At 72.2% G+C, this 57671-nt stretch carries 47 protein-coding genes and 5 pseudogenes (2 of these 52 only partly in view); 25 read left to right on the top strand and 27 right to left on the bottom strand.

What is annotated here, in order from left to right; genetic code table 11:
* The 3 genes from HUT19_RS03520 to HUT19_RS03510 form a co-directional block, all read left to right on the top strand.
* A protein-coding gene (locus HUT19_RS03520; RefSeq protein WP_176179011.1) for a type I polyketide synthase crosses the window boundary here: on the top strand, positions 1 to 1828 show its 3' portion. The gene continues 4595 nt to the left of window position 1, outside the view; only the last 1828 of its 6423 coding nucleotides appear in the window; its start codon lies beyond the left edge, outside the window; the stop codon is at positions 1826 to 1828.
* 151 nt (positions 1829 to 1979) lie between these two features.
* Positions 1980 to 3095 carry a Dyp-type peroxidase gene (locus HUT19_RS03515; RefSeq protein ID WP_176179010.1) on the top strand — a complete coding sequence of 372 codons (1116 nt, stop codon included), beginning with the start codon at positions 1980 to 1982 and terminating at the stop codon, positions 3093 to 3095.
* Complete coding sequence (locus tag HUT19_RS03510) at positions 3076 to 3894, top strand: family 1 encapsulin nanocompartment shell protein (protein WP_176179009.1); 819 nt, start codon at positions 3076 to 3078, stop codon at positions 3892 to 3894. The genes HUT19_RS03515 and HUT19_RS03510 overlap by 20 nt, the downstream gene beginning before the upstream one ends.
* A gap of 7 nt (positions 3895 to 3901) precedes the next feature.
* Here the strand turns inward: HUT19_RS03510 and HUT19_RS42760 are convergent.
* Positions 3902 to 4269 (bottom strand): annotated as a pseudogene (locus HUT19_RS42760) (hypothetical protein); the annotation flags it as partial.
* Positions 4270 to 4310: 41 nt separating this feature from the next.
* Between HUT19_RS42760 and HUT19_RS03500 the strand changes: the two are divergent.
* Positions 4311 to 4511 (top strand): annotated as a pseudogene (locus HUT19_RS03500) (CGNR zinc finger domain-containing protein); the annotation flags it as partial.
* Here the strand turns inward: HUT19_RS03500 and HUT19_RS03495 are convergent.
* Entirely contained in the window at positions 4512 to 5009 is a 498-nt protein-coding gene (locus tag HUT19_RS03495) for a GNAT family N-acetyltransferase (RefSeq protein WP_176179006.1), read from the bottom strand.
* Positions 5010 to 5041: 32 nt separating this feature from the next.
* Positions 5042 to 5395, bottom strand: a complete 354-nt coding sequence (locus tag HUT19_RS03490) for a MarR family winged helix-turn-helix transcriptional regulator (protein ID WP_176179005.1) — start codon at positions 5393 to 5395, stop codon at positions 5042 to 5044.
* A 208-nt stretch (positions 5396 to 5603) separates the two neighbouring features.
* Between HUT19_RS03490 and HUT19_RS03485 the strand changes: the two genes are divergently transcribed.
* On the top strand, positions 5604 to 5981 hold the full coding sequence (locus HUT19_RS03485) for a hypothetical protein (protein ID WP_176179004.1): 378 nt from the start codon (positions 5604 to 5606) through the stop codon (positions 5979 to 5981).
* Positions 5982 to 6008: 27 nt separating this feature from the next.
* Here HUT19_RS03485 and HUT19_RS03480 read toward each other — a convergent pair whose 3' ends face one another.
* From HUT19_RS03480 to HUT19_RS03470, 3 genes are all read right to left on the bottom strand, one after another.
* A complete protein-coding gene (locus HUT19_RS03480) occupies positions 6009 to 7193 on the bottom strand; it encodes a PP2C family protein-serine/threonine phosphatase (RefSeq protein ID WP_254885416.1) in 1185 nt (394 codons plus the stop codon).
* Between the two features lie 125 nt (positions 7194 to 7318).
* Complete coding sequence (locus HUT19_RS03475) at positions 7319 to 8467, bottom strand: Glu/Leu/Phe/Val dehydrogenase (RefSeq protein WP_176179003.1); 1149 nt, start codon at positions 8465 to 8467, stop codon at positions 7319 to 7321.
* The gene (locus HUT19_RS03470; protein WP_176179002.1) at positions 8460 to 11477 is read right to left on the bottom strand and encodes an FAD-binding and (Fe-S)-binding domain-containing protein; all 3018 of its coding nucleotides are present in this window, start codon (positions 11475 to 11477) and stop codon (positions 8460 to 8462) included. The genes HUT19_RS03475 and HUT19_RS03470 overlap by 8 nt, the downstream gene beginning before the upstream one ends.
* A gap of 247 nt (positions 11478 to 11724) precedes the next feature.
* Here HUT19_RS03470 and HUT19_RS03465 point away from each other — a divergent pair, with 247 nt between their 5' ends.
* On the top strand, positions 11725 to 12639 hold the full coding sequence (locus HUT19_RS03465) for a LysR family transcriptional regulator (protein WP_176179001.1): 915 nt from the start codon (positions 11725 to 11727) through the stop codon (positions 12637 to 12639).
* 72 nt (positions 12640 to 12711) lie between these two features.
* On the opposite strand, the gene HUT19_RS03460 is transcribed toward HUT19_RS03465, so the two are convergent.
* On the bottom strand, positions 12712 to 14247 hold the full coding sequence (locus HUT19_RS03460) for an amino acid permease (protein ID WP_254885415.1): 1536 nt from the start codon (positions 14245 to 14247) through the stop codon (positions 12712 to 12714).
* Between the two features lie 227 nt (positions 14248 to 14474).
* Positions 14475 to 15389, bottom strand: coding sequence for a LysR family transcriptional regulator (locus HUT19_RS03455; RefSeq protein WP_176179000.1), 915 nt, complete (start codon positions 15387 to 15389; stop codon positions 14475 to 14477).
* A 243-nt stretch (positions 15390 to 15632) separates the two neighbouring features.
* On the opposite strand from HUT19_RS03455, the gene HUT19_RS03450 reads away from it, so the two are divergent.
* The 4 genes from HUT19_RS03450 (at position 15633) to HUT19_RS03435 (ending at position 22852) form a co-directional block, all read left to right on the top strand.
* Positions 15633 to 16802 carry an FAD-binding oxidoreductase gene (locus HUT19_RS03450; protein ID WP_176178999.1) on the top strand — a complete coding sequence of 390 codons (1170 nt, stop codon included), beginning with the start codon at positions 15633 to 15635 and terminating at the stop codon, positions 16800 to 16802.
* A gap of 75 nt (positions 16803 to 16877) precedes the next feature.
* Positions 16878 to 18263 carry a VOC family protein gene (locus tag HUT19_RS03445; protein ID WP_176178998.1) on the top strand — a complete coding sequence of 462 codons (1386 nt, stop codon included), beginning with the start codon at positions 16878 to 16880 and terminating at the stop codon, positions 18261 to 18263.
* A 64-nt stretch (positions 18264 to 18327) separates the two neighbouring features.
* On the top strand, positions 18328 to 19866 hold the full coding sequence (locus tag HUT19_RS03440) for an aldehyde dehydrogenase family protein (protein ID WP_176178997.1): 1539 nt from the start codon (positions 18328 to 18330) through the stop codon (positions 19864 to 19866).
* 310 nt (positions 19867 to 20176) lie between these two features.
* A complete protein-coding gene (locus HUT19_RS03435) occupies positions 20177 to 22852 on the top strand; it encodes a SpoIIE family protein phosphatase/ATP-binding protein (protein ID WP_176178996.1) in 2676 nt (891 codons plus the stop codon).
* 64 nt (positions 22853 to 22916) lie between these two features.
* Here the strand turns inward: HUT19_RS03435 and HUT19_RS03430 are convergent, their stop codons facing one another.
* Together HUT19_RS03430 and HUT19_RS03425 are read right to left on the bottom strand one after the other, a co-directional pair.
* A complete protein-coding gene (locus HUT19_RS03430) occupies positions 22917 to 23432 on the bottom strand; it encodes a GNAT family N-acetyltransferase (protein ID WP_176186433.1) in 516 nt (171 codons plus the stop codon).
* 57 nt (positions 23433 to 23489) lie between these two features.
* Positions 23490 to 24047: pseudogene (locus HUT19_RS03425) on the bottom strand (cysteine hydrolase family protein); the annotation flags it as partial.
* 217 nt (positions 24048 to 24264) lie between these two features.
* Between HUT19_RS03425 and HUT19_RS03420 the strand changes: the two are divergent.
* Positions 24265 to 24820 (top strand): annotated as a pseudogene (locus HUT19_RS03420) (aminoglycoside phosphotransferase family protein); the annotation flags it as partial.
* A 40-nt stretch (positions 24821 to 24860) separates the two neighbouring features.
* Here the strand turns inward: HUT19_RS03420 and HUT19_RS03415 are convergent.
* Positions 24861 to 25664, bottom strand: a complete 804-nt coding sequence (locus HUT19_RS03415) for an SGNH/GDSL hydrolase family protein (protein WP_176178995.1) — start codon at positions 25662 to 25664, stop codon at positions 24861 to 24863.
* The gene (locus tag HUT19_RS03410; RefSeq protein WP_176178994.1) at positions 25651 to 26220 is read right to left on the bottom strand and encodes a PadR family transcriptional regulator; all 570 of its coding nucleotides are present in this window, start codon (positions 26218 to 26220) and stop codon (positions 25651 to 25653) included. The genes HUT19_RS03415 and HUT19_RS03410 overlap by 14 nt, the downstream gene beginning before the upstream one ends.
* 119 nt (positions 26221 to 26339) lie before the next feature.
* Between HUT19_RS03410 and HUT19_RS03405 the strand changes: the two genes are divergently transcribed.
* On the top strand, positions 26340 to 26792 hold the full coding sequence (locus HUT19_RS03405) for a nuclear transport factor 2 family protein (protein ID WP_176178993.1): 453 nt from the start codon (positions 26340 to 26342) through the stop codon (positions 26790 to 26792).
* A 170-nt stretch (positions 26793 to 26962) separates the two neighbouring features.
* Here the strand turns inward: HUT19_RS03405 and HUT19_RS03400 are convergent, their stop codons facing one another.
* Entirely contained in the window at positions 26963 to 28138 is a 1176-nt protein-coding gene (locus tag HUT19_RS03400) for an ABC transporter permease (RefSeq protein WP_254885414.1), read from the bottom strand.
* Positions 28139 to 28232: 94 nt separating this feature from the next.
* Here HUT19_RS03400 and HUT19_RS03395 point away from each other — a divergent pair, with 94 nt between their 5' ends.
* The 4 genes from HUT19_RS03395 to HUT19_RS03380 all read left to right on the top strand — a co-directional run bounded on the left by HUT19_RS03395 (position 28233) and on the right by HUT19_RS03380 (position 30772).
* The gene (locus tag HUT19_RS03395; RefSeq protein WP_176178992.1) at positions 28233 to 28898 is read left to right on the top strand and encodes a TetR/AcrR family transcriptional regulator; all 666 of its coding nucleotides are present in this window, start codon (positions 28233 to 28235) and stop codon (positions 28896 to 28898) included.
* A gap of 134 nt (positions 28899 to 29032) precedes the next feature.
* Positions 29033 to 29614, top strand: a complete 582-nt coding sequence (locus HUT19_RS03390; protein ID WP_254885413.1) for a TetR/AcrR family transcriptional regulator — start codon at positions 29033 to 29035, stop codon at positions 29612 to 29614.
* Positions 29615 to 29723: 109 nt separating this feature from the next.
* The gene (locus HUT19_RS03385; RefSeq protein ID WP_176178991.1) at positions 29724 to 30020 is read left to right on the top strand and encodes a hypothetical protein; all 297 of its coding nucleotides are present in this window, start codon (positions 29724 to 29726) and stop codon (positions 30018 to 30020) included.
* Between the two features lie 101 nt (positions 30021 to 30121).
* Entirely contained in the window at positions 30122 to 30772 is a 651-nt protein-coding gene (locus HUT19_RS03380) for a LysE family translocator (RefSeq protein WP_176178990.1), read from the top strand.
* 62 nt (positions 30773 to 30834) lie between these two features.
* Here the strand turns inward: HUT19_RS03380 and HUT19_RS03375 are convergent, their stop codons facing one another.
* On the bottom strand, positions 30835 to 31275 hold the full coding sequence (locus HUT19_RS03375) for an Lrp/AsnC family transcriptional regulator (protein ID WP_176178989.1): 441 nt from the start codon (positions 31273 to 31275) through the stop codon (positions 30835 to 30837).
* 165 nt (positions 31276 to 31440) lie between these two features.
* Here HUT19_RS03375 and HUT19_RS03370 point away from each other — a divergent pair, with 165 nt between their 5' ends.
* Genes HUT19_RS03370 through HUT19_RS03360 form a run of 3 tightly spaced genes read left to right on the top strand, consistent with a single transcriptional unit; the run spans position 31441 to position 37271 of the window.
* Positions 31441 to 34941, top strand: coding sequence for an indolepyruvate ferredoxin oxidoreductase family protein (locus HUT19_RS03370; RefSeq protein ID WP_176178988.1), 3501 nt, complete (start codon positions 31441 to 31443; stop codon positions 34939 to 34941).
* Positions 34942 to 34968: 27 nt separating this feature from the next.
* Positions 34969 to 36108, top strand: coding sequence for an acyl-CoA dehydrogenase family protein (locus HUT19_RS03365; RefSeq protein WP_176178987.1), 1140 nt, complete (start codon positions 34969 to 34971; stop codon positions 36106 to 36108).
* A gap of 59 nt (positions 36109 to 36167) precedes the next feature.
* Positions 36168 to 37271, top strand: coding sequence for a branched-chain amino acid aminotransferase (locus HUT19_RS03360; RefSeq protein WP_176178986.1), 1104 nt, complete (start codon positions 36168 to 36170; stop codon positions 37269 to 37271).
* 155 nt (positions 37272 to 37426) lie between these two features.
* Here the strand turns inward: HUT19_RS03360 and HUT19_RS42755 are convergent.
* Positions 37427 to 37618: pseudogene (locus HUT19_RS42755) on the bottom strand (ferredoxin); the annotation flags it as partial.
* 5 nt (positions 37619 to 37623) lie between these two features.
* Positions 37624 to 38856: a cytochrome P450 gene (locus tag HUT19_RS03350; protein ID WP_176178985.1), complete on the bottom strand. Its 1233-nt coding sequence runs from the start codon at positions 38854 to 38856 to the stop codon at positions 37624 to 37626.
* 503 nt (positions 38857 to 39359) lie between these two features.
* Between HUT19_RS03350 and HUT19_RS03345 the strand changes: the two genes are divergently transcribed.
* Positions 39360 to 41222 carry a beta-N-acetylglucosaminidase domain-containing protein gene (locus tag HUT19_RS03345; RefSeq protein ID WP_254886113.1) on the top strand — a complete coding sequence of 621 codons (1863 nt, stop codon included), beginning with the start codon at positions 39360 to 39362 and terminating at the stop codon, positions 41220 to 41222.
* A 251-nt stretch (positions 41223 to 41473) separates the two neighbouring features.
* Here the strand turns inward: HUT19_RS03345 and HUT19_RS03340 are convergent, their stop codons facing one another.
* On the bottom strand, positions 41474 to 41938 hold the full coding sequence (locus tag HUT19_RS03340; RefSeq protein ID WP_176178984.1) for a lamin tail domain-containing protein: 465 nt from the start codon (positions 41936 to 41938) through the stop codon (positions 41474 to 41476).
* Between the two features lie 266 nt (positions 41939 to 42204).
* On the opposite strand from HUT19_RS03340, the gene HUT19_RS03335 reads away from it, so the two are divergent.
* Complete coding sequence (locus HUT19_RS03335; RefSeq protein WP_176178983.1) at positions 42205 to 43002, top strand: aminoglycoside N(3)-acetyltransferase; 798 nt, start codon at positions 42205 to 42207, stop codon at positions 43000 to 43002.
* Positions 43003 to 43045: 43 nt separating this feature from the next.
* Here HUT19_RS03335 and HUT19_RS03330 read toward each other — a convergent pair whose 3' ends face one another.
* Positions 43046 to 45040: a BTAD domain-containing putative transcriptional regulator gene (locus HUT19_RS03330; RefSeq protein WP_176178982.1), complete on the bottom strand. Its 1995-nt coding sequence runs from the start codon at positions 45038 to 45040 to the stop codon at positions 43046 to 43048.
* Positions 45041 to 45186: 146 nt separating this feature from the next.
* Here HUT19_RS03330 and HUT19_RS03325 point away from each other — a divergent pair, with 146 nt between their 5' ends.
* Positions 45187 to 46065 (top strand): alpha/beta fold hydrolase, encoded by an 879-nt coding sequence (locus HUT19_RS03325; protein WP_176178981.1) that lies wholly within the window; start codon positions 45187 to 45189, stop codon positions 46063 to 46065.
* Between the two features lie 20 nt (positions 46066 to 46085).
* On the opposite strand, the gene HUT19_RS03320 is transcribed toward HUT19_RS03325, so the two are convergent.
* From HUT19_RS03320 to HUT19_RS03285, 8 genes are all read right to left on the bottom strand, one after another.
* Complete coding sequence (locus tag HUT19_RS03320) at positions 46086 to 46274, bottom strand: hypothetical protein (RefSeq protein ID WP_176178980.1); 189 nt, start codon at positions 46272 to 46274, stop codon at positions 46086 to 46088.
* On the bottom strand, positions 46271 to 47539 hold the full coding sequence (locus tag HUT19_RS03315) for an MFS transporter (protein ID WP_176178979.1): 1269 nt from the start codon (positions 47537 to 47539) through the stop codon (positions 46271 to 46273). The genes HUT19_RS03320 and HUT19_RS03315 overlap by 4 nt, the downstream gene beginning before the upstream one ends.
* Positions 47536 to 48780, bottom strand: coding sequence for an ATP-grasp domain-containing protein (locus HUT19_RS03310; RefSeq protein ID WP_176178978.1), 1245 nt, complete (start codon positions 48778 to 48780; stop codon positions 47536 to 47538). Before HUT19_RS03310 ends, HUT19_RS03315 begins: the two co-directional genes overlap by 4 nt.
* Positions 48777 to 49928, bottom strand: coding sequence for a pyridoxal-phosphate dependent enzyme (locus HUT19_RS03305; protein ID WP_176178977.1), 1152 nt, complete (start codon positions 49926 to 49928; stop codon positions 48777 to 48779). Before HUT19_RS03305 ends, HUT19_RS03310 begins: the two co-directional genes overlap by 4 nt.
* An 8-nt stretch (positions 49929 to 49936) precedes the next feature.
* On the bottom strand, positions 49937 to 50968 hold the full coding sequence (locus HUT19_RS03300) for an ABC transporter substrate-binding protein (protein ID WP_176178976.1): 1032 nt from the start codon (positions 50966 to 50968) through the stop codon (positions 49937 to 49939).
* Positions 50968 to 51840, bottom strand: coding sequence for an ABC transporter ATP-binding protein (locus HUT19_RS03295; RefSeq protein WP_176178975.1), 873 nt, complete (start codon positions 51838 to 51840; stop codon positions 50968 to 50970). The genes HUT19_RS03300 and HUT19_RS03295 overlap by 1 nt, the downstream gene beginning before the upstream one ends.
* Positions 51841 to 52911: an iron ABC transporter permease gene (locus HUT19_RS03290; protein ID WP_176178974.1), complete on the bottom strand. Its 1071-nt coding sequence runs from the start codon at positions 52909 to 52911 to the stop codon at positions 51841 to 51843. It abuts the gene before it with no gap.
* A gap of 67 nt (positions 52912 to 52978) precedes the next feature.
* On the bottom strand, positions 52979 to 53719 hold the full coding sequence (locus HUT19_RS03285; protein ID WP_176186423.1) for a class I SAM-dependent methyltransferase: 741 nt from the start codon (positions 53717 to 53719) through the stop codon (positions 52979 to 52981).
* 996 nt (positions 53720 to 54715) lie between these two features.
* Here HUT19_RS03285 and HUT19_RS03280 point away from each other — a divergent pair.
* The 3 genes from HUT19_RS03280 to HUT19_RS03270 all read left to right on the top strand — a co-directional run bounded on the left by HUT19_RS03280 (position 54716) and on the right by HUT19_RS03270 (position 57114).
* Positions 54716 to 56170 carry a carbohydrate-binding protein gene (locus HUT19_RS03280; RefSeq protein ID WP_176178973.1) on the top strand — a complete coding sequence of 485 codons (1455 nt, stop codon included), beginning with the start codon at positions 54716 to 54718 and terminating at the stop codon, positions 56168 to 56170.
* A gap of 489 nt (positions 56171 to 56659) precedes the next feature.
* Positions 56660 to 56980: a hypothetical protein gene (locus HUT19_RS03275; RefSeq protein WP_176178972.1), complete on the top strand. Its 321-nt coding sequence runs from the start codon at positions 56660 to 56662 to the stop codon at positions 56978 to 56980.
* Positions 56977 to 57114, top strand: a complete 138-nt coding sequence (locus HUT19_RS03270; protein ID WP_176178971.1) for a hypothetical protein — start codon at positions 56977 to 56979, stop codon at positions 57112 to 57114. Before HUT19_RS03275 ends, HUT19_RS03270 begins: the two co-directional genes overlap by 4 nt.
* Positions 57115 to 57388: 274 nt before the next feature.
* Here HUT19_RS03270 and HUT19_RS03265 read toward each other — a convergent pair whose 3' ends face one another.
* Positions 57389 to 57671, bottom strand: the end of a protein-coding gene (locus HUT19_RS03265) for a Glu/Leu/Phe/Val dehydrogenase dimerization domain-containing protein (RefSeq protein WP_176178970.1). 983 nt of this gene lie beyond the right edge of the window; 283 of the gene's 1266 nt are visible here — the last part of the coding sequence; the start codon falls outside the window, past its right edge — the gene reads right to left on this strand; its stop codon occupies positions 57389 to 57391.

Genomic DNA, 57671 nt, shown 5'->3' with positions numbered 1-57671 from the left:
CGACGGCCTGGACGCGGCCACCGCCGCCGGGCTGCCCATCGCGTTCCTCACCGCCTGGTACGCGCTGCGCCATCTCGGCCGTCTCACCGCGGGGGAGCGGGTGCTGATCCACTCGGCCACCGGCGGCACCGGACTCGCGGCCATCGCCGTCGCCCGGCTGCTCGGCGCCGGGGTGCTCGCCACCGCGGGCAGCGAGGAGAAGCGCCGGTATCTGCACGGCATGGGGATCGCCCACGTCATGGACTCCCGGTCGCTGGACTTCCGGGACGAGGTCAAGGAGGCCACCGGCGGCGAAGGCGTGGACATCGTCCTCAACTCGCTGTCCGGAGCGGCCATCCGCGCCGGACTGGAGTGCCTGCGCCCCTTCGGCCGCTTCCTCGAGCTGGGCGTCCGCGACATCCTTTCCGACGCCCCGCTCGGACTGTCGCCCCTCCAGCACAACATCACCTTCAGCACGGTGGACCTGAGGGAACTGCAGACCGCGCGGCCCGCGGTGCTGGCCACCCTGCTGCGCGAGGTGCTCGCCGAGTTCACCGCCGGACGGCTGAAGCCACTGCGCTGCACGGTGTTCCCGCTCGCGGACGCCACCGATGCACTCCGCCAGATGGCGGGCGCCCGCCACATCGGCAAACTGGTGCTGACCGTCCCTCAGGACGGCGAGATCCGGGCCGTCCTGCCCGACGGGCCGCTCCCGGTCCGGGAGGACGGCACCTACATCGTCACCGGCGGTCTGCGCGGTCTCGGCCTCGCCACCGCGAGCTGGCTGGCCACCCAGGGCGCCCGCCACCTGGTGCTCAACGGCCGTACCGCGCCGACCGCCACCGTCGCACAGACCCTCGCCGAGCTGTCGGCCGCCGGGACCCGGGTGACGGTGATCCTCGGCGACATCGGCCGCCCCGGTACGGCCGACCGGCTGGTGGCGGCCGCCACCGCCGACGACGGCGCCCCGCTGCGGGGCGTCGTCCACTGCGCCATGGTGCTGGACGACGCGGCGGTCACCACCCTCCGCGAGGACCAGTTGCACCGGGTGTGGACACCGAAGGTCACCGGGGCCTGGCGGTTGCACCACGCCACCGCCGGACACGCGCTCGACTGGTTGGCGCTGTTCTCCTCGATGGCCTCCCTGCTCGGCAATCCCGGCCAGGGCGCCTACGCGGCCGCCAACGCCTGGCTGGACGCCTTCGCCGCCTGGCGCTCCGCCCGCGGTGCCCCCACCCTCGCCGTCAACTGGGGCGCGTGGGGTGAGACCGGTGTCGCCACCGGCTTCGCGGAGCGCGGCTACCGGACCATCCCCACCGACGACGGTCTGCGGGCGCTGAGCACCCTGCTGGCCCACCGCCGGGTGCAGACCGGTGTGATCCCCGGTGAGCCGGACAGCTGGATCCTCGCCACCGGGCGCCGCTCGCCGCTGTTCGCCCGGCTCGCCCCCGACGACGAGCACGCCGCGGCCGCCGCGCCCGCCCCCGGGAGTATCGACACCATCCGCGCCCGGCTTACCGGCCTCCCGGCGGGACTCGCCCGCCGGGCGGCGCTGGAGACGTATCTGAGCGAGCACATCCGCGCCGTGCTCCGGCTCAGCAGTTCCACCCTCGACCCCCAGACCCCGCTGAAATCCCTGGGATTCGACTCCCTGCTCGCCATGGAGCTGCGGGTGAGGCTGGAATCGGGGCTGAACATCAAGCTGGCGGGCAACTTCGTCTGGCAGCATCCGACGGTCGCGGCCCTCGCCGTCGGGCTCGCCCGGCACATGGGCCTCGCACTGGACACCGGGCACGAGGCGTCCGATCCGCTCGCGGAGGAAGGCCCGCCACTCGGTGCCACGGGCTGACCGGCGGTCCCGGGCGCCGACCGTTCGGCCCCGGCGCCGGGTGCGCGGGCCCCTGCCCTCACCAGGGGCCCGCGCCCACGGATGCGGCACCCGCGGCCCCGGGGGACAATCGAGGGTGGCCGGTGCACCGGACGGGAGGAGGTGGAGGGCGATGGCCTCTCCCGCCCCGCGGGAGGTGATCCCGCAGCCGGTGCTCACCCCGCTGACCAGCGCGGCCATCTTCCTGGTGGTGACCGTCGACCCGGGCGGCGAACCCGACACACGGGATCTGCTGTCCGATGTCGCCGCACTCCAGCGGGCCGTCGGTTTCCGTGCCCCCAACGGCGAGCTGAGCTGTGTGGTCGGCATCGGCTCCGCCGTCTGGGACCGGCTGTTCGACGGACCGCGCCCGGCCGAACTGCATCCGCTGCGCGAACTGGTGGGCGCCCGCCACCGTGCCGTGTCCACCCCCGGCGATCTGCTCTTCCACATCCGGGCCACCCGGCTCGACCTGTGCTTCGGGCTGGCCACCGAGATCATGGACCGGCTGCGCGGCGCGGTCACGGTCCGCGACGAGACGCACGGCTTCAAGTACTTCGACGTACGCGATCTGCTCGGCTTCGTGGACGGCACCGAGAACCCGGAGGGGCCCGCGGCGAACACGGCGGTCCTCATCGGTGAGGAGGACGCGGAATTCGCGGGCGGCAGCTATGTGATCGTGCAGAAGTACCTGCACGATCTGCGGGCCTGGAACGCCCTGCCGGTCGAGGCCCAGGAGAAGGTGATCGGCCGGACGAAACTGTCCGACATCGAACTGGACGACGCGGTCAAGCCGGACGACTCGCATGTCGCCCTGACCACCATTACCGACCCCGACGGCACCGAGCGGCAGATCCTCCGCGACAACATGCCCTTCGGCAGTGCCGGACAGGGCGAGTTCGGCACCTACTTCATCGGTTACGCCCGTACGCCCTCCGTCACGGAACGGATGCTGGAGAACATGTTCCTGGGCAGCCCGCCGGCCACCCACGACCGGATCCTGGACTTCTCCACGGCCGTGACCGGCACGCTGTTCTTCGTGCCCAGCGCCGACTTCCTCGAGGACCTGCCCGATCCGCCCGCCACCGCGGCCGAGCGCACCGACGGACCCGCCCCCGGCGCGGACGACGCGGCGCCACGGACGCCCGCGATCCGGCTCACCGCACCGACCGGCACACCGGCGCACGACGGTTCCCTGGGGATCGGCGATGTGAAGAGGAGCGCCTCCGATGAAGAACCTGCACCGTGAACTGGCGCCCGTCTCCGACGCGGCATGGGCGGATCTGGAGGAGGAGGCGCGGCGCACCTTCAAGCGCCATGTGGCGGGCCGCCGCATCGTCGATGTGCCCGAACCGGCGGGCCTGGAGCTGGCGTCGGTCGGCACCGGGCATCTGACGGCCATCGATCCGCCGGCCAAGGGCGTGGTCGCGCACACCCGCCGGTCCGAGCCGGTCGTCGAACTGCGGGTCCCCTTCACCGTCGACCGCCGTCAGGTCGACTCCGTGGAACGCGGCGCCAAGGACGCGGACTGGCAGCCGGTCAAGGACGCCGCGCGCAAGATCGCGTTCGCCGAGGACCGGGCGGTGTTCGAGGGATACCCGGCGGCGGGCATCACCGGTATCCGCCGCAGCGGCTCCAACCCCGAGCTGACCCTCCCGGCGGAGGTGCGCGACTATCCCAACGCCATCAGCCAGGCGGTGACCATCCTGCGGCTGGCGGGTGTCGAGGGCGCGTACACCCTCGCGCTCAGCGCGGAGGCGTACACCGCCGTGAACGAGACGTCCGACCACGGCTATCCGATCCACAAGCACATCGACCGGGTGCTGGACGGCGACATCATCTGGGCGCCCGCCATCGACGGCGCCTTCCTGCTGTCCACCCGGGGCGGCGACTTCGAACTCCACATCGGCCAGGACGTGTCCATCGGCTATCTCTCCCACGACGAGAACCGGGTCCGGCTGTACTTCCAGGAGACGCTGACCTTCCTGATGTACACGAGTGAGGCCGCGGTGGCGCTCGCTCCCGCGCCCGGCAGAAGGCGGAAGTGACGGCGGGTCATACCTCTCGACCGGCGGCGGGCGCCATCGGGGGCCGAGTCCATCGCGTCCGGGGTGAGGGTGGAGGGAAGGGCGGGACCGCCGGCGCCACCGGCACCGTGAACACCGGGAAGGCGGGGCGCGGGCCGAGCCACTGCGCGAGCAGCCCCATCAGCCCGGAGCCCACCGGCATCGCCCCCCAGCCGAACAGGGGGTGACCGCGTTGTAGCGGCCGAGCCGCTGGTCGGGGACGAGCCGCTGGCCGCTGGTCCGGGCGTTGACCGCCCACAGGGCGCCGCCCATGCCCCCGGCGAAGGCCGCGCCCGCGACCATGACCGGCCACAGCTCGGTGGTCAGCGCCGGAACGGCCATCATCGCGAAGGTGCCGCCCGGCGGACGGTCCGCCGCCGGTGCGGCAGGCCCCGGCCCGGCTGGCGATCGCCTGGAACGAGCTGGTCACGACCGGCGAGCACGTCCGTTTCAAGCGGTGTGCCGAGCACACCTGCGCGGAGGTGTTCTGGGACGTGTCGAAGAACCCCGGCCGCCGCTGGTGTTCGATGAGCGTGTGCGGCAACCGCCCGAAGGCGCGCCGCCACTCCGCCCGGCAGCGCGACGCGGACGAGGCCTGATCAGCCCGCGACCGCGGCGGCGGTGAGCGGCTTGGCGTAGCAGCGGCTGAGCTCGTGGAAGCGGTAGGGCCCGAACCGGGCACAGGGCTCGTAGCCGCTGGAGACGTAGAGGGAGATCGCTTCCGGCAGGGTGACACCGGTCTCCAGAACCATCCGGATCCGGCCCGCGGCGCGGGCGTTGTCCTCCAGTGCGGCGAGCACCAGCCGGGACAGCCCGCGGCGGCGTGCCTCCGGGATCACATACATGCGCTTGATCTCCGCGTCGCCGTCCACGTATCCCTCGTCGTCGGCCTCCTGGGCGCGCCAGCCGCCACTGGCGACCGGGGTGCCCCGACCGTCGTAGAGGATCAGGAACAGGCCCCGCGGCGGCGCGAACATGGCCGGGTCCAGGGGGGTGATGTCGCCACTGTCCCCATAGCGCTCGGCGTATTCGCGCTGCACCCGGGCGTTGAGCCGGACGGCGTCGGGGTGATCGAACGAGACGGGGTGAATATTCATGCGATGCATCGTACTTTTATGCGTATCGTGTGTCAGGTGGACGGTGTGTCGCCGAAGCCGATGAGCAGTTTGCGCGGCAGCCCGGCCAGTTGGTCGCGTTCGCGCCCGCTGAGCGGCGCGAGCAGGCGTTCCTCGTTCGCGACATGGGTCGAGACCGCGGTGTCCACCAGGCGCAGTCCCTCGTCGGTGAGCGTGATGGGCGCACTGCGCCGGCTGCCGGGGTCGGTCTCCCGGGTGGCCAGCCCGCGGGCGGCCGGCCGGTCGATCCGGTTGGTGATGGCGTCCGAGGTGCCCATCGACGTCTCGACCAGGGCGTCCGCGGTCAGCTGGAAGGGGGTTCCGGAAGCGGCGGAGCGTGGCCAGGATGTCGAACTCCCCGCCGTCACCGGGCCCGTTTCATCGTCGGCTCCTCAAGCGTGAGCGGGGGCGGACCCCGTTCCGGGCGCCCCGGATTCCGGCGGACGGCACCTTGTGCAAGGATGAAGTGTGGATTTGTCCTCCTGTGGGGGCATTCCGTGGTACTGGGCCGTACGGGGCGCACCAGAACCGTCCGGTCGGCATCGCACCCTCACCCTCCGGGGAGGACGATGGGCCATGACCGACATCGATGACGCGCTGCGTGACGTCATGCGGGTCGACGGCGCCCTGGCGGCCTCGCTCGTCGACTACCTGAGCCGGATCACCCTGGGAGCCGTGCGGAGCAGCGTCCAGGGGCCGGACCTGGAGAAGGTGGCGTACGGCGACACCGATGTGCTGCGTGCCAAGCTCTCCACCCTCGAACTGTTCGGCTACAGCCCCGACCGTCTCGAGGACATCGTGGTCACCCTGGACAGCGAGTACCACGTGATCCGACCGCTCAGCCGGCGCGCCCGGCAGGGCGTGTTCATGTACCTGGTGGCCGACCGCGGCCGGGTCGACCTGGCCGCGGCCCGCGCGACGATGTCCGAGGTGGCCTTGCGTCTCGACATCTGACCCCCGCGCACCGGCGCGGAGGCCGGGTCATCCGGACGGCTCGGACGGCGGGGTGGGGAGCGGGGTCAGCACCAGGATCGCCATGTCGTCCTGTCGCTGGCCGCCCGTCCAGGCGGTGACCTCCGCGACGAGCGTGTCCACCAGGTGCGACGCCCCGTGGAAACCGCGGCCGGACAACCCGGTGCGCGGTTCGTAGTACGTGCCCTTCGCGTCCCGGGCCTCGGTGACCCCGTCCGTCACCAGCAGCAGATAGTCGCCACGGCGGAAGGCGAAGGTATCGGTGCCGGGCGGCGCCTCGCCCTCGGGCAGCCCCATCCCCAGCGGCAGCCCCGCCACCGCGGGCTCCAGGGACCGCACCTCACCGTCCCGGATCAGATAGGGCGGGGGATGGCCCCGGTTGCACACGTGCAGGACACCCTCGTCCACGCGGATCTCCACCAGCACCGCGGTGGCGAACCGCTCCAGGGAGTCCGTGGCGTCCCCGGTGTCCGCCGCGAGCCGCATCAGCACGCGGTCCAGGTGGTCCGCCAGCGCCCGCAGCGACGGCATCCGCCCGGCCGCCTCCCGGAAGGCGCTGGTCATCACGGCCATGGCGGACACCGCGGGCAGCCCCTTGCCACGTACGTCCCCGATCAGGGCCCGGACCCCGAACGGCGAGGCCTGCACCGCGTAGAAGTCGCCGCCGATCTGTGCCTCCGCGTACGCGCACTCATAGCGCGTGGCCACCGACAGCGCCCCCACCGTTGGGGGCAGCGGTGGCAGCACCGCACGCTGGGCCACTTCGGCGACCGCCCGCACCGCCGCAAACCGCTTCCCCTGGCGGCGCACCACCCACTTCAGCCACAGCGCGATCGCGCTGATCACCGCCACGTCCAGCAGATCGACCACCAGCGCCAGCACCGGGCGGTGGACCACCAGATCCGTGCCCACCGACACCACACACGCACACACCGCGGTGATCATGGCACCCCGGAACGGCAGCACCATGCACCCCACGAGCGGGGCGGCGGCGAGCAGCGGCAGCCCCGAGTACGGCACCGGGCCGAGCACGTCCGCCAGTACACCGCCGACCAGCAGCAGACCGGGGACCAGGGCGAGCAGTCCCGCCCCCTGGCGCTCCTCCATGAGGCCCTCGGTGGCCCCGGGCCGCACCGCGGCCTCGTGGAGCCGCCGGGACCACCGGTCCCAGGCCGTCACCTCGTGTGCACCCACGCCTCCTGTGTCCGGTGTGCGGCGGGAGCCGAATCCCGTCCCACGACCACCGTCCCCCTCTCCAGCGTGGCTCAGGCCGTCGCGCTCCGCCCCGTGTCGCCCCCGATCGGTGGCGCGGAGCCCGGTCAGCCGCGGGGCAGCCGCCCCTTGCTGCGCATCGCGGCGCGTACCCGCTCCTCGGCCAGTCCGCGGCCCGCGGTGTGCGGGGTGGCGGACCGGCGGCGCGCCTCCTCCAGGACGGTCACCGTGTTGGCCCGCAGCCGCGTCGAGACCGTCTCGAAGATGGCTGCGGTGTCCGGGGGGAAGCCCGAGTAGCGGGCGTCCATGGCGAAGGCGGCGGCCACGACCCCTCCGGCGTTGGCCACGAAGTCGGGGAGCACGGTGATGCCCCGCTCCGCGAGGATGCCCTGTGCCTCCTCCGAGGTGGGCAGATTCGCCCCCTCCACCACCACCTTGGCCTTGATCTGCCGGGCGGTGTCCCGGCTGATGACGTCCTGGAGCGCGGCCGGGACCAGGACGTCGCAGTCCGCCGTGAGCTCGGCGCCGGGCGGCAGCGCGGTGCCCTGGCGGTGGCGGGTGACGAAGTGGTCGCCGTGCTCGTCGCGGGCCGCCAGCAGCTCCGCCACATCGAGCCCGCTGGGGTCGTGCACCGAGCCGTGGGCGGTGGACACCGCCACCACACCGGCGCCCAGCTCGGCGAAGCGGCGCGCGGCGGCGCTGCCCACCGCGCCGAACCCCTGGATCGCCACCCGCGCCCCGGCCAGCGGCAGCCCCAGGCTCCCCACCGCCGCGTCGGCCGCCTCGGCCACTCCGTAGCCGGTGACACCGAGCTTGTCGTACGCCACGCCGCCGAGGTGTTCCGGGGTGCCGACGGCGGCGCCCCGGTCGCCCAGCTCGTCCTGGATGATGGCCGCGTCGCATTCGGTCAGTCCCATGTCCAGACCCATCACATACTCGCGCGGCACCTCGTTGGACAGGGCCCGGGCGAACGCGCGCAGCACGGCCTCCTTGCCGGGGGAGGAGGGATCGGCCACGATGCCCGCCTTGGCACCCCCGTAGAACAGGTCCACGCTCGCCCACTTCCAGGTCATCACCCGGGCCAGGCGCGCCACTTCCCCGACGGTCACCCCGGGGCTCATCCGCGTTCCGCCCTTGCCGATGCCGCGTGCGGTGTTGTCGATGACCAGCACGCCCTTCATACCGGTGCGCCGGTGGGAGACGACCACGACCTTCTCCGGTCCCCAGTCGTCGATGAGCGAGAGTGCGTCAGTCACGGGTGTCTTCCTGTCCGTCGGAGGTGCGGGAGCTGTCGGTGGTGTCGGTTGTGCGGGAGCCGTCGGTGGTGCCGGTGGTGGCGGTGGTGTCCGCGGTGGCGTCGGCGGTCCGCGGGGAGGGCAGGGCCGTCGCGATCAGCTGGGCCAGATGGACTCCGCGCCGGTCGGTGTGCTGGCCGATCTGGGTGCGGCAGCTGAAACCGTCGGCAAGGACGACCGTGTCGGGGGAGGCCGCGCGCACCGCGGGCAGCAGCACCTGTTCCCCGGCGGCCACGGACACCTCGTAGTGGCCGTGCTCGAAGCCGAAGTTGCCCGCCAGCCCGCAGCATCCGGAGTCGAGCGCGGTGTGGTCCACGCCCATCCGGCGCAGCATCGCGCTGTCCGCGCCGAAGCCCGAGGTGGCGTGCTGGTGGCAGTGGGTCTGGCTGATGGCGTGCGCCGCCACCGTCGGGGGCCGCCAGTCGGCAGCGTCCTCGACGAGGAGTTCGGCGAGGGTGACGGTGGCCCGCGCGACGGCGGCCGCGTCCGGGTCGCCGTCCAGTAGCTCCGGAAGATCGCCGCGCAGCGCCGTCGTACAGCTCGGCTCCAGGCCGACCACCGGCACCCCGGCACGGGCCGCCGGACCGAGCGCCCCCGCCGTACGCCCGGCGATCCGCCGCGCCACACCGAGCTGCCCGGTGGTGATCCAGGTCAGCCCGCAGCACTGGGTGCCCTCGGGGACCCGCACCCGGTATCCGGCGCTCTCCAGGACCGCCACGCCCGCGCGCAGCACCTCGGGGGAGAAGTGGTTGTTGAACGAGTCGACCCACAGCACCACCGGACCGCGCCGCCCGTCGCCCCCGGGCGTCCGGTGGCGGAACCAGTCCAGGAAGGTGCGGTCGGCGAAGCGCGGGATCTCCCGCTGAGGGGCGATTCCGCCGAGCCGTTTGAGCAGCGGGGCGAGCCGGGAGGCGGTGAGCGCGTTGACCATCCGTGGCATCCGGGCGGCCACCCGCGACAGCAGCGGCAGCCAGCCCATGGAGTAGTGCGACGCGGGGCGTAGCCGCCCCCGGTAGTGGTGGTACAGGAACTCGGACTTGTAGGTCGCCATGTCCACTCCGACGGGGCAGTCGCTGCTGCACCCCTTGCAGGACAGACACAGATCGAGGGCGTCACGCACCTCGGTGGACCGCCAGCCGTCGGTGATGACCTCGCCCTGGGTCATCTCGTACAGCAGCCGCGCCCGGCCACGGGTGGAGTCCTTCTCGTCCCGTGTCACCCGGTAGCTCGGACACATGACATCCCCGCGCTGGGCGGCCGAGCGGCACTTCCCGACGCCCACACAGCGGCGGGTGGCCTTGGCGAAGTCACCGCCGTCGGCGCGGAAGGGGAAGACGGTGGCCAGCGGCAGCGGGGTGCGGTGGTGGGCGACCCGCAGATTGCCGTCCACCGGCAGCGGCCGGGTGATGATGCCGGGGTTGAGCCCGTGGTCCGGGTCCCAGACGTTCTTGAACTCCTCGAACAGCGCGATGGCGTCGGGCCCGTACATCAGGGGAAGCAGTTCCGAACGTGCCTGGCCGTCGCCGTGCTCACCCGAGAGCGAACCCCCGTGTGCCGCCGTCAGCGCGGCGGCGTCGGTGACGAAGGCGCGGAAGACCGCGGTGCCCTTCTCGGTGCCGAAGTCGAAGTCGATCCGCACATGCAGACAGCCCTCGCCGAAGTGTCCGTACACCGCACCGCGCAACCCGTGCCGGTCCAGCAGCCCGGTGAAGCCGCGCAGATACGAGCCGAGCCGTTCCGGGGGGACGGCGGCGTCCTCCCATCCGGGCCATGCCTCGGACCCGTCCGGCAGCCGGGTCGCCAGCCCCGCACCGTCCTCGCGGATCCGCCACAGCCGCCGGGCGCGCCCGGGGTCGGTGACGACCTCGGCGCCGGTGAACCCGGTGGTGTTCCGGGCCGCGGCGCTCAGGGCCGCGGCCCGGCCGGTCAACTCCTCCGCGGTGCCGCCGAGTTCGGCGAACAGCCAGGCCGAGGAGCCGTCCGGCAGGGAGTCGACGGCCGCCCGGGTCTCGGGCCGGGTGACGATGTCGGTCAGCGCGTGGTCCAGCCCCTCCAGGGCCAGCGGCCGGTGCGCCAGCAGGGCGGGCACCGCGTCCGCCGCCGCGCACGCGTCGCGGAAGCCGAGCACCACCAGGGCCCGCGCCGGGGGAGGGGCGATGAGCCGTACGGTCGCGGAGAGCACCACGGCGAGCGTGCCCTCGCTGCCGACCAGCGCCCGCGCGAGGTTGAACCGGCGCTCGGGCAGCAGATGTTCCAGCGCGTAGCCCGACACCTGGCGGGGAAACCGGCCCAGTTCGGCGCGGAGCAGCTCCAGGTTGCGCCGGGCCAGGGTGTCCAGCGCGCCGATCAGCCGCCCGCGGTCGTCGTCCGCGGCGACCGCCTCGTCGATCTCGGCGCGGGTCATCGGGCCGAGCCGGACCACCGTCCCCCGGTACGTCACCACCTCCAGCTCGACCACGTTGTCGGCGGTGCGGCCCCAGGCCACCGAATGCGATCCGCACGCGTTGTTGCCGATCATCCCGCCCAGGGTGCAGCGGCTGTGGGTGGAGGGATCGGCGCCGAACAGCAGCCCGTGCCCGGCGGCCGCCGTCTGGAGCTCGTCCAGCACGATCCCCGGCTGCACGGTGGCGGTGCGCGCCTCCGGGTCGAGGGAGACCAGCCGGTTGAAGTGGCGGGAGAAGTCGAGCACCACACCGGATCCCACGGCCTGGCCCGAGGTGCTGGTGCCCGCGCCCCGCGCGGTGACCGGCACCCCCAGGCGGCGGCAGGTCTCCAGCGTGCGCAGCACCTGGTCACGGTCGCGCGGAAACACCACCGCCAGCGGTATCCGCCGGTAGTTGGAGGCGTCGGCGGAGTACTGCGCACGCCGTCCGGCGTCCCCGGCCACCTCACCGCAGTCCGCCCGGTCCAGGGCTTCGGCCACCGCCGCCGCCTCGGGAGTCCGGCCGGTTTCCTGCGCTGACGTCGTCACTGTGCTCGCTCCTCCGCAAAAAACGCACCGGACGTGTGCTGTCCGGCCGGGCTCCAACCGATGTCCGGACGGGCCCCCGCCGCCCGACGTCCGGCCGGGTCCCGACCACGATCCGCGCCCGGTCCCGGCCGCCACAAGGGCCAGCAGCGCGACAGAAATGACGCTCGAGCACCAGAGATGCTTATGCTGCGCGGAAGGCGTCTATGCTCGGGTCCCCTGTCGATCAGGAGCGTCCTCAGGAGCCGGAATGCTCAAGCCTCTGCATCTGACCACCCTGAAGGCCGTTGTCCGCAGCGGATCGTTCGCCATCGCCGCCCGCGACCTCGGCTACACCGCGTCCGCCATCTCCCAGCAGATCTCCGCGCTGGAGAAGGAGACCGGCCTGGTGCTGTTCGAGCGCGAGGCCCACGGCATCCGCGCCACCACCGCCGCCCACCGGCTGGTCGACCTCAGCGCCCGGGTCCTGGCCGCCATGGACGACCTGGACCACCAGGTGCGGGAGCTGGCCACCGGCGCCGTGGGCCGACTGCGGCTGGGCACCTTTCCCACCGCCGGTGTCCGGCTGGTGCCCGCAGCCCTGTCGGCCGCGGTCGCCGCCCTGCCCCGCGCGCAGATCCAGCTCGAGGAGGGCGAACCGGACGAGCTCGTCGCCCTGCTGACCCAGGGCGACCTGGACATCGCCCTGGTCTACGAGTACGGGCTCAGTCCACGGCAGTGGCCCGGCGGGCTCACCCCCCACCCGCTGCTGCGCGAGGACCTGGTGCTGCTGCGCGCCCGCGGCAGCGGGCTGAGCGCGGACCTCCCCCATCTGGCCCGCGCCCGCTGGATCACCAGCCGGGAGGGCACCGCGGGGGCGCTGTCGCTGACCCGGCTGTGCGCGGCGGCCGGGTTCGACGCCGATGTGGTCTTCCGCAGCAACAACTACGACGTGGTACGGGAGTTGGTGTCCGGCGGCCTCGGCGTGGCCGTCGTCCCGGCCCTCGGCCACAAGGACAGCGAACACATCGAGGCCACCCGGCTCACCCGGCGCTCGGCCCACCGCACCGTGCTGGCCCTGCACCGTGACGAGAACAGCAACCCGCTGCTCGGCACGGTGCTGGAGGCGCTGCGGCGCGCGGTGCCCCGAGACGAGCGGTATCTGCGGCCCGGCGGCGCCGCGTAGGCCCGTGGGGAGCGGGCCGGGCGGCGCGCCGCCCGGCCCGGCCGTTCCGCTACGACGCCCTCGTATCGCGCGCTATCGCACCGGGGCGGCCGCGGTGCTGTCGCCGTCCTCGGCGCCGTCCTCGGCGCCGTCCGTGTCGGACATCCACTCCAGCGCGTCCAGGTCCACCGACCCGCCCGGCATCACCTGACGGGTACGCCGGTAGCCGTACGAGGCGTAGAGCACCAGACCCACGACGAGCCAGCAGCCCAGCCGCACCCAGGTCTCCCACTGGAGGAAGGACATCAGCCAGACCGAGAACACGATGCCCAGCACCGGGACCACCGGCATCCCCGGACACCGGAAGGAGCGGGTGAGGTGCGGCTTGCGGTAGCGCAGGATCAGCACGGACGCGGACACCACCACGAAGGCCAGCAGCACCCCGATATTGGTCAGTTCGGCCACTGCGTTGATGGGCAGCAGCCCCGCCAGCACGGCGGACACGATGCCGATGAGCCAGGTGGCGCGGTGCGGCACCTTGCGCTTGGGGTGGATGGCGCCGAACCACGCGGGCATCAGCCCGTCCCGGCTGAGCGCGTACCACAGCCGGGAGGCGCCCATCATGAACGAGAACGTCACCGTGACGATGCCGATGACCGCGCCGACCGCGATCACATTGGCCAGTCCGCTCAGCCCGACGCTCTGGAAGGCGCTGGAGATACCGCTGTTCGGATTCAGCTCGCTGTAGTGCTGCATCCCGGTGAGTACGACGCACACCAGCACGTACAGCACCATCGAGACACCCAGCGACAGCATCATCGCCTTCGGCAGCTTGCTGCGGGCCTCCACCGACTCCTCCGCCGCCGTGCTCAGCGCGTCATAGCCGAACACCGCGAAGAACACCGTCGCCGCCCCGGTGAACGCCCCGCCGAGGCCGAAGGGGGCGAACGGATGCAGATTCCCGGAGTCCACCTTGGTGAACCCGACCACGATCACCACCAGCACGATGACGATCTTCACGATGGTCAGCACCGTCTCCACCCGGGCCGAGGTACGGGTGCCACGGGTCAGCAGCCAGGCCACCCCCAGACAGATCACCATCGCCAGGAGGTCGACCCGGTGCCCGGATCCGGTGCCGGGCGCGCCCAGGGCCCAGGTCGGCAGATGGATACCGACCGCGTCCAGCAGGAACCCCAGATAGCCCGACATCCCGATGGCCACCACCGCGACGATGGCCGTGTACTCCAGCAGCAGGTCCCAGCCCACGATCCAGCCCACGATCTCCCCCAGGACCGCGGCGCAGTACGTGTAGGACGAGCCCGCCTTGGGCACCATCCCGGCGAACTCGGCGTAGGCGAACGCCGCGCACAGCGACGCCGCCCCCGCCACCAGGAACGAGATCAGCACGGCCGGACCGGCCACATCACGGGCCACGGCCGCGGCCAGGCTGAAGATCCCGGCCCCGATGATGGCACCGATGCCGATCATCGTCAGCTGGGTGAGGCCCAGGGTGCGCACCATGCGTTCCCCGGCGGGCTGTTCGGAGGGGAGTGTGCGCCGGAAGATGCCCTGCGGTCCGCTTCCCAGCAGCGCGGACCGCGGCGGCTTCGGTGTGTTGGCGGGGGACATGGTTCGCTCCCTGTCAGGCAACGACGGGCACGACGGCCCGGCGTCGTGGCGTGGGTCACCACTGGCTCGGAACCATCGCCCACGACCCGCCGCCCGCAAAAGACGTGGCAGCGCGACACCTTGCGGCCCTGAGGCCAAGGGGTCCTGATGCACCGACCGTACCGGGCGCGGGCGGAAGCGGCCGGAACCGTCCCGGGGGCCGGCCCGCGCCGAACGGGCCCCCGCGCTCAGCGCCGGGCGCCGTCCCGGTCAGCGGCCACCGCCCGCAACACCTCGACCAGCGCCGACACCGTGGGACGCCGCTCGGCCGAGGACCGGAACACCACCACGATGTGGCGCTCGACCCGCTCCCGCAGCTCCACCACATCGAAACGCGAGGCACGCAGCCTGAGCATCAGATCCGTCACCGTGCTCACCCCGATGCCCGCCTCCACCAGGGCGAGGGTGGCCGCGGTGTCCGTCACCACATGGCGCACATCGGGCTCGATCCCCGCCCGGCGGCACGCGGTCCGCACCGCGCGCCCGTAGTAGCTCTCCGCCGACGGCAGGATCCAGCCCAGGTCCCGGGTGTCCGCCAGACCCACCACCGTGCGGCCGGGCATCGTCCCGGTGGGCACCGCCAGCGAGAACCGCTCCCGGTACAGCTGCATCACCCGCAGCGCCGGGTCGCGGGGGATCGGCACATCCGGATAGTCCAGGCCCAGCGCCAGATCCACCCCGCCGGTGGCGACCGCGTCGTACACCTCGTCCACGTCCATGTCGCGGCTGTGCACCGTCAGTTCCGGATGGCTGTGCCGCGCCCGGCGCAGCGCCAGCGGCAGGATCTCGGCCGCCGCCGTGGCGAACAGGCCCACCTCCAGCACCCCGGACACCTCGTTGCGCGAGCGCTCCAGCGCCTCGACCGCCTCCGCCTCGGTGGCCAGGATCCGCGCGGCGTGGCGGGCCAGCGTCACCCCGGCGTCGGTCAGCTCCACCCGCCGCCCGACCCGGTGCAGCAGCTCCATCCCGGTGGCCCGCTCCAGTCCCGCGATCTGCTGGGACACCCCGCCGGGGGTGTACCCCAGCGCCTCTGCGACCGCGGTGATGGTGCCGCGCCTGGTCAGCTCCACCAGCGAGCGCAGCTGGGCACTCGTCCAATCCATATACGGATCCTAAAAGAAAAGCCGCACTCATCGTTCATGGACGTCAACGGTTGGGGTGGGCCACGATGTCGGGCAGACAGCTGATCAGCACCTCGAGCACCGCACCCACAGCCCCTGCCGCGCCCCCGCACGCACACCGTCCCCGGACACCGTCCCCGGACACCGTCCCCGGACACCGTTCACGGAGGCCGTCCCCGGACACCTTCCGCGGGCGCCGGCACCGGCCTTCGAAGGGATCGGCCCTTGTCCATCTCACCCAGCCACGGCACCGTCCCGTCCGCCGCCGACGTCGTGATCATCGGTGGCGGTGTCATGGGCGCTTCCGTCGCCTTCCACCTCGCCGAAGCGGGAGTGCGGCGCATCATCGTCGTCGAACGCGCCGATCTGGCGAGCGGCAGCTCGGGGAAACCGATCGGTGGTGTTCGCGCCCAGTTCTCCGACCCCCTCAACATCGAACTGGGCAGCCGCAGCCTGCGCGCCTACCAGGACTTTCCCCGCCGCCCCGGCGCCGATATCCGGCTCGACACCGTCGGCTATCTCTTCCTGCTCACCGACGAGGGGCAGGTGGCCGACTTCGAGAACAGCGTCGCGATACAGAACGCCCTGGGTGTCCCCAGTCGCATGATCAGCCCCACCGAGGCCCGTCGGCTGTGTCCCTACCTGACCACCGACCGCGTTCTGGCCGCCGTGCACTCGGCGGCCGACGGCCATGCCCGCCCCGGTCTGGTGGTCCACGGCTACGCGACGGCCGCGGCCCGCGCGGGCGTCACCTTCGCCACCCACACCACCGTCACCGGGATGGACACCACCGGGGACCGGGTCACCGCCGTGCGCACCGACCGCGGCACCATCTCCTGCGCCACCGTGGTCTGCGCCGCGGGCGCCTGGTCCGCCGGGATCGGCGACATGATCGGCGTCAGCCTCCCGGTCCGCCCCGTCCGCCGCCAACTCGCCTTCACCGCCCCGCTCACCGCCCCCCGTATCCCGTTCACCATCGACTTCGCCTCCTCGGCCTACTTCCACAACAGCGACGACGGTCTGCTCCTCGGGCTCGCCGACCCCGGCCAGCCCGACGGTTTCGACACCACCTGGACCGCCGAGTGGCTGGAGCTGTTCCGGGCCCGCGCCCGCCTCCTCGCCCCGGAGCTGGCCGCGATGGAGATTGCCGGGGGATGGGCCGGGCTCTACGAGGTCACCCCGGACCACAACGCGCTCATCGGCCGCTCCACCGCCTACGGCAACTTCCTCTACGTCACCGGGTTCTCCGGCCACGGCTTCCTCCAGGCGCCCGCCGTCGGCGAGATCATGCGCGATCTGCACCTGGAGCGGGAACCCTGTGTGGATGTCACCCCGTTCGGCGCCGACCGCTTCACCAGCGGCGCCGAGACCCGCCCCGAAGCCCACGTGGTGTGAACCCCGCGCCACCCCGTACGACACTCGCCGACCGGGACCGACCCCGACCGACCCGACCGAAAGGCAGCCCCGCACATGATCAGCCAGTGGCAGCTGCGAGCCGCGTTCGCGAGGCGGCTCTCGGACATGTACGGACGTGAAGTCCCCGCCTACACCACCCTGGTGGACGTCTCCCACGAGGTGAACGAGGACGTCCTGCGCGCCGAGGGCGCCGGTGCCGAACGCCTCGGCTCCATCAGCCGTGTCACCGCGGAACGCCACGGGGCCATCCGGGTCGGCACCCCGCAGGAGCTGGCACAGGTCGCCAGGATCTTCGGTGCGCTCGGTATGCACCCCGTCGGCTTCTACGATCTGCGCGAAGCCGCCGCCAGCGCCGTCCCCGTCGTCTCCACCGCCTTCCGCCCCATCGACGGCGAGGAGCTGGCGCGGAACCCGTTCCGGGTCTTCACCTCCCTGCTCACCCCCGCCGACCCCCGGTTCTTCGACGCCGATCTGCGGGCCCGGCTGGAGACCTTCCTCGGCTCCCGCACGCTCTTCCCGCCGGAGCTGCTCACCCTCGCCGACCGGGCCGTGGCCGCACACGAGCTGCCCGACGAGGACGCCGAGCGCTTCCTCCAACTCGCCGTCCGGGCCTTTGAGCTGTCACGGGAACCCATCGACCGGAGCTGGTACCGGACCCTGGAGAAGGTCTCCGCCGTCGCCGCCGACATCGGCGGTGTCCGCAGCACCCACATCAACCACCTCACCCCCCGCGTGCTGGACATCGACGAGCTGTACCGGCGGATGACGGACCGCGGCATCGAGATGATCGACACCATCCAGGGACCCCCGCGCTGGAGCGGTCCCGATGTCCTGTTGCGCCAGACCTCCTTCCGGGCCCTGGCCGAACCCCGCGCCCTGCGCGCCCCCGACGGCAGCGTCACCAGCGGCGCCCTGCGGGTCCGGTTCGGCGAGGTCGAAGCCCGCGGTATCGCCCTCACCCGCGAGGGCCGCGCCCGCTACGACACCCTGCTGGCCCGGGTCGACGAACAGGCGGCCCAGCACCCCGCCGCCGACCGCGGTGAGCTGGCCCGCGCCCTGTGGGCCGAGGACTTCCCCGGCAGCGAACGCGAACTGGCCCGGCGCGGCCTGGGCTACTTCACCTACCACGCCGCCGCGGACCGGCCGCCCGGCACCCCGCCCGCCACCCTCGGCGAACTGCTGGACCAGGGCTGGGTGCGCGCCGAACCCATCGTCTACGAGGACTTCCTGCCCCGCTCCGCGGCCGGGATCTTCCAGTCCAACCTCAGCGGCGAAGGCTCCAGGAACACCGACCGCGAGGGCGCCGCCTACGACAGCGCCTGGCTCTCCGACGCCGTGGGACGTGAGGTGCTGGACCCCTTCGCCCTCTACGAGCGGCAGCAGAACCACTCCCTCGACCAGGTCGCCCGGGAGCTGGACCTGCTCGCCGCACCCCGCTGACCACCACCGACCCGCACCTTCGCGACCCCGCACCCCGACCACACCGACACCACCAGGGAGCACCATGACCACCCCCGCCCTTCCCACCACCGAGGCCCTGCGCGACCGCGCTCTCGACAGCCTCCGCCGGGTCGGCGTCACCCCCGAGCGGGGCAGCGACTTCCACGCCCGCACCCCCATCACCGGCGATGACCTCTTCGGCCTCGCCGCCGCCACCGAGGCCGAGACCGAAGAGGCCCTCGAGGCGACCCGCCGCGCCTTCCTCACCTGGCGTTCCACCCCCGCCCCGCGCCGCGGTGAACTCGTCCGCCGCCTCGGTGAGCTGCTGCGCGACCACAAGGGCGACCTGGCCGACCTCATCACCATCGAAGCGGGCAAGATCCGCTCCGAGGCCCTGGGCGAGGTCCAGGAAATGATCGACATCTGTGATTTCGCCGTCGGACTGTCCCGCCAGCTCTACGGCCGCACCATCGCCTCCGAGCGTCCCGGCCACCGGCTCGCCGAGACCTGGCACCCGCTCGGGGTGGTCGGTGTCATCTCCGCGTTCAACTTCCCCGCCGCCGTCTGGTCCTGGAACACCGCCGTCGCCCTGGCCTGCGGCGACACCGTGATCTGGAAGCCCTCCGAGCTCACCCCGCTGATCTCGCTGGCCTGCGACCGGCTGCTGGCCCGGGCCGCCGAGGACACCGGCGCCCCGCGCGATGTGCACCGGCTGCTGCTCGGCGACCGCGCCATCGGCGAGCGGCTGGTCGACGACCCGCGGGTGGCCCTCGTCAGCGCCACCGGCTCGACCCGTATGGGCCGCGAGGTCGGCCCCCGCGTGGCCGCCCGCTTCGGCCGGAGCCTGCTGGAGCTCGGTGGCAACAACGCGGCCGTGGTCGCGCCCTCCGCCGACCTCGACCTCGCCGTGCAGGGCATCGTCTTCGCCGCCGCGGGCACCGCCGGACAGCGCTGCACCACCCTGCGGCGGCTCATCGTGCACCGCGACATCGCGGACACCCTCGTCGACCGGCTGATCACCGCCTACCGCAAGCTGCCCATCGGCGACCCCTTCGACGAGAGCACCCTCGTCGGCCCGCTGATCTCCACACAGGCCCTCGACACCATGCGGGACGCCCTGGACCGCGTCCGGGCCGAAGGCGGCACCCTCCTCGTCGGCGGCGACCGGCGGCTGGCGGATACCGCCCCCGGGGCCGGTTACGCCGAGCCCGCGATCGTCCGCGTCGACACACAGACCCCCGTCGTCCGCGAGGAGACCTTCGCGCCCATCCTCTACGTCCTGACCTACGACACCCTGGAGCAAGCCCTCGCCCTCCACAACGACGTCCCCCAGGGCCTGTCCTCCAGCATCTTCACCCGCGACCAGCAGGAGGCCGAGTACTTCCTGTCCGCGGAGGGCTCCGACTGCGGTATCGCCAACGTCAACATCGGCACCTCCGGAGCCGAGATCGGCGGTGCCTTCGGCGGTGAGAAGGAGACCGGCGGCGGCCGCGAGTCCGGCTCCGACGCCTGGCGCGCCTATATGCGTCCGGCCACCAACACCATCAACTACTCCAGCACAGACAGCCGGCTGGCCCTCGCCCAGAACGTCAGCTTCCTCTGACAACCGCCCCCGGTGTCGGTGTCGGTGTCGGTGTCCGCGTGGCGCGGTGGCATTCTCGCGCCGCGTCACCGCGGGAACACCCGGCGTCCACGGGCCGGTCCGCGGCCCGGTGGACGCACACCCACCGCACGGGGACGAACGCACCGTGTGAAAGGGAGGTCTCGCTGACCGGCCCCCTGTGATCCGGCTCCCCGAACCGCTCACCTCCCGGTGGCGGAAGTGTTAGGAATAGGGGGTGATCGGATTTTTCGGTCGATCGAGGCGTTCCGCGCACGTCCCCTCCCGGTGGCGCCTCCGCTCCCTGCTGGGCATGCGCAGCATCGCCGGGCAGGTCTTCGCCGTACAGGTGGTGCTCGTCGTCGTGCTCATCGTCGTCGCGACGATGGCGCTGGTCTTCCAGGCGCGCAACGACAGCGAGCAGGAAGCCATCAACCGGTCCACCGCCGTCGCCCACACCTTCGCCGGCTCGCCCGGCACCGCGGCGGCCATGAGCTCCAGCAACCCCACCAAAGTGCTCCAGCCCCGGGCCGAGATGGCCCGCAAACGGGCGGGCCTGGACTTCGTCGTGGTGACGAACACCCACGGCATCCGTTACACCCACCCCCTGCCGCAGTACATCGGCAAGGAGGTCGTCGCCAACTGGCGGCCCGCCGTCCGGGGCAAGGTGGTCACCGAGACCGTGAACGGCCCGCTCGGCAAGGAGGTGCAGGCCACCCTTCCGATCCGAGCCGCCGACGGACGGGTCATCGGTCTGGTGTGCGCCGGGATGACCGCCGAGGACGTCACCGGCCGGGTCAAGCACCAGCTGCCCCTGGTGTTCGGCACCGCCGCCGGTGCCCTGGCCCTCGCCACCGGAGGCACCGCGCTGGTGGGCGGGCGGCTGCGGCGCCAGACCCGCGGTCTGGGCCCGGCCCAGATGATGCGGATGTACGAGCACCACGACGCGGTGCTCCACTCCGTGCGCGAAGGCGTGCTCATCGTCGACGACCAGGGCCGTCTGGTCCTGGCCAACGACGAGGCCCGGCGGCTGCTCGACCTCCCCCCGGACGCCGAGGGCCGCCATGTCTCCGAGCTGGCCCTGGATGCCCGCACCGAGGAGCTGCTCACCTCCGGCCGGCTGGCCACCGACGAGGTGCACCTGGCCGGGGACCGGCTGCTGGCCGTCAACCAGCGGCCCACCGGCTGGGAGGGCGGCCGGCCCGGCAGTGTCACCACCGTGCGCGACACCACCGAACTGCGCGACCTCTCGGGCAAGGCCGAGGTGGCCGAGAAGCGGCTGCGGCTGCTGTACGACTCCGGCGCGAAGATCGGCAGCACCCTCGACATCGTCCGGACCGCCGAGGAGCTCACCGAATTCGCGGTCCCGTGGTTCGCCGACTACGCCACGGTCGACCTGGTGGAACCCGTGATGCGCGGCAATGAACCCGCGGGCAGCGCCATGCGCCGCACCGCCACCACCGGTATCCGGCCCGACCACCCGCTGTGGCGCATCGGCAAGCTGATCACCTATGTCAGCGCCGCCCCGCAGGCGTTCGGCTTCGGCGCCGGGCGGCCGGTGCTCGAGGCGGATCTGCGCGCCTTCGGTGGCTGGCAGGTGCAGGACCCGGAGCAGGCCACGCGAATCGTGAACTACGGCATCCACTCGATGATCACCGTTCCGCTGCGGGCCCGGGACGTCACCCTGGGCCTGGCCACCTTCTGGCGCTCCGAGAAGCCCGAGCCCTTCGACGAGGAGGACGTGGCCCTCACCGAGGAGCTCGTCGCACGCGCCGCCGTGGCCATCGACAACGCCCGCCGCTATACGCGCGAGCACGCCATGGCCGTCACCCTCCAGCGCAGCATGCTGCCCCAGGGCCTGCCCGAGCAGGACGCCCTGGAGGTGGCCCACCGCTATCTGCCCGCCCAGGCCGGGGTGGGCGGCGACTGGTTCGACGTCATCCCGCTGCCCGGCGCCCGGGTCGCCCTCGTCGTCGGCGATGTGGTCGGACACGGCCTGCACGCCGCAGCCACCATGGGGCGGCTGCGGACCGCCGTCCACAACTTCTCCGCCCTCGACCTGCCGCCGGACGAGCTGCTCGGCCACCTCGACGAGCTGGTGACCCGCTTCGACCAGGACCAGGCCGCGGAGGACCACGACGCCCCGGCCATCACCGGAGCCACCTGCCTCTACGCCATCTACGATCCGGTCAGCGGAGGCTGCACCATGGCCAGGGCGGGCCACCCCGGCCCGGCCGTGGCCCACCCCGACGGCACGGTGACCTTCCCCGAGGTGCCCCTCGCGCCGCCGCTCGGCCTGGGCGGCGAGCCCGTCGAGACCGCCGAGCTGCGGCTGTCCGAGGCCACCCGGCTGGTGCTCTACACCGACGGCCTCATCGAGGACCGCGGCCGGGACCTCGACGCCGGGATCGACATGCTGAAGGCCACCCTTGCCGGACACCCCGAACGGAGCCCCGAGCGGACCTGCCGGGCGGTGTTCGAGACCATGGCGTCCCCGCACCCGAGTGACGACATCGCCCTGCTCGTCGCCCGCACCCGGCTGCTGGACCCCGACGCGGTGGCCGAGTGGGACATCCCCTCCGACCCCGCCGCCGTCGCCCGCATCCGCACCGAGGCCGACCGGCGGCTGGCCGGATGGGGGCTGGAGGAGGTCGGGTTCACCACCGAACTCATCCTCAGCGAACTGGTCACCAACGCCATCCGCTACGGCTCCGACCCCATCCGGATCCGCCTGCTGCGCGGCCGCAGCCTCATCATCGAGGTGTCCGACAGCAGCAGCACCTCGCCCCATCTGCGCCGCGCGGCCACCACCGACGAGGGCGGGCGCGGTCTGTTCCTGGTGGCCCAGTTCGCCCAGCGCTGGGGCACCCGCTACACCCCCAACGGCAAGATCATCTGGGCTGAGCTGCCGCTGACCGGAGTCACGTCCCCTCCCCTGGGATCCGAGGCCGAGGACCTGCTCGACCAGTGGGACGACGTCCCGGGCTGACGCGGGCCCGGACACTCTCGGCCGGTGCCGGGCAAGGGGCCCGGGCCGGGCGGTCCGCGGCCGGTCAGGAGCGGCGGCCCGGCGCCACCAGCTCACCGGCGAGCAGATCCAGCAGCAGTCCGTCGTGCAGGCTGCCGTCCGGGCGCCGCTGGTACTGCCGCATGATGCCCACCGGACGGAAACCGAGCCGCCGGTAGAGCCGGATCGCCCCCTCGTTGGCCGCCGCCGGGTCGATGGTCAGCCGGTGGTGTCCTGCCCCCTCGAACAGATGGCGGGCGAGCGTGTGGAGCGCGTCGCCGCCGATGCCCCGCCCCTGCCAGTCCGCGTGGACCGCGATGTCCAGGCCCGCGCTGCGGTACTCGGGGGTGGTCTCCTCGCAGGACTGGACGAGTCCGACGACCGTGCCCTCGCACTCGATGGCGTACGTGCGGATGTCCTCCGGCGGATCACACGCCTTCGCCGCCTCGTGGTCGGCGTCCCCCCACCAGCGGGCCACCGCCGGGTGGCCGAGAATCTCCCGGAACCGCTCCGCGTCGCCCCGCAACGCGCGGCGCAGCCGGACGGAGCGCCCCTCGAGCACCTCCCGCGCACCGTCCGCCGCCGGGTCCGCGTCCGCGGCCTTCCCGGGAACGGCGTCGAAGGTGACGTCAACGGCCCGCGCCACGATGTCGATCTCGTCACCCAGCGCCCATTCGGCCGCCCGCGACGCCAGCGCGGCCGGGACCGCCTCGTCGATGCCCTCCGCCGCCGGAACGTCGTAGGTGGCGTGGGCATCGTGCGGCAGGACCACCCGGTAGTCCAGCTCCAGCGCGGTGCGCGCCGTCGCGCTCACACACATCTCGGACATCACCCCGCACACCGCGAGCGCCCGCACCCCCGCCCCGGTCAGCAGCTCCGCCAGCGGTGTCCCGTGGAAACCGTCGTCCTCCGTCTTGCGGACCACCACCTCCCGCGGCCCCTCCACCACCGGCAGGAACAGCTCCCAACCCGGTGTCCCCGGCTCGTCCGACTCGCCCTCCCGCCCGTCGTTCTGAAGGTGCACCACCAGCGCACCGGCCGTACGGGCCCGGTCCAGCAGGTCCTTGGTGTGCTCGAGCACCTTCGGCGCGTCAGGCACTGCCTCCGGACCGGCGACGAAGGCGGTCTGCATATCGACAACCAGCAGGGCATGAACGGGGGAGACGCGGTCACTCATGCACTGATTGTCCTGTGTCTCCGCCGTATCCTCGCGTCGTTTTTCCGGTGTGCGCGGGACGTGCTGTGCGCCGGACGAACGCCATGAGGGCGCCGGAAGTTCGATCCGCGCTACGCTCACCACGGCGGTGGTCGTGATCATCGCGATCAGCGCGCAGAAGGTTCCTCATGTCCGAGTTGTTCGCCTCCCAGGCCCGGACGAAGCCGCGGACGCGGTCGACCCCGAGGCCCTGCGGATCCTGGCCGAACTGCTGGCCCGCCTGGTCGCCGTACCCGCTCCCGAGGGCCTGCGGGGGCTCTCCGGTGTCGCCACCGCCATGCTCGAACAGGCGCCACGGGCGATCCCGGCCCTGCGCGACCCCGCCGGACAGCGGCTGGTGCGCAGCTGCGCGTCCGCCATGGCCGAGCTGACCGGTGAGCCCGGCGACCGGCTGCTGCACGGGGATCTGCACTACGACAACGTGCTCGCGGGGGAGCGGGAACCCTGACCGGCCATCGATCCCGAACCGCTCGCCGGGTACCCCGGATTCGAGCTGCTGCCCGCGCTGGACCACCGATGGGACGAGGGGGGTGGCGACCGGTGGTGTGCCGCGCACGGTGCTCCGCCGCTTCGACCTCATGACCGAGGCCGTCGGCGTCGACCGGCGGCGGGCGGTCGGCTGGACACTCGGCCGGGTGCTCCAGAACGCCCTGTGGGACATCGAGGACGGCAGGACCGCCCTCGACCCCATTCAAGTGGCCATCGCCACGGCCCTGTTGACACGTCCGGCGTAACGCCGCCGCGTCCCGTGATCCGCCCCTGACGGTGGCGGTCTCACGGCGACAACGGGTCCCGGGGGACCGCCACCGGCAGCAGCTCCGGGCGCTTGGCGACGCGGTTGTCGCCCGAGGAGCGGCCCCGCAGCCGCCGGCCGAGCCAGGGGCCGAGGAACGATCCGGCCCAGCGCAGTTCGGTGCCCAAGGCGCGCCACCCCACCGCCACCGGTGTGTCCGGAGGGGGCAGCGGAAGCGCCCAGGAGTCGTCGCTCCCCGGCAGTCGGAGGGCTTCGGCCACGGCGGCGGCGATCCGTTCGTGGCCGAGCGGCGCGGCGTGCAGACGGTCCGGACTCCACAGCCGCTGATCGGTGACGACCCGGTGGTGCGCGGTCTCGGCGACCACCACGCCGTACCGGTCGGCCGCGGCGCGGATACGCCGGTTGAGGGCGTCCACGCGGCGGCTCAGCGGGCGGGCGAGCGGGGTGATCCGCGCGACGTCGGGGAAGGTGAGCGTGGCCACGCGGGCGCCCGCGGCGGTGAGTCCGGCGAACATCGCCTCCAGGTGGCCCGCCGTCTCGTCCGCGTCGAACCGGGGCCGCAGCAGGTCGTTCATCCCGGCGACCACGGTGGCCAGATCGGGGCGCAGACCGAGCGCGGGGCGGAGCTGCCCGGCATGCACCTCGGCGGCGACACGACCCCGCACCGCGAGGTTGGCGTACCGCAGACCGGGGTGGTGGACCGCGAGCCGCTCAGCGAGCCGGTCGGCCCACCCCCGCAGTCCGGTGGTGTCGTCGCCGTCGCCGAGCCCTTCGGTCTGGCTGTCGCCGAGGGCGACGTAGCGCACGTACTCACCCCCGGGCACGGGCCGCCCGCCTCTCCTCGAGCGCCGCCGCACCGCGCAGACACCAGTCCCGGTTGCCCTCCTCGAAGGTCAGCCCGCACAGACAGGTCAGATACGGTCCGATCCGGTCACCGTGGCGTAGGAACTCCTCCTCGTCGCGGTCACCGCGCATGGTCCGCAGCAGTGAACCGAACAGCTCGATCTTGGCCTCGGCGAAGGCGGCCCGCTCCCGCAGCTGCGCGATCACCGCATCGGCGTTCACATGGTCGACCGCATGGACCTTGACCAGCAGATCGTCCCGGATGAACGAGGGTTTGGCGGTGGCCGCCGTGAACCGCTCCAGCTCGGCCAGACCGGCCCCGGTGACCGTGAACAGCCGCTTGTTGGGTCGGGTGTCCTGCACCACCTCCCGCCCGGTGACCAGCCCCTCCGTCTCCAGCCGGGTCAACTCGGCGTAGAGCTGCTGCGGCAGGGCGTGCCAGAAGTTCGCCACCCCCGTGTCGAACGCCTTGGCCAGCTGATAGCCGCTCAGCTCCTCGTGCAGCAGCGCCGCCAGCACGGCATGACGCAAAGCCATCGGGCCGTTCTCCTCCCTCGCCGTTCCCGCTCTTCCCCGTCCCGCTCTGTTCGCCGGACCGTGCGCCATGATACTCAAGGAATTGACTAATCACCTTCATGAGTAGAAGGAGATACGCCATGACCACCGCAGACCGCTTCCGTACCGCCATCGAGAACGGTGACCGGGCCGCTCTCGAGGACCTGTTCACCGAGGACGTCCGCTTCTACAGCCCGGTGAAGTTCACCCCGTTCGAGGGCAGGCCCATGGTGCTCGGCCTCTTCGGCGTCCTGCTGCGCACCTTCGAGGACTTCCGCTACGTCGGGCACTTCGACGGCACGGCGCAGACCAGCTCCGACGGCACCGCGCTCCCGTCGGCCGTGCTGCTCTTCCGCGCCACGGTGAACGGCAAGGAGATCCACGGCATCGACCTCCTCCAGTTCGACGAGGCGGACAGGATCCGGGAGTTCACCGTGATGGTCCGCCCGCAGTCGGCGGTGCACACGCTGGGCGAGGCGGTGCACGCCGGGCTGGTGGCCGACGGCCTCGTCCCCGTCCCGGAGGCGGAGGAACGGACCGGAGCACCGGGCTGAGGGGACCGCGCACCGGACCGCACCGGACCGCGCACCGCACCGGAACGCGCACCGCACCGGCGCGTCGGCCCGCGCACCGGCCCGCCGGTTCCGGTACGCCGCCCGGAAACGCGTGTCGCCGCGGAGGGGAACGTCCCTCCGCGGCGACGGGGCCGGACCGGGGCGGCCGGTCAGGCGCGGGCGCCCGCCGGGTCCATCTCGGGTGACAGGCGCCGGTGTATCAGCGTGGCGGCCGCGACGGTGGCGAGCACCCCGCCGAGCGCCCAGGCGACGAGCACCGCCAGGTTCGCGGCGATGCCGTGCCCGGAGAAGTACACGAGGTGGCGTACGGCGTGGGTGGCCGCGCCGTTGGGCAGCGCGGAGCCGATCGTGCGCCAGAACGGGGGCAGCAGATCGGAGCCGTACGCGCCGCCCGCGCTGGGGTTGCCCAGCACCACGAACAGCAGCACCGTCACCCCGATCCCCAGCACACCGAAGAGGACCTGGAAGGCGACCGTGACGGCCGCCGCGCCGAAGACCACCAGCGCGCCCAGTGCCGACAGGGCGAGGAAGTGGTCATTGAGGGCGCCGAGCACCGGGCCCACGATCGCCGCACTGCCCAGACCGGAGACCACCGCGTACGGAACCGCCGCCAGCAGGCGCGCCCCGGCGCGCCGGACCGAGGAGGGACGGGCGCCCTTGGACACGCCCAGCAGCGCGGCGAAGAGATAGCCGCCCACGGTCCACCCCACCACGAGGTAGAAGCTGCTCAGTCCCCGGGCGTCCCCCGGCTGCGCCGGAACCGCGTCGTCCACCGAGACCGTGCGCTTCTGGCTCTGCTCGGCCTGTGTGATCGCCGATTCCACCGCGGTCGCGGTGGACGCGCCCCCGGCACCGGCCACCAGCAGCCGGTCGTTGCGCGACTGGGGATTCACGATCAGGGCACCACTGGTCTCCCCGTCGCGCAGCAGGGCACGGGCCGCCCGCTCGTCGGCGGCGGCGGTCGCCTTCAGGGGGTGCCCCGGTATCGCGTTGATCTGCTGCACCACTCGCTGGGCCGTCTGCTGTGGTGCGACGACCGTGATCGGGACCCGGTGCGGCTGGGGGTGGTGGAACGCGCCCACGTAGGACAGCACAAAGCCCAGCTGCAACAGCAGCGCCCCCGCGATCATCGCCGTCATCCGCGGGGTGACCGCGGCGCGCAGCTCGGCCCAGAACCCGTCCGGCGCCGTGGCGCCGGGGCGCGGCTCCTCGGCCTGCTCCTCCTCGGCCTGCGGCTCCGAGGTCTCCCCGCGCTCTTCCTGGTCCCCGCGCTCTTCCTGGTCCCCGTGCTCGTGATCCTCGCGGTCCGTGTCCGCCTGACTCACTCGACTGCACTTCCTCACTGCGTCCGAAGGTCATCCCCGTTTCGATACATGAGTGTATCGGATGTGTCTATGTATCGAACGTTAGGATGGGCCCATGGCTGACGTCAGTAACAGCGCACTCGACCGCCGGGCGCTGCGTACCGGCCTCCGGGCGGACGGCACACCCGCGCGCGTCACCCGGCGGCGCGCCGAAACCCGTGAGCGCCTGCTCGCCGCGGCGCTCTCGGTCTTCGCCGAGCGCGGCTTCGGCCGTGCGGGGATCGAGGAGATCTGCGAGGCGGCCGGATACACCCGGGGTGCCTTCTACTCCAACTTCGACAGCCTCGACGAGCTGTTCTTCGCCCTCTACGAGCAGCAGGCCGCGGACACCATGACCCAGGTGCACGCCGCGCTGGCCGGGGCCACCGCCGGCGAGGGGCTGCCGTCCCTGCTGGACCGGGTCAGCAACGCCCTGCTCATCGACCGGACCTGGGTCCTGGTGCGCACGGACTTCCTGCTCCACGCCGCCCGCAACCCCGAGACCGCGGCCGCCCTCACCCGGCACCGCGACGCCATCCGCGAGACCCTGCAACCGGTCGTCGTGGGAGCGGTGGACCTGGCCGCCATGCCGCCCGCCCTGCGTGACCCCGAGGCCCTCACCAGCGCGGTCATCACCATCCATGACGGGGCGGCGACCAGGCTGCTGCTCGATCCGGACCTCGCCACCCTGCGCCCCTGGCTGCGGGACATGCTCACGGCGCTGCTCAGCCCCCGCGCGTAGGTACGGGGCCCGCCGGAGCCGGTGGGAGAAGTCCGCCGAAGCCCTTCCATGGGCTATGTCATCCCATATAGTTACCGACTGGTAGGGCTGGTGTGGCGGACCGGCGTCCGCAGCGGGAAGGTGGTGCCCCGGGTATGAGTCCGCGCAGATCCAAGACCCGTGAGCGGATGATCGCCAGCGCTGTCGCCCTGCTGCGGGAATACGGCGCCAGCGCCACCAGCATCGACCGGGTGCTGGCCCACAGCGGCGCTCCCCGAGGTTCGGTGTACCACCACTTCCCGCGGGGGCGGGCGCAACTCATCGACGAGGCCGTGGCGTTCGCCGGGGATGTGATCTCCGGGATGATCGAAGCGGCCGCCGAGGCCGATGACCCCCTGGAGGCGATCGACGCCTTCTTCGGCCTGTGGCGCGACCGGCTGCTCGACAGCGAGTTCCGGGCGGGGTGTCCCATCGTGGCGGTCGCGGTGGAGACCAACCAGGACGCACCGCAGCTCGCCCGGTCCGCGGCCGCGGTCTTCGGCCGCTGGAAGGGCGCGCTCGCCGAGCTGTTCATCCGGAACGGACTGCCCGCGGAACGCGCCCGGCGGCTGGCCGCCTTCATCATCGCCGCCGTCGAAGGCTCGGTGATCATGTGCCGGGCGGAGGAGAGCATCGCACCGCTCGAGGCCGCGGCCGAGGAGATCCACGATCTCCTGAGCCGCGCCCTGGGACCGTGACCGACGCGGCTCGCCGCGCGCCCCGTCCCGCCCACTTCCCCGGTGTCCGTGCCCCGTTCCTTCCCCCCGCCATTCCCCATCCGGTTGATCTCTGCCCGAAGGAGCTGTCATGTCTACGCTGGAGCGCCAGGACGAGGTGTTCGTCCTCGACCTCGGGGACACCGAGAACCGCTTCCACCCCGACTGGCTCGCGTCGGTCGGGGCACTGCCGGACGACGCGCTCGCCGCCGCGATCGTCGACCGCACGGCGGACGAACAGGGTGTCCGCGAGGCCGCCATCGACATCGCTGGTCCCCTCGCCGCCAAAGCCGGGCCCACCCTCGGTCGGATCAAGACCCGGAGGTACGGCCCGGCCATCGAGGCGCTGCGGCAGAAGGACATCCCACTGGGCCGAGGCGACGGGTGAACGGGCGGGCGGGGAAGGCCGTTCGCTTACATCGTCGCCACCGATATGATCCTCCTCCCAGGAGACGTGGCGCGTACCGCGGCGTGGAGGTGAGGGCCGATATGTTCACCGACCGGTTGCTCGAGTTCGCCGCGATGTCACTGCTGGTGATCGTGATCCCGGGCCCCAGTGTGCTCTTCATGATCGGCAGGGCGCTGGCCCACGGCCGCCGCACCGTCATGGCGACCGTCCTGGGGAACACGCTCGGCTCCTACGTCCTCGTCGTCGCCGTCGCGTTCGGCCTCGGCTCGCTGGTCGAACGGTCCGCGGCCGTCTTCATGGCCGTGAAGCTGGCCGGTGCGGCCTATCTGATCTACCTCGGGGTGCAGGCGTTCCGGCACCGCACGGACATGAAGCTGGTCACGGTCGACGCCGCCGCCCGCTCCGACCGGCCCGTACACGGCGATCTGCGTACGGTCGCCGACGGCTTCATGGTGGGCGTCACCAACCCCAAGGGCATCGTCTTCTTCGCCGCCACCCTCCCGCAGTTCGTGGACCACTCGGCCGGTGCGCTGCCCACCCAGATGATGATCCTCGGCCTGGTGCCGATCGGCATCGGCCTGGTCACGGACACCCTCTGGGGGCTGACGGCGTCGGCGGCCCGCACCTGGTTCGGCCGCTCCGAGCGACGGCTGTCGATGATCGGGGGAGCGGGTGGCTTCGCGATGGTCGGTCTCGGTGTGACGGTGGCGGCCACCGGCCGCCCGGACTGAGCACCTACCGTCCAGCGGCCCCCGCCCTCCGGCACCCTCGGCAGCCGCACCCGGCAGCGCGCTCAGGCGTTGCGCGTCCAGGAACCCAGCACCATCAGCGTCTTGGTGCCGGTGACCTGCCCGGCACGGCGCAGACCGTCGATGATCTGCTGAAGGTGCTCGATGTCCCGTACGCGCACATGCACCAGCGCGTCCGGGTCACCGGCGATGGTGAACACCGCCTGCACCTCGGGAACCTCGTACGCGGTGCGGACGATCTCCCCGACCGGTGTGGTGCCCGTGTACGACAGCTCCACGAACGCCTCGATGCCCCAGCCCAGCTTGGTGTGGTCGATCTGCACGGTGAACCCGGTGACCACCCCGCTCTCCCGCAGCCGGTCCACCCGCCGCTTGACCGCGGCCACCGACAGCCCCACCGCGGGCGCCATTTCGGAGAACGTACGGCGGCCGTCCTCCCGGAGCATGCGCAGCAGTTGGCGGTCCACCTGGTCTATCTCGGTCATCGGCACACCCTCTCCGGCCCCTGTTGGATGCAATAAATTATACTCGGGGTGCCCTGTTCGAGGAATCGTTTGCGTCTCTCGCCCAATCTCTCGCAACCTTCTTGTGCCCCTGGCCAGGTGTTGCTGTCCTGAACACTCGAACCCCACGACGACGAGGAGGCCCGGGTGAGCACCGTCCCCGCCGCGGTATCGCTGCACGACAAGTACACGGCCCGCGGTGGCCGGGTGCTGATCTCGGGCATTCAGGCACTGGTCCGGCTGACGCTGGAACAGCGCCGCCTCGACGAGGAGCGCGGACTGAACACCCGCGCGTTCGTCAGTGGCTACCAGGGTTCGCCGCTCGGTGGCGTCGACCTGGAGATGGGCCGCGCTCACCGCTTCCTCGACCCCGCCGGTGTGGTGTTCCAGGCGGGCCTGAACGAGGAGCTGGCCGCGACGGCGGTGGCGGGCACCCAGCTGCTGGACCAGGTCCCCGGAAGCCGCCACGACGGTGTCACCGGATTCTGGTACGGCAAGAACCCCGGTCTGGACCGGGCGGCCGACGCCATCCGCCACGCCACGCTGGCCGGTACGGCCCCGCTCGGCGGCGCCGTGGCCTGGATCGGCGACGACCCTGCCAGCAAGTCGTCCACCGTGCCCAGCTCCTGCGAGCCGATGTGCCAGAGTCTGGCCATGCCACTGCTCGCCCCCGGCTCCGTCGCCGAGATCATCGAGTTCGGGCTGCACGCGGTGGCCCTGTCCCGCGCCACCGGGCTGTGGACCGGGCTGAAGATCGTCGCCGATATCGCGGACGCCTCGGCCACCGTCGACCTCGACACCCTCCTGCCGGAGATCCCCGCCCCGCGCCGTACCCCGCGCGGCACCCTCCCCACCCTCGTCGGCCCCGCGTCCCTGGACGCCGAACACGACATGCTCACCCGCCGGCTGAACCTCGCCCGCGCCTACGCCCGCGAGACCGGTCTGAACCGGATCACCTACAGCGCCCCCCGCGCCACCCTCGGCGTGGTGGCCTCCGGCACCTCCTACGCCGTGGTGCAGCGTGCCCTGGCCGACCTCGGTATCGACGAGGCCGCCATGGAGACGCTCGGACTCCGGCTGATCCGGCTGGCGATGCCGTACCCGCTGTGTGCCGAGGACCTGGTCGCCATGACCGGTGACCTCGACGAGGTCCTCGTCGTCGAGGACAAGGTGCCCTTCCTCGAAGGACATCTGAAGGAGGCCCTCTACGGCACCAAGGACGCCCCGGTCGTGGTGGGCCGCCACCGGGAGGACGGCCGCCCGCTGCTCACCGCGCGCGGCACCCTGGAGGCCGAGGACATCGCCCGGGCCCTGGCCGACCGGATCGGGACCGAGCGGCTGCCGCACACCGCCGCCGCCCACCTGGCCTCCCTCGCCCCCAAGGCCCCCGCCCGGATCGCCCTGCCGACCGTCTCGGCCCGCACCCCGTACTTCTGTTCCGGCTGCCCGCACTCCACCTCGACCCGGACCGACAGCGACACCCTCGTCGGTGTGGGCATCGGCTGCCACGTGATGATCGCCCTGGACGGCACCAACCGCGGCCACCAGATCGGTCTGACCCAGATGGGCGGCGAAGGCGCCCAGTGGATCGGACTGGCCCCCTTCACCGACGACCGCCACTTCGTCCAGAACCTCGGCGACGGCACCTTCCACCACTCCGGATCCCTCGCCGTCCGGGCCGCGGTGGCCGCGGGCGTCACCATGACCTACAAGCTGCTGTACAACGACGCCGTGGCGATGACCGGCGGGCAGCGCGCCGAAGGCCGCCTGGACGTACCCGCCCTGACCCGCTGGCTCGCCCTCGAAGGGGTGCGCAAGGTCGTCGTGACCACCGCACAGCCCGAGGACTACCGCGGCATACGCCTGGACCCGATCGCCACCGTGCGCCACCGCGACGACCTGCCCGAGGCCGAGAAGGCCCTCGCCGCCACCGAAGGCGTCACGGTCCTCATCCACGACGACCGGTGCGCGGCCGAGGAGCGCAGGCTCCGCAAGCGCGGCCAACTGCCCACCCCCGCCGAGAAGGTGGTCATCAACGAGCGGGTCTGCGAGGGCTGCGGTGACTGCGGCGATGTGTCGACCTGTCTGTCGGTGCACCCCGTGGAGACCGAGTTCGGCCGCAAGACCCGTATCCACCAGGCGTCCTGCAACTCCGACTTCAGCTGTCTGAAGGGTGACTGTCCGTCCTTCCTCCTGGTCGAGCCCAAGGCCGGGGCCACCGAACGGGCCACCGGGCGGCGCACCGTACCGCCGCTGCCGGTGGAGCTGACCGACCCCGTCCCCGCGATCACCGGGGACAGCACCCTGGTGCGGATGCCCGGCATCGGCGGCACCGGCGTGGTGACCGTCTCCCAGATCCTCCAGATGGCCGCCCACCTCGACGGCCGCTACGCCGCCGGGCTCGACCAGACCGGACTGGCCCAGAAGGGCGGGCCCGTCGTCAGCGACGTACGGATCTCCACCGCACCGGTGACCGGCGCGCTGCGCGCCTCTCGCGCCACCGCCGACGTCCTGCTCGGCTTCGACCTGCTCGGCGTCGCCGCCGACAGCAATCTGCGGGTCGCCCGCCCCGGACACACCATCGCGATCGTCAACACCGCCCTCGTGCCCACCGCCGCCATGGTGACCAACCGCGTTGTGGCCCCCGGCTCCCCGGACGACTCGCTCGAGCGCATCGCCTCCGCCACCCGCCCCGAGGCCAACGTCCACCTCGACGCCCAGGGCCTGGCCGAGGCGGTCTTCGGCGACCACATGCCGACCAACACCCTGCTGATCGGAGCCGCCTTCCAGAGCGGCTGTCTGCCGCTGTCCGCGCGCGCCATCGAGGACGCCATCCGGCTCAACGGCGCCGCCGTGGACACCAATCTGGCGGCCTTCGCCTGGGGACGCGCCGCCGTCATCGACCCCGAGGCCGTCCGGCGCGCCACCACCACCCCCGAGCGGCCCGTCGTGCACATCACCCCCGTCGCCCGCACCCTCGCCACCGCCGTGGCCGCGGGTGGCAGGCTCCAGGACACGGTCGCGCTGCGCGGCGCCGACCTGATCGCCTATCAGAACGAGGCGTACGCCCGGCAGTACAGCACCGACGTACGGGAGGTGGCCACCCTCGCCCGGGAGCGTGCGGGCGAGGAGAACGGGGAGCGCGTCGCGCTGGCCTACGCCCAGGGCCTGTACAAGCTCATGGCCTACAAGGACGAGTACGACGTGGCCCGGCTGCATCTGGACACCGTCGAACGCGCCAGGGTCACCGAGGAGTTCGGCCCGGGCGCCTCGGTCTCCGTCATGCTCCACCCGCCCCTGCTGCGCGCCATGGGCATGAAGCGCAAGATGCGGCTGCGGCGCTCCGCCCCCGCCGTGTTCCGCACCCTGTACGCCCTGCGGGGGCTGCGCGGCACCCGGCTGGACATCTTCGGCTACGCGCGGCTCCGCCGCGAGGAGCGCGCCCTGATCGAGGAGTACCGGAACCTGGTCCGGACCGCACTGACCCATCTGACTCCGGAGAACACCGATGAGGTGGAGGAGCTGGTGCGGCTCGCCGAGGGCATCCGTGGCTACGAGGACATCAAGCTGGCCCGTATCGCGGAGTTCCGCGACCGGGCGCGCGGCGCACTCGCCGAACTCAGTGCCCCCACGGCCGTTTCCGCCTGATCCGCCAGCACCAGTCCAGGAGCCGCCATGCCCGTCGACCGTCTGCTGCCCACCGGGGAAGCCGAGGATCTGATCGACCTCGTCCGGGACATCGCCGACAAGGAACTCACCCCGCGCGTGGAGGAGCACGAACGCGCCGAACGCTATCCCGAGGGGCTGTTCCGCCTGCTCGGCGAGGCCGGACTGCTGAGCCTGCCCTGTCCCGAGGAGTACGGCGGAGGGGACCAGCCCTACGAGGTCTACCTCCAGGTGCTGGAGGAGCTGGCGGCGCGCTGGGCGGCCATCGCCGTCGCGGTCAGCGTCCACACCCTCGCCTCCTTCCCGCTGCTCACCTTCGGCACCGACGCGCAGCGCGAGACATGGGCCGGCGACGTCTTGGCGGGCCTTCTCGTCGGCGGCTACAGCCTCTCCGAGCCCCAGGCCGGATCCGACGCGGCCGCCCTGACCTGCCGTGCCGACAAGGACCCGGACGGATACCGGATCAACGGCGCCAAGGCGTGGATCACCCACGGCGGGAGGGCCGACTTCTACGCCCTCTTCGCCCGCACCGGCCCTGGCAGCGACGGCATCTCCTGCTTCTTCGCCCCCGGACAGACCGACGGCCTCACCTTCGGCCGCCCCGAGGAGAAGATGGGGCTGCACGCCATCCCCACCACGGCCGCCTTCTGGGACGGCGCCCTCCTCGGACCCGAACGGCTCATCGGCGGCGAGGGCCAGGGGCTGCACATCGCCCTGAGCGCCCTGGACTCCGGCCGGCTGGGCATCGCCGCGTGCGCCACCGGACTGGCCCAGGCCGCCCTGGACGCCGCGGTCGACTACGCCCATGAACGCACCACCTTCGGCCGCAAGATCATCGACCATCAGGGGCTCGGCTTCCTGCTGGCCGACATGGCCGCCGCCGTCGACTCCGCCCGCGCCGCCTACCTCGACGCCGCGCGCCGCCGGGACCGGGGACGCCCGTACGGCCGCCAGGCCAGCGTGGCCAAACTGATCGCCACCGACGCCGCGATGAAGGTCACCACCGACGCGGTGCAGGTCTTCGGCGGCTACGGCTACACCCGTGACTACCCCGTCGAGCGCTATATGCGCGAGGCGAAGATCATGCAGATCTTCGAGGGGACCAACCAGATCCAGCGGCTGGTCATCAGCCGTCATCTCGCCCGCTGAACCCGCTGAACCCCCACCCCCCGCCTGGTGACAGGCCCGAGCGCTGACGAGGACGAAGCGTGACACCACCTCACCTCACCTTCGAGCGGCACCCCCACCCCTCACCCCGCCCCGCCGCGGAGCGGGACGCGATCCTGGCCGCGCCCGGTTTCGGCCGCCACTTCACCGACCACATGGTGACCATCGCCTGGACCGTGGACCGCGGCTGGCACAACGCCCGGCTGGAACCGTACGCGCCGATCCCGATGGACCCGTCGAACATGACCCTGCACTACGGCCAGGCGATCTTCGAAGGGCTCAAGGCGTACGCCCAGCCGGACAAGACCACGGCCCTGTTCCGCCCCGAGGCCAACGCCCGCCGCTTCCAGCACAGCGCCCGCAGGCTGGCCATGCCCGAACTGCCGGTGGACACCTTCGTCGAGGCATGCGAACTGCTGGTCCACGAGGACGCGGCATGGGTCCCCCAGGAGCCCGAACACACCCTGTATCTGCGGCCGTTCATGATCGCCTCGGAGAACTCCCTGGGTGTCCGGCCCGCCGCCCGCTACCTCTTCGTGGTCATCGCCACCCCCGCCGGTGCTTACTTCCCCGGTGGGGTCGAGCCGGTCTCCGTGTGGGTGTCCCAGAGTTACGTCCGCGCCGCCCCCGGTGGCACCGGCGCCGCCAAATGCGCCGGAAACTACGCCGCTTCGCTCATCGCCCAGGCCGAGGCGGCGGAGCAGGGCTGCGACCAGGTGGTCTGGCTCGACGCACTGGAGCGCCGGTGGATCGAGGAAGTGGGCGTGATGAACCTCTGCTTCGTGTACGGCACCGGATCCGACGCCACCATCGTCACCCCGCGACTGACCGACACCCTGCTCGCCGGTGTCACCCGCGACTCCCTCCTGTCCCTCGCCCGTGAACTGGGCTACACCACCCGCGAGACCAGGATCAGCGTCGAGGAGTGGCGGACCGGCTGCGCCGACGGCTCCATCAGCGAGGTCTTCGCCTGCGGCATCGCGGCCGTCATCACCCCGGTCGGACAGGTCAAGACCGCGGACACCACCTGGACGATCGCCGCCGGACGGCCAGGACCGGTCTCCATGCGGCTGCGCGAGGCGCTGCTCCGGCGGCAGACCGGCGTGGACACCGATCCGCATGGCTGGCTGCACCCCTGCGCCTGACCGGGGCGGGCCCGGTGCGCGGACAGCTACGGAGGGGGTGCCCGGCCGTCCCCGGCATCCCCCTCACCCGCGTCGTTCTCCTCCTTCTCCTCCTCCTTCTCCTCCTTCTCCTCCTTCTCTTCGTTCTCTTCGTTCTCTTCGTTCTCTTCGTTCGTGTCGACCGTGCGGATCACACTGTTCGGGCAGAGCCGTTCGGCGAGGCGGGCCCGGTCGTGGAGCGCGGGCGGCGGCCGGTCGTCGAGCACGACGACCAGGCCGTCGTCCTCGGACTGGTCGAACAGCTCCGGCGCGTTCAGGGCGCACTGACCGGCCCCGCGGCACCGGCCGCGGTCCACCCGGATCCGCATCGCGCTCACCGGCCCCAGGTGACCGGGAGCCGGTGGACCCCGTAGACGAGCATGTCGTGCCGCAGCGGCACCTGGTCGGGCGGCACCGCCGGCCGGAGGGTGGGGAAGCGCCGGAGCAGGGCCGGAAAGGCCGTTCTCATCTCCATCCGGGCCAGGTGCTGGCCCAGACACTGGTGCATCCCGTGGCCGAAGGCGAGATGCTGCCCGGCGTCGCGGGTGACGTCCAGCTCGTCGGGGAGGGGGAAGTACGAGGGGTCCCGGTTGGCCGCGGCGAGCGACCCGACCACCGTCTCACCGGCACGCACCCGCACCCCGGCGATCTCGACGTCCTCCCGGGCGGTCCGGATGGTGCCGAACTGGGCGATGGTCAGATAGCGCAGCAGCTCCTCGACCGCGTGGTCGGCCAGCTCCGGCCGCTCGCGCACCAGCGCGGCCTGCTCGGGGTGGCTCAGCAGGGCGTAGGTGCCCAGGCCCAGCATGTTCGCCGTCGTCTCGTGTCCCGCGACGAGCAGCAGCAGACCCACACCGGTCAGCTCCTCGTCGGTCAGCGGGTCCTCCCCGTCCGCGGCCGTGTCCGTGCCGTGCGCCAGCCCGGACAGCAACGCCTCATCGGGCTGCCGCCGCTTGACCGCCACCAGATCCCGCATGTAGTCCCACAGCGCGTCCCGGGCGGCGAAGAGCTCCGCCTCCTCCCGGTCGATCCCGAACAGGGTGAACGTCCACCGCTGGAAGTCGGCCCGGTCCTCGTACGGCACCCCCAGCAACCGGCAGATCACCAGCGAGGGGATCGGGCGGGCGAACGCCGCCACCAGATCGGTGGGCGGACCGGTGCGCTCCATCGCGTCCAGGTGGCCGGTGACGATCTCCTCGATGTCCGGCAGCAGTCCGCGCATCCGCCGGACCGTGAACCACCGGGCCAGCAGCCGCCGGTAGCGCGTGTGCTCGGGCGGATCCATCCCGATGAACGATCCCACCCGCCGGGAGTCGTTCTCCCGGACGGGGAGCGCGCGGACGGGGGAGGAGGCCCGCTCCCGGTCCGAGCTGAACCGGTCGTCGGCGAGCAGTGCCCGGACGTCCTCGTAGCGGGTGAGCAGCCAGCCGATCCTGCCGTCGGGGAAGGCCAGTCTGCTGGCCCGCCCCTCCTCGCGCAGTTCTCCGTACGCGTCGGGCGGATCGAACGGACAGCTGCGATGGCGGGGCAGCGACACCGGGGACGATCTGGACGATGTGACCGACACGGGAGCGCCTCCCTTCCGGGTGACCGGATCCTCCTTTTCGAGCGTAGTGCGGGTGCCCGGTCATCGCTTTCGCTATCGCTCTGCACCTGCGATGACGCAGAAATAGTGTGCCAAGCGACTCGATCGGGGAGGCGGCGGAGAAACGTGCCGTGGGCCGGGTGCGGGGAGGGCCGACGTTGCGGTATCGCAAGGTGGCTGCAAAAATGCCCGGCTCTCGCCGTTGACCGGCCTGCCCGCTGCTGCAAAACTCTCGAGGCGGTCCGGTGGTTTAGACCACTTGCGGTGCTGTGCGTCCCGGCCTTGCCGCCGCCCCGGCCCGCACGGCCCCGGCCGGACCTCCCGGCGTGACCATTGGAGACCCCGTGAGAAGACGCCTGACCGGGCTCGGCGCCCCGCTCGCCGCCTTCACCGCCATCGCCGCCATTGCCGTCACCGGACTGAGCGCGTCGCTCCCGTCCTCCGCGCCCGAGCCGTCCTCCGCGCCAGAGTCCGCCACTGCGGCGCTGCCCGCCGTCTCACCCACCCCCCAGACGCTCGTCCGCGGCGGCGCGGACGTGTCCGTCCCCCCTCGGGTCGTCCTGGTCTCCGATCAGCACACGGACACCGCGGCCAGGAACCGCCTCATCGCGCTCCTCAAGGACCATGGCGTGGACCGTGTCGAGGTCACCGGTCCGGACGACCCGCCCCCGGCCTCCGGGCGCGGCCTCACCGTGCTGCTCGGCCCCGACTCCCGGCCGGACATCGCCGAGGCCCTGGGCGACACGCCCGCCCCCGGACGTGCGGAAGGCTATGCGCTCCGCGTCGGCCGGCACCGCGACGCGCCCTCCGTGGTGGCGCTCGGCGGCCACGACGCCGCCGGGCAGTTCTACGCCGTTCAGACCCTGCGCCAGCTCTTCCGCGCAACGGGTGGTGACCGCTGGTCGGTGTACGGCGTCCGGGTCAGCGACCACCCCTCGATGGCCCTGCGCGGCACGATCGAGGGTTTCTACGGTCAGCCGTGGACCCATCAGGAACGCCTGGACCAGATGGACTTCTACGGGGATGTGAAGGCCAACAGCTACATCTACGCGCCCAAGGACGACCCCTACCACCGCGGCAAGTGGCGGGATCCCTACCCGGCCGACAAACTCGAGGAGCTCGGCGCGCTCGTCCGCCGCGCGACCGCCAACCATGTCCGCTTCACCTTCGCGGTCTCTCCCGGCGAGTCCATCTGCTACTCCGACGCCGCGGACCGCCGCGCCCTCGAGGCCAAGCTCCAGGCCCTGTACGACCAGGGCACCCGGGCCTTCTCCATCCCGCTGGACGACATCAGCTACACCAAGTGGAACTGCGACGGCGACCGTGCGGCCTACGGCGACCCAGGACGTGCCGCGGCCGCCGCGGCCCAGGTCGATCTGCTCAATGACATCCAGAAGAACTTCATCGCCACCCACGAGGGTGCCCGGCCCCTCCAGATGGTGCCCACCGAGTACGGAAATCTGACCGACACCGCGTACAAGCAGAAGCTCCGGAGCTCACTCGATCCGGCGGTCGAGGTGATGTGGACGGGCCCGGACGTCGTTCCGCCCAGCATCACCACCGCCCAGGCCGCCGCGGCAGCCAAGCTCTTCGGGCGCAAGGTCTTCGTCTGGGACAACTATCCGGTCAACGACTTCGGGAACACCAGCGGCCGACTGCTGCTCGCCCCGTACGACAAGCGCGAGGCCGGTCTGTCCGAGCACCTCAGCGGGCTGGTGGCCAACCCGATGAACCAGCCCTACGCCAGCAAGGTCGCGGTGTTCGGCGCCGCCGACTTCGGCTGGAACGACCGCGCCTACCGGGCCGGGGCCAACGGGCGGCGTGCCCTGTCGTACCTCGCCGATGGCGATCGCCGGGCCACCGCCGCCCTGCGGGTCTTCGGTGACCTCGAGCATCTGGCCCCCACCTCCGGTGACACCCCCTGGCAGAGCCAGGCCCCCGTGCTGGCCGGCCGGATCTCCGCGTTCTGGACCGCCTGGGACGGTGGTGGCGACCGCGACACGGCGGTGCGGGAACTGCGTACGTATCTGCGGAGCATCCGGGAGGCACCCGCCACCATCCGTGGCGGTGCGGTGCAGAAGGGCTTCACCACCGACGCCGCCCCCTGGCTGGACGCCACCGAACTGTGGGGCGCGGCGGCGGTGAAGACGGCCGACGCGCTCGCCGCGTGGCAGCACGGCGACCGGGACCGGGCCGGTGAACTCGTCGCGGCCTCCCGTGCCCTCCGGGACCGGGCCGAGGCGGTACGCACCACCCCGGCCCGCAACCGCTGGGGTGAGGTGCGGCCCAAGGTGGGCGACGGGGTGCTGGACACCTTCCTGTCCCAGGCAGCCGCCCGTATCGACTAGTGCCGGCGTCAGTCTCGGTTTGCCCGGTGGCGAGGCGTCCTGGTGCGTGCGATCGCAAGGCGGCCGGAAGCCCTCGCAGTTGGCCTGCTCGGGCTTTCGGCCGACGCAGCGAGCGTGCGTGCCAGGGCGGCGAGCGGGGTGAACCTTGGTGACGCGGCACTAGTCATCGACGGGGACGGCGGGGCGGCCCCGGTGCGCCACGTCCGGGGACATGGCGCACCGGGGCCGCGTGGGTGCCGGCTCATCCGGGCTCAGCGGCGGTGGTGCCAGTGGCCTTGGCGGCCCCAGGACTTGGCGTCCACCACACGATTGTGGTCGTTGCGCAGGATCGCGGTGTCCCCGTCGTTGTTCCAGATGTAGGTGCGCGAGTTCTGGTACACGTCGCGCTCGGTGTCGTCGCCGGAGCCGGTCCGGACTCGCACGGATTCGTAGCCGCGCAGCGTCAGGTCCTCGAAGAGGTAGACGTGGCCGGCGGTGTCGGCGAGGGTCCAGCCGTCGAGGTCGACGCGCTGGCGGCCGGTGTTGGTGATGGTGACCCACTCCGCGCGGAGGCTCCGACGAGAGTAGTCGTCGCTACCCGGGCTGTTGTATTGGACCTCTCCGATGACCACACGCGAGTGGTACGTCCCGGGGTGGGCGTCGGCCGGAAGCGCGGCGGCGCCGAGCAGAGCGGTGGCGGCGAGGCTGCCTGCGGCAAGGCGGGTGAGTCGAGTCATGGTGACCCCTAGGTGTGCGGGGACGGCCGTGCGCCGTCTCGTTTGATCGAGTCCCGGCGGTGGCCGGGGGATCACTGTGCCGTGCCGTATGCCACCGAGACGCCACGAAACACCGCGTGTTACGCAATACGGACAAATTTGCCTTGCTATAGCAAGGAAGGACTTTCCGATGGTGTGGTGGGCGAGCCGGCGGCCCGGCCGCGGGCGCCGGGGCGGGCGCCGACATCCGGTGGTACGCGTCGCCGGGCCCCTGCACACTCCCTCTCATGCGGACAACACCTCCCACCGGCCCGCTGTGCACCCGCGATTCGCTGGCCTCCGAGCTGCGCGACCTCGGACTGCGCCCGGGGGAAACCCTCCTGGTCCACTCCTCCCCCAGCGCGCTCGGCTGGGTCTGCGGTGGCGCGGTCGTTCGGGCCTTGCTCGATGTCCTCGGCCCGGAGGGAACGCTGGTGGTGCCGACGCACTCCGGCGACAACTCGGACCCGGCCGACTGGGCCAATCCGCCGGTGCCCGAGTCCTGGTGGGCCGAGATCCGTGCCTCGATGCCGGGCTATGACCCGCGCATCACGCCCACGTACGGTGTCGGCCGGATCCCTGAGACCCTTCGCACCTGGCCCGGCGCCCTGCGCAGCGCGCATCCGCAGACCTCCTTCGCGGCCATCGGGGAGCGGGCGTCCGCGATCGTGGACGGCCATGCCCTGGACTGCCGGCTGGGCGAACGCAGTCCGCTCGCCCGGCTGGAGGAAGCGGGGGCGCGGATCCTGCTGCTGGGCGCGGGCTTCGGTTCCTGCACCGCCTTCCACCTCGCCGAGTACCGGATCCCCGCCCCACGGGTCGAGACCTCCTTCGCCGTCATGACGCCGCACGGCCGTCGCCGGCACACCGTCAGGGACACCTCGATCACCGAGGAGCGCTTCGCGGAGCTGGGCACGGACTTCGAGAGCGAACGCCCGGTGATACGCGGCAGGGTGGGCGCGGCCGCTGCCCGGCTGTTCGCACTGCCCGACGCGGTCGCCTGCGCCGAAACCTGGCTGGCCGAACACCGCCCGCGCCCCGTCTGAGGCGGCCGGGGGCGTTCCTCCAGAGGCGCTGACTCACCGCCGCTCACCGCGCGTGCCGGAGGGCGGCGGTGAGGTCGTCCAGATGGCGCGAGACCGGCCCCAGGGTCAGCAGACCACTGCCCGCCCCCGCCAACTCGGCCGCCGCCGGGGAGAGCGCACGGTGCGCCCGCTCCATCGTCTCCCGGTCGCCGATACCGACGGCCGCCTGCGCGAGAAGACACCACAGGGCCTCGAACAGCAGGTCGTACGGCGGATCCGGGGCCTCGCGCAGTGCCACGGCGGCCTCGTCGCGGCGGTCTTGGGCCAGCAGCACCAGCGGGCGGGTCCACGGTGCGTAGGGGCCCCAGTCGATCTGCTCGTCGACCGGGGTGGGACATGCCCGGCGCAGCCGCACGGACAGCAGGGCGAGCGGCAGCAGGCCCCGCTCCAGACCGGGCATGCCCGCGCCGTCCAGAGCGGCGGCGGCGTCGCGATAGGCCGACTCCGCCTCGTCGTCCGGTGCGCTGCCGGTCGCGGCGAGCCGCAGCGCCCGGTACCACCGGGTGAACACGCCCACCAGCGGCAGCTCATGGCGTTCGGCCAGCCGGTCAGCGGCGGACGCGTGGCCGTCGGCCCCGGGGAAGTCGCCGAGCGCACCGCGCGCCTGGAGGCGGATGAGATGGCCGAGCACCTCGAAGGTGGTCAGACCGTGCCGGGCGGACAGGGCCACCAGCTCTGCGCCGATCCCGTCCCGGTGGGGCGCCAGGCCCGCGCGGTAACAGCTCTGCATGAAGGCGCCGTTGAGGGCGAACGCCAGCAGGGTGGGATCGTCCAGCTCGCGGGCGATCCGCTCCGCCTGCCCGGCGGCCTCGGGACCGCGCGCCGAGCGGGTGCCCCGCGACTCCAGGGCGATCGTGGCCAGCAACCGGGCCCGCGCGGACGGATGTCCGTCGGACGGCAGGGCGGTCAGCGTACGCTCGGCCGCCGCGACCACCCACGCCGCCTGCCGCGGGTCGTCCGACCGCGTCCAGATCGCCGGGACGTCGTATGCGCCGATCACCCGGGCGGTCAGTTCCGGGTCGCCCAGTTCCCCGGCCGCCGCGATGGCCGCCACCCGGTGTTCACGAGCGGCCTCCAGACCACCGCCCCCGGTCACCGCGAGATGGCGCAGCAGACCGACCGCCGACTCCAGCCGGGTCCGTGCACCGGATGCCACGGTGCGGTCGTACGCGGCGGTGGCCCGGGCCCACACCCGCTCGGCCGCCGCACCGGCCCGGTCGGTGGACGTGGGGTGTGATGCGGTCTCGAGGTGGCCGGCGTGCTCGAGGATGTCCGCCTCCAGACGGCGCAGTCCCGGCCCCGGGTCCACCCCCAACTGCTCGACCAGCAGGGTCCGCGCCCGCCGCAGTACCGCCAGCGCGTCGCCCTGCCGCCCGGTGCGGTACAGCGCCAGGGCCAGTAGCCGCCAGGCGTCCTCGCGCCACGGATGCTCAGTGACATGTGCGTCCAGATCCGGCACCACCTGCCCGGCGCGCCCCAGGGCGAGGCGGGCCCCGGCCCGGCGTTCGACGGCGTGCAGCCGCAGCTCCGCGAGACGCGAACGCTCCGTACGGGCCCAGAACTCATCGGCGAACTCCGCGTACGCGGGCCCGCGCCACCGCCCCAGCCCGGAGTCCAGCCGCGTGAGCGCATCCTCCGGCGGCAGTGTCGCGGCGGCGGCCACCTCGTCTTCGAAGCACCAGGCGTCCACCGCGCCCGGTTCCGCGCGCAGCGCGTACCCCGGGCCCTCGGTCACCAGCAGCCGGGCCGGGGCGCGGGGCGGGCGCTGCGGTTCCAGCGCACGGCGCAGCGCGGCCACGAAGGTGCGCACCGCGCCCACCGCACCGGCGGGCGGATCCAGCCACAGGTCCTCCGCCAGGCGGCTCACGGGTACGACGTGCCCGCGGGCCACGATCAGCCGGGCCAGTACGGCGCGGTGCCGTGGCCCCTTCAGCGCGATCGTGTGCCCGGCGCCGTCCCAGGCCGTCACCGGCCCCAGTACGCCGAAGACGACGCGCACCTCCGGCCACCTCCTTCTCCCCCCCCGTCACCCCGGGACACTCCAGGTCACCGGCGGCGGTGCCCACGCTAGCGTGCTCATCGCCCGCTCATCCGGGCCCGGCAGGCTGAGGGCACCTGGTCAGCAACGGAAAGAGAACGACCATCATGACCTTCGCCATCGCCGGATTCGAGTATCAGCGTGTTCCCGTCGCCGACGGGGTGTCCCTGAACGTGGCCGTCGCGGGCTCCGGCCCCGCGATCGTGCTCCTGCACGGCTTTCCCCAGACCCATGTGATGTGGCGGCACATCGCCGCCGACCTGGTGGCCGACCACACCGTCATCTGCCCTGACCTGCGCGGATACGGTGCCAGCGACAAACCGGAGGCCACCGACGACACCACCTATGCCAAGCGGACCATGGCCGCCGACATCGTCGCCACGGCCCGCGCCCTGGGGCATGAGCGCTTCGCCCTGGCCGGACACGACCGCGGTGCGCTGGTGGCCTTCCGCGCCGGACTCGATCACCCGGCGGCCATCACCCACCTGGCCTGCCTCGATGTGCTGCCGACACTGGACATGTGGGAGGTGTTGCACGGGACGGCCGCCGCCGTCGGCTTCCATCTGTATCTGATGGCCCAGCCCCCGGGGCTGCCCGAGCGGTTGATCGGTGGCTGCCCGGACGCCTTCTTCGGCCACTTCCTCGATATCTGGACGCGCGATCCGCGGGCCGTCCCCGCCGATGTGCGCGCCGCCTACCTGGACGCCTGCCGCTCGGCCGTGCCCTCGATCGTGGCCGACTACCGTGCCTCCGCGGGCATCGACGTCGAGCACGACGAGGCGGACCGTGCGGCCGGTCACCGGCTGCGGATGCCGGTGACCGTACTCCAGCAGGACTGGGGCGCCGCCCTCGGTTTCGACGCGGGAGCGCTGTGGCGGGCCTGGGCGCCCGATCTTCTCCACACCACGGTCACCAGCGGTCACTTCATGGCCGAGGAGGCACCCGCCGGTGTCACCCGGGCCCTGAGAGATCTACTGGCTCGCTGAACGGCACCGGGGGCGACGGCTCACACCACGTAACGGATCAGCCACTCGTCGTCGTTGTAGGCGTTCCTCGCCGGGTCCGGTGCCACGGCCGGGCGCTCTTCCACCATCTCCTCGGGGCGGACACGCTCCGGCAGGGCGCCGAAGCGGGCACGCCGCCGTTCCCCGGCGGTGTCCCGGACCTTCTTCTGATCGTTCTCCGCGTGTGTCATCGTCGCCTCCTTCGACCGGAGAACGCCAGGGGCGGGGGAGTTGTTCCCCTTGACCGCATCCGGCGCACGGCCGCGATCAGCAGCGGAGGCAGCACCACGCACTGCACGGCGACCGCGCCCCAGAACAGCCCGGCGTGACCGGACCGTTCGGCCACCTCGTATCCACCGCCTCCGACGGCTCCGCTGACGAACGCGCCGATGCCGGCCGCGAGCCGCTGACGGCCGAAGACCACGGCGGGGGAGCGGGCGGAGCGCGCCAGTGCCTCGAGGTCGTTCTTCAGGAACAGGACGATCTCGGCGCAGCAGATGAGCAGGGATCCGGCGAGGATGGCGAGATGGCCGCCGAGGGCGAGGACGGCCATGCCGATGGCCATCGCGGCGAAGCCGAACCGCAGGACATGGCCGTAGGGCAGCCGGGCCACCAGGTCGGACACCAGCGGCTGGGCCACCACCAGGAGCAGCGCGTAGAGGGCGAGCACCAGGCTGTAGTACGCCGTCGAGGTGCGGGGTACGGCGTACAGCGCCAGATAGTGCTGGAAGAACATGAACACGTACAGGCTCAGCACGGTGATCGCGAAGGGGAGGGCGCCGGGACCCAGGAGCCCGGCGCCCGGCCCTTCCGCCACCGGCGCCGTGGTGTCCCCCGCGGTGGCGGGCCGCTCCGGTTCCGGGGGGCCGGGCGCCGTCGCGGGCGATTCCGCGGGCAGCAGGGCGTGGCCCGCCGTGATGGCCGCGAACAGGCCCGTGACCGCGGCGAAGAGCCCGGCCGAGGAGCTGAGCACGAAGGGCGCCGCGGCCAGCGGGCCCAGGGCGATTCCGGCGTTGAGCGCCGAACCGCTCGTGGACAGCAGCAGCGGACGCCGTGACGGGTCGGCCGTGTGCACCAGATACGCCTTGTTCGCCGGGAGGTAGAGCGCCGCGCCGCAGGAGACGAGGAAGAGCGCGGCCACCGCCACGTACGTGTGTTTCAGCCCGGGCAGGAACGCCGCGAATCCCGCCGTACGGATCGTCAGCGCCAGCACCATGGTGCGCCGCAGTCCGATGCGGTCCGCTACGGCGCCGCCCGCCACCCCGCCGGAGAACTGCACCAGGGAGGCGGTGGCGAGGACCATGCCCACGGCGTCGAGACCCATGCCCAGCCGCTCGTGGAGCAGGATGGACATGAAGGGCAGGACGGCGTAGCTGCCCAGCGGGATGAGGAAGGAGCCCGCGAGCAGAAACCGCTGTGGACCGGTCAGTTCGGCCAGTCCGGAGCGCAGGCTCACCCCGTGCCGTCGGTGGCGACCACGGGACGTACGCTGCCCGCCGCGCTCAGCGCCCGGTGCAGCGCCAGCTCCGCCGTCGCGGCCTCGGCCAGTACGATCCCGGTGCAGCCGCGCTGGTCTGTCAGGTGTTCCACCCGGTCCCCGGGGGTGGCGGTGGGATACCACTCGGGAGCGCCGGGGAAGTCCGCCAGCCGCTCCAGACCGGTCCAACCGGTGAGGGTGCCCGGCCGGTCGGGGTAGAGGAGGACAAAGCCGGTGGCGGGACCGTCGCCCTGGTGGTCGTGGGCGTCCAGCAGGGCGGGGCGACGGCCGAGCGCGGTGTCGACCATCGCGTCGTACACATTGGTGTCCAGGGCGCGGCACAGCGATTCGCCGACGAGCGCTCCGCCGATCCGCCGGTTGATCTCCACCAGCTCCGGCCCGTTACGGGTGAGGACGAACTCCACATGGGCGAAGCCGCTGTCGTGGCCCGCCGTCTTGAGGACCCGGGCCACCCAGTCCTGGATGGTGTGGTGTTCCGGGCCGGGGAGGGCGACGGGGAAGGCGGCGGCCTCCTCGCGGACGGCGGGTGCGGGGGAGAGCTGTCGGCTGAGGACGCCGAGCAGCCGGGTGCTCCCCGCCCAGCTGAGGGTTTCCGCGCTGTACACGGGCCCGGCGAGGTACGGTTCGGCGAACAGCCGCCCCGTGAAGGGCTGTTGGGCGGCTTCGGCGAGCGTTGTGTGGAGTTCGTGTTCCTCGCGGACCAGCCACACGTTGCGCGAGGAGGTGCCGGAGGAGTCCTTGAGGACCGCGGGCAGACCCACCTCGCGCAGGACCTCGGCCGCCGCGGCCCCGGTGTCCGGGGCCTCCGGGACGAGGGCGAGGGCACGGCCGCGGCTCAGGCCGTGCTCGTGGAGGACATTGCGTACGCGGTGTTTGTCGCGCAGCAGGCGCACCGAGGCCGGGTCGGGGCCGGGCAGGCCGAGGCGCGCGGCGAGGTCGGCCCCCATGACACTCCAGGTGTCGGTGGAGTTGATCAGGCCGCGCAGCTCGGGCAGGGCGGCCAGCGCGTCGGCGGTGGCGGTCTCGTCAGTGGTGTCGACATCGACGATGTCCACCGCGCCGGGCGGCAGTTGGGCCAGTTCATGGCGGTAGACGGCGCGGTCCCGGGTGAGCAGGCTCAGCCGGTGGCCGGCGGAGCGGGCCGCTTCCGCCAGCCGTCCCAGTCCGAAGGTGAGGGCTTCCAGGGCGGCGATGGTCATGGGGTGTGGTCCTCCTGGGCGGTGGCCGGGGCGCTGGTCTGGACGGTGGCCTGGGAGGTGGCGGACGGGGAGCGGGCCGTGACGGGCTCGGGAGCCGGTGCCACATCGTGGTGCCGCCGTCCCCAGTCCATCGTCGACCAGGGCATGGCCAGTTCATCGAGGCTGGTGATCCGGCGGGGCGTCAGCGTCCGGGGGTCGGGGGCCTCGTGGTGGCGGGCGAAGACCCGCTCGGTGTAGCGGTGTCCGGTGTCCGCGCCGATGGCCAGGTGCATCCGCTCGGGGCGGCGCTCGGCCTCCCACGCGGTGACGAGGTGGGCGGCGCCGGTGGACAGTCCGGCGAACACCGCGTGGTCGCGCAGCAGGCCGACCGCGCCCGCCATGGCGTGGCGGAAATCGACCCAGTGCAGGGTGTCGTACAGCTCGTGGCGGACGTTGTCGAAGGGGATCGAGCTGCCGATTCCGGCGATGATGGCCTCGGGGTCCTGGAACCCCTCGCTGCCGAAGGTGACACTGCCGAAGGGCTGTACGCCCAGCAGCGTGACCGCCCGGCCGCGCTCCCGCAGCGGCCGCACCAGTCCACCGGTGGAGGCACCGGTGCCCACGGCACCGACCACCGTCAGCGGAACACCGGGGAGCGCGTCGTCCACCAGATCGGCGAACGCGCGGTATCCGGCGTAGTGGACGGCGTCGTGGTACTGGCGCATCCAGTGGGTGCCGGGCCGCTCCGCGATCAGCTGCCGGACCCGGCGCACCCTGCGCTCCTGGTCCAGCCGTAGATCCTGGGCGGGCGGCATCTGGTCCACGGTGGCGCCCAGGATCTCCAGTTGGGCGCGCATGGTGGCGTCGACGGTGGTGGAGGCGACGATGTGGCAGCGCAGTCCGTAGCGGTGGCAGGCCATCGCCAGGGCCAGGGCGTAGATACCGCTGGAGCTGTCCACGAGGGTCTGGCCGGGCCTGATGGTTCCGCGGTCGAGCAGGGTGCGCACCGCGCCGAGCGCGGCGTAGACCTTCATCGTCTCGAAGCGGGCGAGGACCACGTTGTCGGCCAGCCGGACCAGATCGGGGGTCTTCATGGCGTCGGTGATGTGCTCGTGGACCAGGGCGGCGGGCGCGGTCCCGGTGCGCTGGGAAGCCGGCGGGGAGGTCATCTGTGCGGTCACCGTCCCACCGACCTGAGGTAGCGGCCGAGGTCTTCGGCACCCTTGACGTTGCGCGGCCCGCTCACGGCGTCGCCGTAGGAGATGACATGGAAGCGGTTGTTCCGCACGGCGGGCACCGACTTGATCGCGGGCAGCGACTTCAGATACTTGATCTTCTGCTCGGCTGACTGGCCCGCGTAGTCGACGACCACGATGACCTCGGGTTTCGCCGTGGCCACCGGCTCCCAGCCGACCGTCGTCCAGCCCTTGTCGAGGTCATCGAGCACATTTCTGCCGCCCGCGGCGGCGATGATGTCGTTCGGTGCGGCGTGGCGCCCGGCGGTGAACGGCTGGTCGGTGCCGGAGTCATAGACGAACACCCGGGCCGGATCGCCGTTCTTCGGCCAGGTCTTCTTCAGCGCGGCGACGCGGCGCTTCAGATCCGCCACCAGCCGGTCGGCCCTCGGTGTCACCCCGAAGATCCGGCCGATGGCGCGCAGATCGGTGTAGAGCGCCTGGAGCGGTGGCACATCCGTGGTCTTGTCGCCGTAGTCCCAGCAGGTCTCGGTGTGCACATAGCTGGCGATGCCCACCTTCTTCAGCAGGGCCGGGGTGATGCCGCGGTCCTCGCCGAAGCCGGAGTTCCAGCCCGCCAGGACCCAGTCGGCCTTGGCGTCCACGACGATCTCCCGGGTGATGCGTTCGCTGCCCAGCCGGTCGGTCTTCTTGTAGTCGGCGCGCCAGGGGGATCCGGCGATGGACGGGTCGCCCAGCTTGTTCATCACATAGCCGCGCATCCGGTCGCCCAGCCCGAGGGCGAACATCTTCTCCGCCCCGCTGACGTCGTAGGCCACCGCCCGTTTCGGGCGGGTGTAGGTGATGTTCTTGCCGCAGTTGGACACGGTGACCGTCGCGGGCTTGCCGCTCTTGTCCGCCGTATCCACCTCGGCTCCGCAGCCGGTGACCGGCAGCACCGCGGCTGCCAGCCCCGCGATCCAGATGGTGCGGGCGCGGACCGCGCGACGAGGGGGCAGGTGGGGTCGGGTCATCAGCGCATTCCTTCCGGGGCCGCCCCGGCGGACGGTGAGGATGTCTCAGCGTTCATATCGGTGCGGTCGTTGGGGGCGTTGTTGGCGTCGAGTCCGTCGAAGTCGTATTCGTCGAAGTCGTAGAGCAGTTGGGGGACCCCGGTGCGCGGATGGCGTACGACGGTGGCGTGGACGCCGAACACCTCGCGCACCAGGGCGGCCGTCAGCACCTCGGCCGGATCACCGGAGGCGACCAGGGAGCCGTGGTTGAGCACGGCGATGCGGTGGCAGACGGCGGCGGCCAGGTTCAGATCGTGCAGCGCGGTGACGACGGTCAGCTCCGCACCGCGCAGGAACGACAGCAACCGCACCTGGTGGCGCACATCCAGATGGTTGGTGGGTTCATCGAGCACCAGCACCCGGGGCTCCTGGACCAGCGCACGCGCCACCAGGACCCGCTGGCGCTCCCCGCCCGAGAGCGTCAGCACACTGCGGTCCGCCAGATGTGCCACATCCAGCCGCTCCATCGCCGCCCGGCACAGCTCGCGCTCCCGGTCCGTCAGCGGGCCGTTGCCGCGGGTGTGCGGGGTGCGGCCCAGCGCCACCACCTCCGCCACCGTGAAGTCCAGTTCGGTGTGGCTCTCCTGGGTCAGCGCGGCGATGGAACGCGCGCTGTCGCGCAGCGGCACCGACGCCAGATCGGTGCCGTCCAGCAGCACCGCGCCGGAGGTCGGCCGCAGTGCCCGGTACACACAGCGCAGTGCCGTGGACTTGCCACTGCCGTTCGGGCCGACCAGCCCCACGACCCGACCGGCGGCCACGTCCAGGGTGAGCCGGTCGACCAGGGTGCGGCCCGCCGCCTCCACCGACAGTTCGCTCACACGCAGTGTCATCTAGCGGCCTCCGAACAGATAGCCGCGGCGGCGCATCAGCGAGATGAAGACGGGCACCCCGATCAGCGCCGTGATCACCCCGAGCGGCAGTTCCTCGGGCGCGAAGGCGGTACGGGCCACCAGATCGACCCACACCATGAAGCACGCCCCGGCGAGCGGGGCGACCGCCAGCACCCGGCGGTGGGTGGAACCGACCAGGATGCGCACCACATGGGGCAGCACCAGACCCACGAACCCGATCGCACCGCTCACCGCGACGATCAGGCCGGTGACACCGGAGGTGAGTACGAACAGCCGGCGCCGCAGCAGCCGCGCGTCCACGCCCATGCTCGCCGCGGTCTCGTCCCCCAGCGACAGCACGTCCAGCGCCCGGCTCTGCCGCAGCAGCGCCGCCACCGCCACCGCCACCGCCACCGTCACCAGCGGCAGCGACTCCCAGGACGCGGAGCCCAGGGAGCCCAGCAGCCAGAACAGCACCGTGCGCGCCGCCTGGCCGTTCGGCGAGACGAACACCAGGACGCTCATCAGCGCCTGGAACCCGTACGCGAGCGCCACCCCGGTCAGCACCAGCCGCAGCGGGGTCAGCCCCATCGGCCCCCGCGCGGCCAGATACACCAGCAGGGTGGCGCCGAGCGCGCCGAGGAAGGCCGCCGCCGACAACGCGTACACCCCCAGGGACGCGAACAGCCCGAACACCACCACGGCGGTCGCGCCGACCGAGGCACCGGAGGAGATCCCCAGCACGAAGGGATCGGCCAGAGCGTTGCGCACCAGCGCCTGGACGGCGACACCGACCACGGACAGCCCCGCGCCGACCACCGCGGCGAGCAGGACCCGCGGGGTGCGTATCTCCCACACCACCGCGTAGTCCGTCACCTCGTCCGCCCCGATCCGGCCCCCCGAGACGGCGGCGAAGAGGTAGCGCAGCACAGCGCCGAACGGGACGACGGTGGGGCCGAGCGCCACCCCGGCGACCACCGAGATCGCCAGGAACGCCGAGAGCAGCACGAGGATCGTCCTCGTTCGCCGGCGGACTGCCGCCCGGCCGCTCGTCACCGGTGCCTTGGTCATGCGGTCCTTTCCACGCGGGTCCTGGGGGTACGGCGTGTCCCCCCGCAGGTAGTCGGACGACGGGGCGTCAGAGTTCCCGAGTCCCGCGCACGATGAGCCGCCGGGCGTGCTGGTCGTACGGGGCGCCGTCGAAGTCGCCGAAGCACTCCACCTTGGTGAAGCCCACCCGCTCGAACAGCGTGCGCAGCTCCGACCCGCTGTAGAGGAAGGAGGTGATGGAGGCTTCCCGGGCCGTCCCGCCGCGCACCAGCGTCCAGTCCGTCCGCAGCCGGGACCAGTCGTCCAGGACGGTGTCGCGCTGCACCACGTACGCGTCGTCCAGCTCCACCACCTGGGGCCGGCCGATCCAGCCCGCGAGCACCTCCTTGCCCATCACATCGATCAGCAGCCGTCCGCCGGGGACCAGCGAGTCGTGGGCGTTGCGCAGCACCTGGACGTTGTCACCGGGATCGTCGAAGTAGCCGAAGGAGGTGAACACGTTCAGTACGACGTCGTAGGAGCGCGGTTCGACATGGCTGAGCATGTCCGCGCGCACCAGGCGCACCCCCACGCCCGCGTCCGCACACGCGGCCCGGGCCCGCTCCAGCATCACCGGGCTCAGATCGACCCCGGTCACGACGCAGCCGCGCTGGGCCAGCGGCACCAGATACAGTCCCGGTCCGCAAGCCAGGTCCAGCACCCGGGAGCCCGTGGGGAAGTCCAGCAGCGGTGAATCCGCGATCAGTTCCCGGGTCCGCTCCCGTCGGTGTTCGGAGAACATCGTCCCGGAGAAGTCCGACCAGAAGCCGTCGTCCTCGTACCAGTGCATGACGCCCTCCCGTGAAGCACCCATTGGCGGTGTGCCGGTGATCAGGTAGTCGTCCGTTCCGGCGGACGGGTTCCCGGCGACTTCCGGTCGGGTGGTGTCAACGGCGGCCGGCCGAAGCCGGACGGGCGGTGTGTGGCGGCGCAGGGTCGGGCGGCCGAGGCCCAGGGCCATCTCCAGGCGGCGGAGGCCACGTTCACCGCGCTGGGTGCCGCTCCGTTCCGGGCCGCGTGCCGCGCCGACCTCGCGGCGCTGGGGACCCGTGAGGGCCTGGGGGAGCTGGAGGCTCTGCTGACCCCGCGGGAGCGCGAAGTGGCCGGTCTGGGCGGGCTGGGCCACACCAACCGGGAGATGGGGGGCCACTCAAGGGCGAATGCGGTGTTGACAACGCACAGATGTTTTAAAATGAAATGATTTACGTGGCTGCACTTCTCGCTCATGCGTTTCATCGCCGTTCCCGTACTGGCGAGTTAGGAAAGTTTCTTGCCAGCAGGTGAAAAGAAAGGCGTGCGACGCATAAGATGCACATGTTCCGGACGACCACGCAACCCGCAGAACTCCCATGACTGGACCGCCTGTTGGCTGTCTCAGCCGTCGTCCTCCGCGCCGCGCTCACATCGGAGTGAGGCGGCCGACATCAAGCCGGAAGCCATGTGTCGAAGTTGAACGCCAATGACCACCCGACTCGCGCGTGGACACCAGCGAAATCGTGACAGGCGGGCACTGCGAAGAACTACACCATCGGGGTTGGACCATGCCATTGCTCGCCTGGAAAGCCTTCAAAGACACCCTTGTGCGACGGGTTCGGTCACGGGCGCCCGTGGCTCACACCGCCACCGGCCCCGCCCTCCGGCGACAGCCCGCCTTGCCGACCTCCTGTTCCTCCTCAGTGAAGTGCGCGTTAGGGGGCCGTGCCCCACTCCCGTCGGCCGGCGACGGTACCGGCTCCGTTCCGGCCGTGGGGGGTCCGAGGGGTGGCGGCCGATGAACCGGTCGTGCATGACGTCGCTGGTCCGTGAGCAGGCGGACGGCGACATGGCGGCGCTCCGGGCGGTACGGGAGGGCCGTACCTCGCTGTTCCGGGAGGTGTACGACCGCCATCAGCCGGCGGTCCGGGCTTACGCGCTGACCTGCACCACATCACCGGGGCTCGCTTCGAAGCTGGTGTCGGTGGCGTTCACCAAGCTGGGGGAGCGGGTGACCTCACCGCATCCGCTGGACCGCGGCCGCCATGCCGGATGTGTGCGGTTGCAGTTGCTGGAGTCCACCCGGCTGGCCGCGGTGGCCGACGCGCTGAAGCATCCGCACGCCTTCTCGGCCGGGTTCATGGCTTGGATCGCCAGTGGCTCGGTGTGGCCGATGCACGATGACGGCCAGTTGCAGGTGGCGTACGAGGGGCTGACACCGGTGGAACAGTGCCTGTTGTGGCACACCCTGGTCGAGCAGGACGACTTGACGGCCGTCGCCGACATCACCGGTCTCATGGGCCGCGATCTGCGGGCGCGTCTCACGACGGCGGACCGCGGGCTGCGGCGCTCGCGGATGGAGCTGTACCTCGAGCGGGTCGACAGCGAGGACTGCATCAAGATTCTCGGCGGCAGCCGCGGTCTTCCCTACAGCCCGCCGGGGCCGGAGGTCTCGGAGCATCTGGCCGCCTGTGCCCGGTGCCGTGCCCTGTACGACGAACTGGTGCGGTTCGACGCCCGTGCGGCACGGCATCTGCCGTTGCGGTTGCTGGGGTGGTGGCGCGCCGAGGACTACCGGCGGAACAAGGAGGCCACCGCCGGTAGGCCACCGCGGGGCCGGCCGGCCCGCGGCGCGCCGGCCGCCCGCCCCGCGGGTACGGGCCGCCGCCGGCGCCGCGCTGCCGGGCCGGTGCGCAAGGCGCGGACATGGCTGCTCGGAACACGTCGGAGGGCGACGGTCCTCCTGGCGGTGAGCGCCACCGTGGCCACGGCGCTCACCTGCACCCTGGCGCTGCGGTGGATGGAGTCGTCCGAGCCGGCCGGCTGCGGACCGGACGGCCATGACCCCGGTGTGACGGAGCCTCCGGGCCCCAGCCCCTCCCTGTCCGCACGGCTGCGCGTGAACGCCGACGAATACACCGCTCAGGAGGGCACCGAGGCGTCGGACTTGGGCTTTCGGCACGCGCGCAGCCTGAGCGACGGGGACCAGCTTCGCTACGCCCGGGTCGACTTCGGCCGGGAGGGGGACGGCCGTCTGGTCACCCGGGTGTCCAACGGCAGCGAGGGCGGCGCGCGGCTGGAGCTCCGGCTCGACTGCCCGGACAGTCAGCCGTGGGCCACCATCACCGTCCCGGCGGACGGGGAGCAGGAGGACGTCACCGCAGAGGTCCAGGCCGTCCAGGGCGGGCACATGGTGTACATCACCGCGGTCTGTGACACCCGCCGGCCCTGCGGCGATCTCCACTGGTTCGGCACGGTGGCCTACTGAGGCCGGATGATCGGCCGCCGGATCCCGGCGGCCACCCCGCGGCTGCCCGGGGCCGACGAGCCGAGTTCGGCGAGCCGGCCCCCGGTGGTCTTCGCGCGCGTTCTCCATGCGGCCGACCGCCGGACATTCCGCCGTCGGGTATTCCCGGCAGGCCGGTGCGGATGCGGATATACGCACAGCCGTTCGGATGTCACCGAGGTGCGGACAGCCTATGCCGCATGATTCCGGATTGGGCCCCGGCAGAGGACTAGGGGAATTCCCCCGTGCCTCCCCCTCGAATTCCTGAAAAGATCCGCGCAAGCGGAGAAAGCCACCCTCGGGTACCGGTGCGCGCGCAGGCGGTGGCCACCGAAGAAGGCCACCCCATCGGCACCGGCAATTCCCGCGTCGACATCGAACCGAACGCCACCGCGTGCATCCTGGAGCCACCGGCCGCGGCTGTCGATCGCGGGTGCCGACTGGCCCAACACCTCCGCCCCGCCACAGCCGTTGACACTGACCGTCGACGTGGCCGGGAGCGGGCTGACCCCGCCGGTCACCGCCGGCCCGGTCCGTGCCCCCCCGCCGGTTTTCCTCGAGGTGACCGCCGGGGCCCTGCCCGATGGCAATGGGGTGACCTGGACCGTCGAACGCGATGTGCTGGCCCGTGGCACCACCTGCTTCGTCGACGACGCCGACGCCTGGACACCCACGGCGGCACCGTGTGCGAAGCACGGAACACCGGCCGGGGTCACCGTCGACGAACGCACCCACCACCAGACCCTGGTGGCCCGCTGCGCGTACACGGTGGGCTGGCCGGAGGCCGGGTGACCACCCTCGCCGACCTCTGTCCGACCGTCCACGGCGAGGCGTACGAGGTGGACATCACCGTCCGGGCCAGCGAGGATGACCAGCAGGTCTTCGAAGGCACCTGGCAGCGGTACCTGCCGCGCGACCTCGCCTGAGACCACACCCCCGCCCCCCGGCGCCCCGACCGCCGACGTTCCCTGTCGTTCGCGGCCACGTCCCCCTTCCACGGCCGGGTCTGGCGTGAGGGCCCGCCCGGTCAGCCGGGTGTACATAGCGTCGTCGCGGGCGCGGCGGACGATCCGTGCGCTGCCGTGCGAGCTGCCGTGGTGGTGGCCCGCATCGAACCGAGCCAGGAGCAGCACCGACAGCCCGCGGCGGCTCCCGCCCACGCGGTGGCGGCCCCATCAACTCGCCGCCGATCACGTCAGTTCAACGCGCTCCGGCATGGCTGCCTCCAGCAGGGCTCGGACTGGCCGGGGTGGTGCCGGGGCCGAAGCGGGCGTCAATGGCGGCGATCTTGTCCGCGACGACCCCGAGCGCGGCGTCGCGGGGGGTGATGCCGAACCGCCGGGCGCTGGTGAGCATGTCCGTGGTGATCCGGCGCGAGGACTGCCGGACCTTGTGGTGGGCCTGGGCCGCGTCGGCGCCGATGTCACCAAAGAGCGTCCACCACCACCAGGCGTTCGTGGCCGAGTTGGCGACGAAGTCCGGA

The sequence above is a fragment of the Streptomyces sp. NA02950 genome (assembly GCF_013364155.1).
Classification (GTDB): Bacteria; Actinomycetota; Actinomycetes; order Streptomycetales; family Streptomycetaceae; genus Streptomyces.
This window is presented reverse-complemented; position numbering and strand designations above follow the sequence as displayed.

Excerpts from the sequence above, each read along its gene's own strand:
- HUT19_RS03285 (WP_176186423.1), bottom strand. The coding sequence starts at position 53,719 with ATGCACTGGTACGAGGACGACGGCTTCTGGTCGGACTTCTCCGGGACG.
- HUT19_RS03485 (WP_176179004.1), top strand. The coding sequence starts at position 5,604 with ATGACCGACATCGATGACGCGCTGCGTGACGTCATGCGGGTCGACGGC.
- HUT19_RS03440 (WP_176178997.1), top strand. The coding sequence starts at position 18,328 with ATGACCACCCCCGCCCTTCCCACCACCGAGGCCCTGCGCGACCGCGCT.
- HUT19_RS03320 (WP_176178980.1), bottom strand. The coding sequence starts at position 46,274 with ATGACACACGCGGAGAACGATCAGAAGAAGGTCCGGGACACCGCCGGG.
- HUT19_RS03460 (WP_254885415.1), bottom strand. The coding sequence starts at position 14,247 with ATGTCCCCCGCCAACACACCGAAGCCGCCGCGGTCCGCGCTGCTGGGA.
- HUT19_RS03335 (WP_176178983.1), top strand. The coding sequence starts at position 42,205 with ATGCGGACAACACCTCCCACCGGCCCGCTGTGCACCCGCGATTCGCTG.
- HUT19_RS03280 (WP_176178973.1), top strand. The coding sequence starts at position 54,716 with ATGACGTCGCTGGTCCGTGAGCAGGCGGACGGCGACATGGCGGCGCTC.
- HUT19_RS03305 (WP_176178977.1), bottom strand. The coding sequence starts at position 49,928 with ATGACCTCCCCGCCGGCTTCCCAGCGCACCGGGACCGCGCCCGCCGCC.
- HUT19_RS03300 (WP_176178976.1), bottom strand. The coding sequence starts at position 50,968 with ATGACCCGACCCCACCTGCCCCCTCGTCGCGCGGTCCGCGCCCGCACC.
- HUT19_RS03340 (WP_176178984.1), bottom strand. The coding sequence starts at position 41,938 with ATGACTCGACTCACCCGCCTTGCCGCAGGCAGCCTCGCCGCCACCGCT.
- HUT19_RS03455 (WP_176179000.1), bottom strand. The coding sequence starts at position 15,389 with ATGGATTGGACGAGTGCCCAGCTGCGCTCGCTGGTGGAGCTGACCAGG.
- HUT19_RS03310 (WP_176178978.1), bottom strand. The coding sequence starts at position 48,780 with ATGACCATCGCCGCCCTGGAAGCCCTCACCTTCGGACTGGGACGGCTG.
- HUT19_RS03385 (WP_176178991.1), top strand. The coding sequence starts at position 29,724 with ATGTCTACGCTGGAGCGCCAGGACGAGGTGTTCGTCCTCGACCTCGGG.
- HUT19_RS03380 (WP_176178990.1), top strand. The coding sequence starts at position 30,122 with ATGTTCACCGACCGGTTGCTCGAGTTCGCCGCGATGTCACTGCTGGTG.
- HUT19_RS03390 (WP_254885413.1), top strand. The coding sequence starts at position 29,033 with ATGAGTCCGCGCAGATCCAAGACCCGTGAGCGGATGATCGCCAGCGCT.
- HUT19_RS03465 (WP_176179001.1), top strand. The coding sequence starts at position 11,725 with ATGCTCAAGCCTCTGCATCTGACCACCCTGAAGGCCGTTGTCCGCAGC.
- HUT19_RS03290 (WP_176178974.1), bottom strand. The coding sequence starts at position 52,911 with ATGACCAAGGCACCGGTGACGAGCGGCCGGGCGGCAGTCCGCCGGCGA.
- HUT19_RS03510 (WP_176179009.1), top strand. The coding sequence starts at position 3,076 with ATGAAGAACCTGCACCGTGAACTGGCGCCCGTCTCCGACGCGGCATGG.
- HUT19_RS03375 (WP_176178989.1), bottom strand. The coding sequence starts at position 31,275 with ATGACCGAGATAGACCAGGTGGACCGCCAACTGCTGCGCATGCTCCGG.
- HUT19_RS03325 (WP_176178981.1), top strand. The coding sequence starts at position 45,187 with ATGACCTTCGCCATCGCCGGATTCGAGTATCAGCGTGTTCCCGTCGCC.
- HUT19_RS03410 (WP_176178994.1), bottom strand. The coding sequence starts at position 26,220 with ATGGCTTTGCGTCATGCCGTGCTGGCGGCGCTGCTGCACGAGGAGCTG.
- HUT19_RS03435 (WP_176178996.1), top strand. The coding sequence starts at position 20,177 with ATGCGCAGCATCGCCGGGCAGGTCTTCGCCGTACAGGTGGTGCTCGTC.
- HUT19_RS03405 (WP_176178993.1), top strand. The coding sequence starts at position 26,340 with ATGACCACCGCAGACCGCTTCCGTACCGCCATCGAGAACGGTGACCGG.
- HUT19_RS03295 (WP_176178975.1), bottom strand. The coding sequence starts at position 51,840 with ATGACACTGCGTGTGAGCGAACTGTCGGTGGAGGCGGCGGGCCGCACC.
- HUT19_RS03515 (WP_176179010.1), top strand. The coding sequence starts at position 1,980 with ATGGCCTCTCCCGCCCCGCGGGAGGTGATCCCGCAGCCGGTGCTCACC.
- HUT19_RS03395 (WP_176178992.1), top strand. The coding sequence starts at position 28,233 with ATGGCTGACGTCAGTAACAGCGCACTCGACCGCCGGGCGCTGCGTACC.
- HUT19_RS03365 (WP_176178987.1), top strand. The coding sequence starts at position 34,969 with ATGCCCGTCGACCGTCTGCTGCCCACCGGGGAAGCCGAGGATCTGATC.
- HUT19_RS03445 (WP_176178998.1), top strand. The coding sequence starts at position 16,878 with ATGATCAGCCAGTGGCAGCTGCGAGCCGCGTTCGCGAGGCGGCTCTCG.
- HUT19_RS03495 (WP_176179006.1), bottom strand. The coding sequence starts at position 5,009 with ATGAATATTCACCCCGTCTCGTTCGATCACCCCGACGCCGTCCGGCTC.